We start from the raw sequence: 56,263 nt of genomic DNA, 5'->3' as shown, positions 1-56,263 counted from the left end.
CGGGAAACCCACCACGTTGTCGTTTGTGCGGCCCGGACCGGGGAACTGGGTGTGCTTGTGGGTCACCACCATGAAGAGGTGAATCACGATCATCAGCAGGATGATTGCTGGGATCAGCAGGATGTGCAGGACATACAGCCGAGGAATGATGACCGTGCCGGGGAACTCTCCGCCGAACAGGAAGAAGCTGATGTAGGTACCGACCACCGGAATGGATTTGATGACGCCGTCGATGATACGCAGACCGTTGCCGGAAAGCAGATCATCGGGAAGGGAGTATCCGGTGAAGCCGGCAGCCATGGCCAGGATCAGCAGGACGCAACCCACCACCCAGTTGAGCTCGCGGGGGCGCCGGAAGGCGCCGGTGAAGAAGACGCGGAGCATGTGAACCGAGACGGCGGCAACGAAGAGCAGTGCCGACCAGTGGTGGACCTGGCGCATAAACAGCCCGCCACGGATATCAAACGAGATGTTCAGTGAGGTGGCATAAGCCTCGGACATTTCCACCCCGCGCAAAGGGATGTAGCTGCCCTCATAGTGGGTCTCCGCCATCGAGGGATCGAAGAAGAAGGTCAGGAAAGTACCGGAAAGAAGCAGGATGACGAAGGAATACAGCGCCACCTCACCGAACATGAACGTCCAATGATCCGGGAAGATCTTCCGGCCGAACTCCTTGACGATCCCAGATCCGCCGACCCGTGAGTCGACGTAGTTGGTGATCTTTCCAACGCTGGTTTTCGGTTGGTAGGTGTTTTGCGTTGTCGTGCTGCTCATGTCAGCCACGCTCCCAGAAACTTGGTCCTACAGGCTCTTGAAAATCGCTGGTAGCGATGAGGTAGCCCTCGTCATCAACGGCGATGGGCAGCTGCGGTAGCGGTCGTGCGGCAGGACCGAAGATGACCTTGCATTCCTGCGTGAGGTCGAACGTCGACTGGTGGCACGGGCAAAGCAGGTGGTGGGTCTGCTGTTCGTAAAGTGCAACAGGGCAACCCACGTGCGTACAAATCTTGGAGTAGGCAACAATTCCTTCGTAGCCCCAATCCTCACGTTCCGGTGAGGGGTTGAGCGACTCAGGGCTCAACCGCATCAGCAGAACTACTGCCTTGGCCTTCTCCTCGAGGTAGTGCTCGGAGTCCGAGAGTCCCTCGGGGATGACGTGGAAGGCTGACCCTATAGTCACATCCGAAGCTTTGATCGGGGTACCGCTTGGATCGCGGGCCAGCCGCATCCCGGATTCCCAGAACGTGTGGCGTAGCGAGTCACCGGGCAGTGGGCCCAGGTCTCGGAAAATGAAGACCGCTGGCAGGGGAGCAAGAAGCATGGCACCCAGCAGGGTGTTCCGGATGAGGGGACGGCGCTTGATGCCGGTCTCTTCAACAATGTCGTTGATGATTTTTTCGGCGTCAGCGCGGTCCGCTTCGGTGCGGATCTCGTGGCGGTCTTCTGAGACCTCATGGTCGGGCATCAGGGTTTTGGCCCAGTGCACAATCCCGACGCCGATCCCCAACATGGCAAAAGCGGTGCCGAGGCCTAGGGTGAGGTTCTGCAGGCGGAGGGTAGCGATGGTCTCGTCGAGGGGGATAAAGAAGTAACCGACGAAGAACAAGACGGTTCCGATAATCGACACGAGGAAGAGAATCGCTACCTGTCGCTCGGCGCGCTTCTCGGCGCGTGGGTCCCTGTCAGCAAGGCGGGGACGGTGCGGTGGCAGTCCAGGGTTCTGGAACTTCTGCACATCGCCCTGACCGGGCCTAGCTACGACGCCAGTACTCTCTGGACTGCCGTGACTATGATCGGCCATGATCCCTCGCATCCTTCTGATAAAACTTCACTTGTGGTCTGGTGTTAGGTGTGGTGTTGCTACCCACCGGTAGCGTGCGGTGCATCATGGCGTCTAGGACGACCGGGCCGTGAGCCAGACGGTGAAGGCGATGATCACGCCAAGTCCGGCTACCCAGATGAACAAGCCTTCGGAGACCGGGCCGAGTGCGCCCAGGTCGGCTCCGCCTGGTGAACCCTGCTCGTCGATGGTCTCAAGGAAAGCAATGACATCGCGCTTGTCTTCGGGAGTGATGTTCGCATCATTGAAGACCGGCATGTTCTGCGGACCAGTGACCATGGCCTCATAGGTGTGCTTCGCCGTCGACCCGGACAGGGCCGGGGCGTACTTGCCACGGGTGAGCGCGCCCCCTGCTGCAGCCGCGTTGTGGCACATGGCACAGTTCACCCGGAAGACCACGCCACCGTTGGCGGGATCCGCGTCGCTCGTATCCAGGGCTTCCTCGCCAGGGATGGCGGGGCCGGCGCCGAGTGAGGCAACATAGGCGGCCATCTGCATGGTCTGTTCGTCGTTGAACTGGGGTGGCTTGACCTGGGCCTGCGGGCCCTGCATCTGCATCGGCATGCGGCCGGTGCCCACCTGGAAGTCGACGGACGCCGCGCCTACGCCAACCAGCGACGGTCCGTTGTCGGAGCCCACGGCTCCCACGCCGTGACAGGTGGCGCAGTTGGCGACGAACAGTTTCTCGCCCTCAGCCACCTCGTCGGCGGAAAAGCTCTGGGCCTTGGCTTCGTTGGTGCTGCTCGCCAGGGCGTACACGCCGCCCGTGAAGAGTAATCCGATGAGCAACAAAGCTACTGCTGCCAGGGGATGACGTCGCCTTTGCGAAAGTGCCTTCACTTGCTGGTTCCTGCCTTCTGTCGTGCAATCACTGCCGGTACCGCTTGATGGAATTCTACACCTAGTAGAAGAGGCTTCAACTAAGGGTTACTTCAGGAAGTAGATGATGATGAACAACGCGATCCAGACGACGTCGACGAAGTGCCAGTAGTACGACACCACGATGGCCGAGGTGGCCTCAAAGTGACCGAATCGCTTGGCCGCAAAACCGCGTCCGATGATGAACAGGAAGGCGATCAGCCCGCCGAGGACGTGGAGGCCGTGGAAGCCTGTGGTGATGTAGAACGAGGATCCGTAGGCGTTGGACGACAGGGATACACCCTCGGAGACCAGTACGGCGTACTCGTAGCCCTGGACTGCCACAAAGATGGAGCCCATGAGGAAGGTCAAGAGGAACCATTCGATCATGCCCCATTTGAGGGGGGAGAAGACGCTGCCGGTCCGGCGTGGCTGCAACCGCTCGGCGGCGAAGACACCGAACTGGCAGGTCACCGAGCTCAGCACGAGGATGATCGTGTTGATCAGGGCGAACGGTACGTTCAGCTTTTCGGTCTCCATCGCCCACATCTCACTCGAGGTGGAGCGCAGGGTGAAGTACATGGCGAATAGTCCGGCGAAGAACATCAATTCACTGGACAGCCAGACAACGGTTCCTACGGAGACCATGTTGGGGCGGTTCAGCGTCGGATGCGCCGTGGTACTGGGGGCTTGAGTCGCAGATGTCACAGAGCCATTATGTCTCTAAAAAGGACCAGTTCACCAATGCTGGGGGCACCCCGGCGCGTCCCCAGGGCTATGGGGGACGCGCCATCCCAGTAACGGCGCGGAAGATGCCAGCAGATGACTTTCTACAATTCGTAGATAACCTTGAGGTGTGACGACGATTTCCAGCCCCGCCAGCGGATCACCGACCTGGCCCGCACTGATCTCCGCCCTGATTCAGGGGGACGATCTGTCCTCCGATCAGACCCGTTGGGCGATGGACCAGATCATGGAGGGCGAGGCCTCCCACGCACAGATTGCGGGCTTCCTGGTGGGGCTGCGGAGCAAAGGCGAAACGGTCGGCGAACTGGTCGGCCTGGTGGAGGCGATGCTGGCCCGCGCACACCGCATCGTGGTCCCCGGGCCAACCCTGGACATTGTGGGAACCGGAGGGGACGGCCTGAACACGTTGAACATCTCCACCATGTCGTCCCTGGTGGCGGTGGGCGCCGGTGCCAAGGTGGTCAAGCACGGTAACCGCAGCGCTTCCTCATCGGCGGGGGCCGCCGATGTGATTGAGGCGTTGGGGGTCCGGTTGGACCTGTCGATTGACGACGTCGCCCGTTCGGCCGAAGAGGCGCGGATCACTTTTTGTTTCGCGCAGGTCTTCCACCCCTCCATGCGCCATGTGGCGGTCCCGCGGCGCGAGCTTGGGGTTCCCACTGCATTCAACTTTCTGGGGCCCCTGAGCAACCCGGCAGGGGTCGATGCGCAGGCCATGGGGTGTGCGAGCGAGCGGATGGCACCGCTGATGGCAGGGGTTTTGGCGGCACGGGGCATCCGCGCCCTCGTCTTCCGTGGCAGCGATGGACGTGACAAGCTCACCACCAGCGGCTCATCGACCATCTGGGAGGTTCGGGACGGTGCTGTCACCGAACACACGGTCCACCCGGACGACTTCGGCTTGCCGGTGGCGCCGGTTGATGCCCTCCGCGGGTCGGACGGTGCCAGCAACGCCCGGGTGGTGCGCGCCCTGCTGGCAGGCGAGCGCGGGCCGGTCCGGGACGCCGTCGTGCTCAATGCAGCGGCCGGGCTGGTGGCGGACGATGCCAGCCACGACGGACCACTGGTGGACAGGATCCGGGCGGGGATGCTGCGGGCCGAGCAGTCTATCGATTCGGGCGCGGCGCAGGCGGCGCTCCAGAAATGGGTACGGGTGACGGGCGGTTCAGCCTAGCCCAGCAGGTTTGCCTGCTGAATCACTGCGGTGACCAGTTGGGGATCGGTGACCTGGTAGCTGTTGCCCTCGGTATCTGCCACGCCAAGGGGGACACCTGCACCGGAGGGGTGATGGGTTGCCTTGGCCGAGAGGTGGACCTCGGTGATGCCGGCGGCAGCGAGTTGCGGCAGGTCGTCGGGAACTACCCCGCCACCGGCCAGAATGGTCAGTCCGTTACCGGCCGCCGCCATGGCACGCAGCGTGGCGATGCCCTGACCCGCGGTGGGCGCGCCACCCGAGGTGAGGATCCTGACGAATCCGGCGTCGGCGATGAGGTCCAGGGAGCCGAGGGGAGCGGGGGTGTGGTCGATGGCCCGATGAAAGGTGTATTCAAGCTCTGGAGCCACCTGGCGCAGGGCGCGTATCGCGTCCGCGTCGACCATTCCAGCTTCGGTCAGGACCCCGACAACGATGCCCGCCACACCTTCAGCGGCGGCTGCCGAAATGTCGTCGGCCATCAGGTCGAGCTCCCACGGTGAATACCTGAAACCACCGGGCCGGGGACGGACCAGCACCTGGAGGGGCAGCGCCGGAACCGTTGACCGTAGCTGCCGGATCAGGCCTATCGAGGGAGTGAGCCCGCCCAGCGGAAGGCCCACGCATAGCTCAGCGCGTACGGCACCGGCGTTGTACGCAATCGCGGCACCGGCGGCGTCCTGAACCGCGATTTCGACCCGCATCCTAGCCTTCGAAGCCCAACGAAAAGGCGGTATCCAGATCATGCTTGGAATAGGAGCGGAACGCGATCTGGGTGGTGGTGGACTCGACGCCATCAATTTTGGAGAGCCGGTCGGCAATCACGTCGGCGAGGTCCTCGTGGCGGCTGACTCTGGCAATGGCAATGAGGTCCCACTCGCCGGTTACCGAGTACACCTCGCTGATGCCCTCGATGTCGGAGATCTCCTGCGCGCATTCGGGAATCCGTGAAGCATCGGTCTGGATCAGAACAAAGGCGGTAATCATGGTGTAGCTCCTTGGCGACGGTGGCGAAACTGACTGATGGGTAGGCTCACCTGCAAATCTATCCCGAAGCGGCGGGGCGTCGCATGAACACCGCGGCGGCAGCACGGGGGAGGAGCAACAGCAGGCCGAGCACGCCGATCGCGACGAGCTGGAAACTGACCGCCATTCCACCGCCGAGAAGAGCGCGAAGGGCAAGACCGCCGAGGGCCGTCCCGAGCCAGACCAGGATGCCAGTGGGCCAGAGAGCGGCGGGTGAACGCCACGCCCGGGTCACACCCCAGGTCAGCAGGCAGGAAGCCAGGAACGGTCCGGCGGTGCTCAGGATGCCGGCAATCGCCAGCCCAGATTCGTGGGTGGAACGCCCTGTCGCAGCGAACGCAACTATCAGTGCCAGATCGATTGCCAGCCAGGCGGCAACCAGCCGCGGGTTCAGGACGTGCTCGCCAGGATCAGGCGAGCGGTCTGTTCGGGCTGGTCCCAGTGTGGGAAGTGGCCACACTCGTCGAACCAGTGCAGCTTCGCGTCAGGAAAGCGTTTCTGCGCGGTAGCAGCCTGGCTGGGGACGGTGACTCGGTCCTTGCGGCCCCATCCAATCACCACGGTGCCCGCAAGGGATCCCTCCGGGGCGCCCTGCTGGACCGGGCCTTCGATCAGCGAACGGCGGGCCTCGTCAAGGCTGGGGGAGTTCGAGAACCCCTCCAGCTCGGTCAGCACCAGGCTCGGATCGAGCTGCCAGGGCTTCGCCGAGAACTGGGCAAGGAGCGCGGTCCGGCCGACCGCCGAGCGGGTCAGGAACGGTAACGCCGGGCGGATGGCACGCACCAGCGCGACGGAAGCGGTGATGCTGGCGCCGAAGACCCGTCGCTGGCCGTCGTTCCAGAAGCCTCCCGGATCGAGTGAAACGGTGGCGCCGCTATGACCACGCCGTGCGAGTTCGAGGACGATCCGTGCGCCCATTGAGCTTCCCGCCAGATCTATCCCGTTCAGTCCCTCGGTGTGGATGAAGCGCTCGACGGCGTCTGCCAGGGTTCCGACCGTCACGGTCCCGATCAGGGGGCGGGTTTTACCGAAACCGGGTAGGTCGACGGCGATGACGTCACGCTCAGCGGTGAGCGCCGGCATGATGGGGTCCCAGGTGCGAAGGCTCGATCCGAGGCCGTGCACCAGAAGAAGGGGTTTGCCGCTGCCGTGTCGTTCGAAATGCATCATGATCCTTCAGTCGGGAGTGCCTCAACTCTAGGCATGGAATGGTGCCGCAACTGAATTGGGGAGGCTATTCCCCCGACGGTGAACTAGGCCTACGCTATGGAATATGTGCAGAAACATCCGTACTCTGTCCAATTTTGAACCGTCGGCCACTGACGACGAGATTCACGCAGCGGCCCTGCAGTTTGTGTGAAAGGTCAGTGGGTCAACCCGTCCGTCGAAGGCAAACCAGGAGGTGTTTGACGCGGCAGTTGAGCGCATCGCCCACGTGACAGCTCACCTTCTTGACGATCTGGTCACCACGGCGCCTCCCAAGGATCGTGAGGTTGAAGCCGAGAAGCACAAGGTGCGTTCAGCTAAAAGGTTCGCCACCACCGGTTGACCCCGATGCGGGTCAGTTTCACCGGACGGGCAGACTCCCCGGGGGCCTGTCAGCGATAGTTTCCGTCAGAACCGAAGGAGATTGTGATGACCACCCGACTGAACCCCTACCTCAATTTCAAAGGCAACGCGCGGGAGGCGATGACCTTCTATCAGTCGGTCTTCGCCGGTGAGCTGACCATGAGCACCTTCGACGACTATCAGGCCACCCAGGATCCTTCCGATGCCGAGAAGATCATGCATGGGCAGCTGGAAACCGAAGCCGGCCTGGTGCTAATGGGTGCCGACGTCCCCACCGGCATGAAATACACCGAGGGTGACAACTTTTCGGTGTCGCTGAGCGGGGAGGACGAGGGGGAGCTCCGCGGCTACTGGGACAAACTGTCGGGCAGCGGGTCCGTCACGGTCCCGATGGAGCGGGCGCCATGGGGCGACAGCTTCGGCATGTGCACCGACCGTTATGGAGTGGGCTGGCTGGTCAATATCAGCGGCTCCTGACCCGATCCGGCACCTCTTCGGCTACGTGAGCACTGATTCACCCCCTCCAGAACCCCGATTCAACCCCTTCGGAGCTCCGGGTCACTCTTCTACCCGCAGGGGCGACGCGTCGGCACTATTTGGGTGCACCACCGCCGGGGAACCAACGTCGACAGAAGCGAGTCGGCAAGGCTGGACTTCGGCAGGTGGCGACACCGGTTGGGGGTAGGCGTCGGCAGAGGGCGATCTAGTTACTGCTGGCGGTCGACGGCCGCCAGGATCGCTGCACCCAGATCGGCAGGACGGGTGAACTGTGGCCAATGTCCGGTGGGCAGATCAACGTACTCAACATCGTTGATGTGGGTGAGCTCGGCGACGTTGGGGTCGCCGGCCGCAATCCAGTGCCTGAGCTGATCGGAGCTGAACTCGCAGCAGATCACCGTGGCAGGCACCGCGAAGCGGCGCTCATTGTGAAGCCGTTGCTGATCGGTAGCCACCCCTTTGGGCTGCGGGATGGCACGCCGGATAAAGGCTTCCCGCAGGTCGGGGGTGAGGTCGACGAGATCTTCGTCTTCAAAGACGTCCCAGTGGGGGAGCGGCACCTCATCGCCATCGGAAGGCAACTCGTCGTTAATGACACCGCCCTCGCCGAGGGGACCGCTGTCCACGTAGATACCCCGGAGGACGACGTCTGGCCGCTGGTCGATTGCCCCGTAGATCATCGCCCCGCCAGCCGAGTGTCCTACCAGGATGACCGGTCCGGCGGTGGCGTCGATCGCTGCCACCACCGCGTCAATGTGCTGGCGCAGACCGATTCCGGCCCGAGGGGCTTCCTTCGCCTCCAGCCCCGGAAGCGTGAGCGGGTGGACGCGATGTCCGGCTGCGGTGAGCGGGGGAGTGACCTCGTCCCACGACGATGCGTCCAACCAGAACCCGGGTACCAGAATGATGTCCATGACGGGACCTTATGCTGATGGCCAGTTCGTGGCAACCGTTTGCGTCAGCTGTCGGTGATGGTCAGCGAATCTCACGAGGATTGGGTACTAGGAATCGGTCCACGTCACTGGGTATCGGTACAAGGAATCGGCACGGTGGATCGGTCCACGTCACCGGGTAGCGGTACAACGCATCGGTCCTGGGATCGCCGATACGGGTTACTAGTGCGGATCATCGGTTTGTCGTGCTGCTTCACGTCCATGCCAGCACCGGAACAGACACCCACCTGTTGCCCGGTACCCAGGCGTTGAATGTGCTTGACCGGTCCCAAAAGGGCCAGCTTGCCAACGCCTCGACCTTCCGGTGGCGCGGCGTCGGCCGACCCCAGTTCCGCGCCCAGTCGCTCACACTGCGCGCAGCCCTCCTCGGGCACGGATGGAACGAGCCGATCGTCCGGCCCCCGTTCACCGGCATCGACACCGAAGCACCAACGCTCTTCTGACTTTGGAGGGCACGCTCGGGCATCTGGTCACTTGCTGGTCGATTCGCGGGTATCAGTCCAGTCTCTGAGTCCCCGCGTCAATCGCCGTGTCAGGGCCATGTTCTACGCTTTGTAGTGGAGTCCTGTCCAGGGTGTCCGTCGTACCTGACCTATCTTTGGAGCATGATGCCTGATAGCCCGATACCGCACCCCGCCGACCTGGCCCACCGCGTCCGCCGCGCCTTCCGCGCCCGGGTCTCCGGGGACCCCACCGGGGCGCCGGACTGGGTGCGCGAGATCGCCCTGGTCGGAGAGGGACCGGGCTGGTTCGAGCCCGATGGCGTCGTGTGGCGGGTCCATGGCGACCTCTCCACCCTCGTCGGAGGGGTCGCGGCGCTCCTCGGGCAGGGCGCGCACCCGTTGGCGATGGCCGGGGTGGCGCGGCACTCCTCCTACCGCAGCGACCCCTGGGCCCGCCTTGCCGGGACCGCGCGGTGGCTCACCGTGAGCACCTTCGGCTCCGCGGAGCTCGCCGGGCGGGAATCGGCGCGGATCCGCGGCATGCACGAACGGGTCCGCGGCCGCACCGACGACGGCCGCGCCTACGCCGCCTCCGACCCTGCCTTGCTCCGCTGGGTTCACTTGGCCTTCACCGACGCCTTCCTCGGGGCCCAGGAGGCCATCGGTCAGGACCTGGCCCCACAGTTCGGTCGTAACTGGGCCGACACCTACGTCGCCGACTGGTCCCGCAGCGCCCGGGCCCTTGGGGCCGAGGACCTCCCGGTCAACCGCCGGGAACTCGCCGAGGCCCTGCGCGCGGTGGAGCCCGACCTCGAACCCGTACCCGCCGAACTCCTTACTTTCCTCTCCGCCCCGGGCGGGCTGAATTGGGCCGAGCGAATCTTCTACAACGGCCTCGCCAGCGCCGGGGCGCTGGTGGTCTCCCCGTCCGTGGCCCCCCTCGCCGGGGTGCCCGGCCGCGGTGACCGCTCGCCCACGGCCCGCTTCCGTTTGCAGCGCACCCGCTGGCAGTTGCGGACCTTCCAGCTGGCTCTCGGACCGCATAGCCCCTCCGAGGACGCGGCGCGCTACCGGGTCGGCCTCGCTGGCCGTCCGGACTGGCTCGACTGAGCCTTGGCCGCGCCGCCGGCGTTCAGCCGGGCGCCTCGGCGCGTCAGGTGCGTGCGTTCGGTGAGGTTCGTCGCCGCCCGGGCCGACTCAGCATGACCAGCCAGCTCTTCGGGTCGTGCGGCGGGTCGCCCGGCCCTACCCGGACCGCCTACAGCAAACTTCCTGCGCAGCGTCCTCAGCGGCGGCGAAGCCGGTGCTGTCATCCCATCGGAGGTAGCAGCGGAAGACACGCGCTCGGCGGCGGAGCCACCTCAAGGTCATGAAGTATGCCGTAGCGCGGAACGCGAAAAGGCTGGGTCTTTTGGCTGGCACGGCCGTCATCTGCCGAGCCTGCGGAGCGTTCTCAATCCCTGAACGGTCCTGTTTTCGGCGGGCCTTCCTATGTCCGGTGAACCTACTCAGGAGTCGCCACGACCTACAATTACACCGACTGAAAGGCCGCAGGGTTCACCAAGCCCGGAGCGCCCCGCGCCAGGAAGATGAGCGAAGAAGACAAAGCCGAACGCCGGACTGCGATCGAGAACAATGAGGCATGGGACGTAGTCCTGTTGACTGAACTTCCCGGAGACTGAAATTCAGTTTTCCGGAGAGGCGGTCACGGTCGTTCATGATTATTTCTGCTCCTAGGTCCTTCGCTTTACGCGCGCGGGGCGCGGGGTGCGGGCTGCGAGTTTGGGTTCGGCACCTAGTTTCCCGATGGATCCAATCATGCCCTTGTCGAACCGGGGCGCGGACGCATCGGTGATGCATATGGGGCCGGTCCCGTCGGCCTGTGCGGTCTGATAGCAAAAGATATAGCAAAAATCCGGTATTGTTCGGTGCCGTGGTGCAATGCCACTCGACCGGACGGGAACCAATGTTCGTGACCACCTTGACCGGCAACCGCTGGGGCCGCGCGGCCCGCGCCGAGCCGTGACCGATTCCACTACCACCGCGTCCGCACTGGTAGTCATCCCCGCATTCGGTTCGCCGGAGCTAACCGACGCGGTCGTGCATGACCTGTGCCGCGACGGAAGCGATCTTGACCCTGCCCTGCGCATCGTGGTGGTCGACAACGCCGGCGACTACGTTCTCCCTGAGGGGCGCATCTCGGTCCACCGCCCAGGGCGCAACCTGCGGTGGATCGGCGCCGCGAACTGGGCTCTGCAGACGGCATTGCGCGATGGACATGCGGTCTGCGTAGTGCTCAACAACGACATCCGGCTGTCGCCCGGATTCCTCGACGGATTGCTCGCGCCCTTCTCAACCGCGAACGACATCGCGCTTGCGGCGGCCTGCTACGACGACTTTTGGCTTCACCAGCGGGCCCATGCAATTCCGCCTACCGCTGCGGAGTACGTCCCGCGTGAGGTAATTCGCGACGTCCACTTCTGTGACGGCACCGCGATAGCGTTCGCAGTGCCTCCCGTCGTCGAGCTGGGGGGTCTGGATGAGGTCGCCTTCCCACGGCACGGCTACGGCGCGGACATCGACCTGGCGATCCGTGTGCGGGCTGCCGGCTTGCGATGCGTGATCACGGAGGGCGCCTACGTCTCGCACCTGCGGCGGCAGACGATGAACCGGACCGGTCAGACCTCCGAGGGCAACCGGGCGGAAATCCTCCACGGCCTGGACGCCAAGTGGGGCAACGGGTGGCGGGCGGACGTCGGCCTCGGACCGGACTCGTTCCCCGCCGACAACGTCGGAAGCGGTGCGTCCTGGTACCTCAACCCTCCGGTATGGTGAGCCGTCCCCGACCATCTCCGAGGCGGATTATCTACGCGGGTTTCGCCACTCGACACCACAGCGGCGGCGTGCACGTAATGACCCAGCACGTGCGGCTGCTGCGTGAGCGCGGCCACGAGGCCTGGTTGTGGCTGCCCGACCCGGACGACCGTACCGACTGGATCGCCGACGACGTGCCGAAGGTGTTCGGGGCCACCACTCCGATCGGCGCCAACGACCTCCTGGTGCTGCCGGAGACACCGACCGTCCAGGGCAGCGATCCGGCACCCGGAGCCCGCAAGGTCATCTTCAATCAGAACCACTTCTACACCTTCGCCGCCGGTGCCCCCGGCGAGGATTTTCCTGGGTGGACGCCGGCGCCCGCGATCTGGGTGGTGTCCGCGGAGAGCCGCGACGTGCTGGCCGCTGCGCTGCCCGGCCTGCCGTTGAGCGTGGTTCCCAACCCGGTAGACGGCGAGCTGTTCGTTCCCGGTGCGACCGGGCAGCTCCGGGTGAGCTGGTTCCCCAAGAAGCGGCCGCGGGAGGCCTCACTGCTGATACGGCTGCTGACTGATGAGCCACGGCTCTCGGGGGTGGATCTGGTGGAAATGGTCCAGGCCCCACGGGCGGAGGTGGCCGCCACCCTGGGGAGCTCAGCGGTCTTCGTCGCACTCGGGCACACCGAGAGCTTCGGTCTGCCGGTCGCCGAGGCGCTGGCCTCGGGCTGTCTCGTGGTCGGCTACGACGGCGGCGGTGGTCACGAGCTGTTCGAGGCACCTGGTGCCTGGCGGGTCCCGGACCAGCGACCGCTGCTGATCCGCGACCAGGTGGCGGACCTGATCCAAGACCTCGACGCCCTGGCGCCGGTCCGCGCGGCGAATCGCCGCTGGGTGCTGGACCGCTACCAGTTCGCCCGAACCGGTGCGGCGCTGGAGGAGGCGGTCGCCGCTGTGTGGGCCCGGCCTGGCAGTGACGCCGTGGCGGTGCATCCGGTCGCCTGGCTCGACAGTCTCGGCCCGCACTTCACGGCGTACGCCTGAGGGCTCAGCCGGCACCCGTCACGACGTTGACGAGGTCCTCGCCGGCCACATAGCGGCGGACCTGTGCGTTGACCAGCGCGAAGGCTCGCGGACCGGACTGCACAATGGAGCCGGCTGCGTGCGGGGTGATGATCAGGTTCGGCGCCTTCCACAGCGGGTGGTCAGCGGGTAGCGGCTCCGGCTCCATCACGTCCAGGGCGGCGTGCAGCCGGCCGGCCGTCAGTTCTGCGAGCAGTGCCGAGGTGTCGACGACCTTACCGCGCGCGACATTGACCAGCAGGGCGCCGTCGGGCATCCGGGAGAGGAACTCGGCGTCCACGAGCCCGGTCGTGTCCGAGGTCAGTGGAACGGTCAGCACCACCACGTCAGCCTCGGGCAACAGGCTCGGCAGCTCCGAGGTGGCGTGGATGCCGTCCCGTGCCGTGTGCGCCACGAGCACGGGAGCGGCGTCGAAGCTCCGCAGCCGGCGGGCGGTCTGTTTTCCGAGGTCACCGGCGCCGATAATCAGGACGCGCTTGTCGCGCAGGTCGTCGGCCTCCATCGGATCCCACCTGCCCTGTCGTTGCGCTTCGCCGAAGTGAGGCAGCCGACGTAACGTGGCCAGGACGACGGCCAGGACCAGCTCAGCGACAGCCGGGCCGTGTACGCCACGCGCGCTGCACAGTGTCACACCGTCCGGGACGTGCTCGAGGATGTCCTCCACGCCTGCACTCGTCAGCTGGGTGACTTCGAGCTTCGGCATGGCGGAGAACTTGTCGGCGAGGTTTGTGGAGTCCTCGACCTGCGGCACCCAGAAGACGGTATCCGCCAGGCGCTCGGGCTTGTCGCCCCCGCCATCCCAGACGATCACCTCGACGTCTTCGGGAAGGGTTCCGAGGAGATTACGGGCATTCGAGTCGGGTACGCATACGACAGTCATTTTGTCAGTGTATCCATTCCCCTTAACGAGGCTAGGCTATTGTCATGTCATGTCTTCTACAGAACTGAGAAGTTCGTTCACGTCAGTGGGAGACCCTCGTGCTGGTGGATTCGCCCCGCATGTCAGTGCAGCTTCGAAGGCAGAACCGAACTTCTACAGGAGACGCGTCATGGCTATCACACAGCTCGCCTACCCACACCAGGAGCCGGAGTTCACCGGTGAGGACACCCGGCTCCGCAACTGGGCCAGGAACTCCCGGCTGGGGCCACCCGGGTCGGTCGTTGCTCCAGCCACAGAGGAGGAGTTGTGCGACTTCCTGTCCACGAGCGACGGCCCGGTCCGGATGATCGGGAGCCGGATGTCGCCCGGCCGGATGATCCAGGTGGCGGACGGGGCGGGCGTGCTCCTGGACCTGAGCAGGCTGAGCGGCTTGATCTCCAGCACCGATGACACCGCGACCTTCGGCGGTTCCACCCCACTGGCCGAGGTGTACGCGTTCCTCTCCGCGCGCGGGCAAATGCTGGACGCCTCACCTGGAGTGATCAGCGAGCAGACTCTGGCCGGTGCCCTGTCCACTGGAACCCACGGTCAGGGCCTGCAGCAGAGCTCGATAGCCGGTGCCGCGCTGGCGATCCGGATGGTGCTGGCGGACGGCACGGTCGCGGAGTACGCGCAGGACCACCCGGACTTCCCCGCCGTCCAGCTCAGCCTCGGTTCACTGGGCGTGATCACCGCCGTGACCCTGCGTGCACGGGAAACCATGATTTACACCTGTGTCAAGAAGGCCGTCGACGCAGGCACGCTCGAGACGGATTTGGAGACCTGGAACCGGGAGAACATCCTGGCCAAGGCCTGGTGGTTCCCGCAGGAGAACCAGGTCCAGGTGTGGACCGCCAACGAGGCGACCGACGACGAGATTTCCCGGTACCGAGCCGGCGGCAGTCAGCTCATGGAATATGCGAAAACCAATGCGTCCATGAACAGTACCGTGGACTCTACGCTGCAGCAGCTGCGCGATGACAGCAAGGGTGTTGCCGACAACGGCAAGTCGCTCCGCACGGTGTCACGCTTCCGGGACTTCACCGACGTCACGGGCGACATCTACCAGGTGTTCTGTCGAGGGATTGCGACCCCACAGATCAACGTCGAGATCGGCATCCCGCTCGCGCAGGCCGGAGCGGTGGTCAGGAAGATCAAGGACTGGCACGCGGAGACGCGCCCGAAGATGCACTACCCGGTGATCCTGCGTTGTACCGGCGCGTCCGACGGATGGCTGAGCCCGTCCAACGGCCAGGACACCTGCTACTTCGGCTTCGTGGTCTACTACGCGGCTGATGGTTCGCTGTCCGAGGAGGGCGACAGCTTCCTCCGGAACGTGGAACGGGCCCTGTCCGAGGAGGGTGGCCGGCCCCACTGGGGCAAGTACTTCGACGAGTCCCTTTACGACTGGCCGGCACTCTACCCGCAGTGGGAGGCCTTCCGCCGCGTGCGCGAGACGCTCGACCCGCAGCACCGCTTCGCCAACACGTTCACCGCTGCCCTGCTCGACTGACTCGACCCGCCACTAGAACAGGAGCACCACCGATGAACGCATGGGTGACCTTGCTGACGCAACCCAACTACCTGATCGGGGTCCGGACGCTCCGGGCCTCGCTCGAGCGCTCCGGCAGCACCGTCCCCCTCGTCGTCATGGTGACCGAGGGGATCGACGAGCAGACCCGACGCCTCCTGCAGGACGACGGGTGCCTCCTGCGCGACGTGGCACCTTTGCGTCCCGCCGGGGGAGCGGTGGACAGCTACGCCAACTCCCGGTTCGCGGAGGTCTGGACCAAGCTGGCCGTCTGGGGGCTTACCGAGTTTGAGCGTGTCGTCTTCTTGGATGCCGACATGCTGGTGACCCAGAACATGGATGAGCTGTTCTCGCTGGAGCTGGCCGACGGGGCCATCGCCGCCTGCCACGCCTGCCGTTGCAACCCCAACCGAATCGCGAGCTATCCGCCGAGCTGGACACCCGAGACCTGCTTTTACACGCACTGCCGGGGCAGGGACCACGTCACCGAACCGGGTGCGACCGACAACTACCTGAACGGCGGCTTCCTCCTGTTGTCGCCCGACGAGGCCGTCTTCGCCGACATGGTGGGGCGGCTGGCGGCCGTGGACGATCTGTCCCGCTTCCCATTCGCCGAACAGGACTTCCTCAACGAGTTTTTCCGCGACCGCTGGCGTCCGCTGCCCTACGTGTATAACGCGCTGAAGACCCTGCAGCACCAGCACCCGTCGGTCTGGGATTCTGCGTCGGTGAAAAACATCCACTACATCATCGACAAGCCGTGGGAAAAACCGCTCGACTCCACGGATCGGTACGTCGAGGTGAACCGGCTCTGGTGGGGGATGGCCGGCACTCTGCGCGTACCCGCCGACTCCTGCCCCCGCCGGACGGCGGACCTAAAGGTGGACTCAGGACTAGCCTGACGCCAGTCACCGACCGAAGCTGGTCTCGAAAGGTTCCGGCCATCAACGGGTTCTTCGATGGAGCTCGGAGCCGGCGAAGATTAGGCGTAGCTGCACGACGACGTCGAAATCATGCACAAGGTGATGGGCAGCGACGGGAGACGGTCGTCCGTCGATGGGCGGACCCTCTACAAGATGGGCGTCGCTGCGTCCAAGACGGACATCGCGAGAGTTATCGGGAAGGTGTGCGCGTCCCTCGGGGTCAGCACGGTCGCCCGTTCCACCAGGGGAGGGGAGCCTGTGTACGAGGTCGCCGCATCGACCTGGAGAGCATCCACCGGGCATCCTCGAGGCGGACGAATATTGCCGGAGCGATCAACCGGCTCGAAGCCGAGCTCACTTCACGGCACGGGTACGCGGCCCCCCGATAAGCAGAAGATCGCACTAGTGCAGCAGGCCACGCTGGAGACGGGAAAGCTGCTGGTTCCTCCAACCATGCAACATCTGGTCCTTGCTTGGGCGGGTATGGCTGGAGGACCGGGGATATGGAGGCCCATCCTGTTTCATCTGATGCACTACGCAGAGCACCACTTGACATAATGTAGATTATCGGCGTTTCAGAACGATCCGCAGGAGGAGCCAAAAGCTACCGATGCGCCGACAGGAACCGCGAGCTCAGGTCCCACCGACAATCATGAGTTCGTTGCCCTCGGGGTCGGCGACCCGCCAGCGAGTTGCTGACTCGCCAAGAAGCTTCCCACCGGCGGCGATGATCGTTGCGAGCCGCGTCTGCACGAGGTCGAACGGCACGGCGAGTTCCACCTGGATACGGTTTCGCTGCGATCGACGCGCCGTGTCCGAAGGGTCCAACTCCTGGAACACAAACACCGGATTGAGCCGCCGTGGATCACTGATATCGCTGACTCCGGCTCGGGGGTCGGCCGTGTATCCGAGAGCCGCAAGCCAGAACGCCCGGACCGCAGAAATGTCGGCGGCGTCGAGGAAAAGCTGAGCGAACCGTGGCAACTCCGGGTCAGCCGTTCCACCGAGGCTGCGCGCGGCGCTGCACCCTCACCGAGTGACGCTGCATCAAACCATGCAGTCGCAACTCCGTCGATGACCCGCCAATCCGTCCCGGCCTCTGTCATACCCGGCATGCTACAGCCGCCCCCGGACGAGGTGCAGTCCGGATTGTGATCAGGTGTCCGGCCGGACACAAGGAGCCCGCCGTTTCAGGCGCCAACGTAGGTCGCCAGATGCTCACCGGTGAGCGTTGACTTGGCGGCGACGAGATCGGCAGGCGTTCCCTCGAACACCACCAGTCCCCCATCGTTACCTGCGCCCGGGCCAAGATCGATCAGCCAGTCGGCGTGGGCCATCACCGCCTGGTGGTGTTCTATCACGAGCACCGATTTACCGGAGTCGACCAGCCGGTCCAGCAGGCCCAGCAGGTTCTGGACGTCGGCCAGGTGCAGGCCGGTGGTCGGCTCGTCGAGTACGTAAACGTCGCCCTTGTCAGCCATCTGGGTGGCAAGTTTGACCCGCTGCCGTTCACCACCGGACAACGTGGTGAGCGGTTGGCCGAGCGTCAGATAGCCGAGGCCGACGTCGACCAGCCGGTCCAGGATCTTGTGCGCTGCCGGTGTGCGGGCGTCACCCGCACCGAAGAAGGACTCCGCCTCAGCCATCGACATGGACAGGACCTCGGAAATGTTGCGACCGCCCAGGGTGTACTCGAGGACCGACGCCTGGAACCTCCTGCCCTCGCAGTCCTCACAGGTGGATTCGACGGTGGCCATGACACCCAACTCGGTGAAGATGATTCCCGCACCGTTACAGGTGGGGCACGCCCCCTCGGAGTTGGAGCTGAACAGCGCCGGTTTCACCCCATTTGCCTTGGCGAAAGCCTTCCGGATCGGCTCCAGCAAGCCGGTATAGGTGGCAGGATTGCTCCGCCGGGACCCCTTGATCGCGGCCTGGTCAATCACCACCACTCCCTCACCGCCGGCCACCGACCCGTGAATCAGCGAACTCTTCCCCGACCCGGCCACCCCGGTGATGACACACAGGACACCGAGCGGAATATCCAGGTCCACGTCCTTGAGGTTGTGCATCGAGGCATTCCGTACCTTCAACGAGCCCGACGGCGCCCGCACCGTCTCCTTGACCGCGGCCCGGTCGTCGAGGTGGCGGCCGGTAATCGTATCGCTGGACCGCAGCCCGTCAACACCCCCCTCAAAGCAGACGCTGCCACCCTGGGTGCCGGCGCCCGGACCCAGATCGATCACATGGTCAGCAATCGCGATGGTCTCCGGTTTGTGCTCAACGACGAGCACAGTGTTCCCCTTGTCCCGCAGTTGGATCAGCAGCCCGTTCATCCGCTCGATGTCGTGCGGGTGCAGCCCGATGGTCGGCTCGTCGAAGACGTAGGTGACATCGGTGAGCGACGATCCGAGGTGCCTGATCATTTTGGTCCGCTGTGCCTCTCCCCCGGACAGGGTGCCGGCCGGCCGGTCGAGCGAGAGGTAGCCCAGTCCGATCTCGGCAAATGAGTCCAGCAGGTGCTGCAACCCCTTCAGGAGCGGCGCCACCGACGGTTCGTCAAGGCCACGAACCCATGTGGCCAGTTCATCGATCTGCATAGTGCACAGATCGGCGATGTTTCGGCCCTGGATCTTTGACGACCTGGCCTCCGGGCTGAGCCGGGTCCCCTCGCACTCGGGACAGGCCTGAAAGGTGATGGCCCGGTCCACGAAGGCCCTGATATGGGGTTGCATTGCTTCGACATCTTTGGACAGCATCGACTTCTGGATTTTCGGGATGACCCCCTCGAAGGTGAGGTTGATACCCTCCACCTTGATCTTGGTGGGCTCCTGGTAGAGCAGGTTGTCGAGTTCCTTTTTGCTGAATTTCGCGAGCGGTTTGTCAAGATCGAAACCGGCGCCGCTGAAGATCCTGCCGTACCAGCCGTCCATGCTGTAGCCGGGAACGGTGAGGGCGCCCTCCCCCAGCGACTTGGTGTCGTCGAACAGCGCTGTGAGATCAAAGTCGGAGACCGATCCCATGCCCTCGCACCGCGGGCACATGCCACCCAGATAGACCGCGTCCTTCACCACACTCTTCTCGACCCGGCCGCCCTTGTCGGTGCTCATCACGCCGCTCGCCTTACGGGTGGGCACGTTGAAGGAGAACGCGGTCGGCGGTCCCACATAAGGGGACCCAAGCCGGCTGAACAGAATCCTCAGCATCGCGTTGGCGTCGGTGGCGGTACCCACCGTTGACCTCGGGTTCGCTCCCATCCGCTCCTGGTCGACGATGATCGCCGTCGTCAGACCTTCGAGATGGTCGACGTCAGGCCGGGCCAGGTTGGGCATGAACCCCTGCACAAACGCGCTGTAGGTCTCGTTGATCATCCGCTGGGACTCTGCGGCGATGGTGGCGAAGACCAGAGAACTTTTCCCCGAGCCGGACACCCCGGTGAACACCGTCAGGCGGCGTTTCGGAATCTCAACGGTGATGTCCTTGAGGTTGTTCTCCCGCGCACCCTCAACCCGGATCAGATCGTGTTGGTCGGCGGTATGCAGCCCTGACTCATGCGCCGTGGTCGTCGTCGACGTGCTCATTGTGTCTCCATACTGCCGGCGGCCGCAGCGGCGGTCCGAACGGCGTTGTTAGCCCCATGCTCACCAGCATCACAGTACAGCCGATTCTGCTGCAGCCGCGGGCCGGATGGCAATGCCGCAGCAGGAGAATCAGGTCAGTTCGTTGATGCGGTAGAAGGCGAGGGAGGCATCCGGGTCGGTGTGGGGAAGGAAGGTCCAGTGGATGCCGACCAGTTCGGTGAACCGGGTGCTGAAGGTCCCAGTGAGGAGCCTCCCACTGCGAAGCACACTTCCGTCACGGGGTGCTGCGCCGATGGGGAGCTGTTCACAGGGGAATGGTGCACCCCCCGGCCCCGGCTTGTCCAGCGGTGGCAGGCTACCTGGCTTACTGTTGCGGTATGAGAGGGACTACTCCGTGGCGCTGGACGTCGAGCATCCGCGTTCGTATCGTCGCCGTCGTCGTGGTCCTGCTGGTGCTGTCCTCCGTGGGATCGGTCCTGCTGCTGCGCCTGGTCCTTTTCGAACGGCTTAACGAGGAAATCAGCACTAGCCTGGACCGTGAGGCCGAAGAATTCAGGCTCCTGGCCGGCGGAGTGGACCCGCGGACCGGCGATCCGTTTGGCGAGGACCTTGCGGCGATCTTCGACGTGTACTTTTCCCGCGAGATCGCCGATGAGGGTGAAACCCTGCTGGCCTTCATCGACGGTGAGCTGTACGAATCCCGGCGGGCCCAGCGGGTGCCCGATCCGGACGAATACCGGACCACAGTGGATTATTGGCTGGGGCTGGAGGAGATGGAGAAGGGAACCATCGAAACGCCGGCGGGCAACACCAGCTACGTCGCGGTACCTGTGGCGGGTGACCCCGCGGACGGCCTGTTCGTGGTGGCGAACTTCCCCGCCAACGAACAGAGCGAGATTGACCGGGCGGTGCAGACCCAGCTGATCGTCCAGCTGGGGACCACCATTCTGGCGTCCCTGCTCAGCCTGGCGCTGGCCGGGAGGGTTCTCCGGCCGTTGAAGTCCCTGGCGGACACGGCGCGGATCATCTCGGACACCGACCTGTCCCGGCGAATCGGGACGACCGGAAACGATGAGGCGTCCCAGATTGCTGACGCCTTCAATGACATGCTGGCCCGGCTGGAGCAGTCGTTCACCACGCAACGGCAGTTCCTCGACGACACGAGCCACGAGCTGAGGACTCCGCTCACCGTGATCCGGGGACATATGGAGCTCCTCGACCTCGACGAGACCCCGGCGGAACGTGCGGCAACGGTCGCGCTGGTGACCGACGAAGTGGACCGGATGAACCAGATCGTCTCCGACCTGTTTGTCCTGGCACGCGCTGAACGGCCCGACTTCCTGCAGCTGGACCGGATCGACGTGCGGGAGCTGGTGCTGAGCGTGTACCGGAAGATGACGGCCCTCGCCGACCGGGACTGGCAGGTCACCGCACCCGAGCCGGCGATGATCCTCGCGGACCGGCACCGGGTCACGCAGGCGCTGCTCCAGTTGGCGGACAACGCAGTGAAATTCACCACCGACGGCGCCACCATCAGGCTTGGCGCCGACGTCGAGCCCGATCGGGTCCGCCTGTGGGTGCTGGATTCCGGCCCAGGGATCCAGCCGCAGGATGCAGAGGGGATCTTCACCCGGTTTAATCGGGGCTCGGGCCCGGAGGCCGCGAAAACGGGCGGTGCCGGCCTGGGGCTGTCTATTGTCGCGGCGATCGCCGAAGCCCACGGCGGCAGCGCGGCCCTGGCCCCCCGGCCAGGATGGGGTGCCTGCTTCGAAATCCTGCTCCCCCGCCACGCTGCGCTGCCGCCGTCAACCCCCGGCTAGCCGGTTACGACGGCCGGTTCTGGGCGGTGGGCAGGTAGGTGGCCCACCACCGGAGGATGTGCTCAAACCGCTGCCGACGGTGCCACGGGGATCCGGCGCGCGACAACTCGTGGGTCTCCCCCGGGAACACCAGCAGTTCGGTGGGAATACCGCGCAGCTTCAGCGCCGTGTAATAACGCTGCGCCTGCTCCAACGGGCAGCGCAGGTCCTCCTCCGAGTGCACCACGAAGGTGGGGGTCTTGACCTGATCCACATGGGCGAACGGATTCTGGGCCTTCACCTGTTCAGGATCGGAACCCGTATACGCGTCGGAGAAGAACCAGCCAATGTCCGAGGAACCCACGAACGACGGCGGGTCAAGGTACCCGCGCTCCACCACTGCCGCGGTGAACCGGTGATCCTGGGAGATGGTCCACGCGGTCAGGTACCCGCCGTAGGATCCGCCCATCACTCCCAGCCGTTCCCGGTCCAGGGCCGGATACTTGTCCAGCGCGCCCTCAAGGAAGCCGAGGACGTCGAGGAGGTCAACGGTACCCATGGCACCCTTGATTACCCGGCCGTGTTCCTGCCCGTACCCGGCCGCGCCGCGGGGGTTGCACATGACGACGGCGTAACCAGCGTCGACATACACCTGGGCCTCGTCGAAGTAACCCCACCCATACTGGGCGAACGGCCCCCCATGGATGTTGAGCAGTACCGGGTGGGGGCCCTCCCCCTCGGGTTCGAGGACCCAGCCATGGACGCCGTGCCCGTCGCTGGCGGTGAAGGTTTCCTCCACCGGGGACACCACAGTGGTCTGTTCCCGCAGAGGGCGTGACAGATCGGTCAGCGGGGCGAGGGATCCCCCCGAAACCACTGCCAGCTCCCCCATGGTGGTCGGATCGGTGTACGCCGCCACAACGACGTCCCCGGCGACAGCGGCACCCGTCACGATTACCTCACCGTCGACGAGGGTGGTCATCACGCCGTCCGCCGCCACCTCGAGCAGGGTGCCCCTGCCCCGGGTCCGGTTGAACACCAGCACCGAGTCGGCGCCGCGGGGCACAATGTCGCCCACCTCGCCCAGATCGAGCGTTTCGGCGTCGGTGATGGCCCGCGCTTCACCGGGGGCGTTGGCAGGGGCCACGTAGAGCGCGGTGTTGCGGGCCAGGAAGTCCAGCCCGTCTTCGGACAGGTCGCTCCCGAGGAAGAATAGCCAGTTGCCGTCGAGGCTTTCGACGGGTCGGTTGCAACCCACCCGGGCCCCGGAGCCGCGGTTGGTGAGCCGGACGACGTCGGACCCGTCGGCGGCCATCGAATGGATGTCGGTGTACAGGGTGGTGTCGGCGTCGGGATGCAATGCCGCGGTGAACAGGATGCGCTGCCCGTCCCGGGTGAACACTGGCTCGTTGTGATCGGCGTCCGCGGTGGTCAGCTGGACAGCGTCGGGAAGTCCCTTGGCCGCGGCTCCGGACGACGAGGGCGCAGTCTTTGCTGCCTTGTCTGCTGCCTCCTTGGCCCGGCCCACCGGCTCCACAAACGGTGCGGTATCGAGACCGGGGACGTCCAGGACAAAGATCTGGGATCGCTTGTCCAGCGAATAGCCCAGACCGTTCATCCGGTACTTGAACGTGGTGATCAGACGCGGATCCTCAAGGCCCGGCCCGACGCCGTCGACAGTCCCGTAGCGCCCGTGCTCGGGAACCCGTGAGGTGAAGGCGATCCGTGAGGCATCGGGAGACCAGGTGAACGCCCCGACCCCCATCTTCTGGTCGGTCAGCTGCTGCGGTTCCCCGCCACGGCTGTCAACGATCATCAGCTGGGGCTTGCCACCCGGCACTGACCGCAGGAAGGCAATGGCCGCGCCGTCGGGCGAATACTGTGGCGCGGTGTCACGGAAACCCCTGGTCAGCCGCCGGGCCGTGCCGCCGGGGACCTCGAGGTCCCACAGCTGGCCGACGTACGTGTCGGCGTCGAAATCGGGTCGGGTCACTGAGACGACGCAGCGCTGCGCATCGGGTGAGAGCGACGGTGAACTTACGGACTGGAGGTGATTCAGCTCATGTGGTTTCACACGTCCGAGACTAGATCAGTCGCTGGGCGTTCCCAATTCCGGCCCTAGGATGAAACCATGCCCCGCCTCCCTGACGACCTGTTGAGCTGCCCGGTGTGCGCGGCCGGGCTAGAACTCCTGGCAGCCGGACAAACTCTCGGCTGCGCTGCCGGACACCGCTTCGATGCAGCAAAGCAGGGTTACTTCAACCTCCTCACCGGGCGGGGGACGGCTTTTCAACCGGATACGGCGGAGATGGTGCAGGCTCGTGCCGATTTCCTTGGCGCCGACCATTACGGCCACCTGCAAACCGCCGTCGCAGACCTTGCGCAACGGCACGCCCCCCACCCGCGGGTGATCCTCGACGCTGGCGCCGGCACCGGCTACTACCTGGCCGAGCTGCAGCGCAGGCACCCTGGCGCGGCGCTGGTTGCCCTCGACATTTCGAAGTTCGCCCTGCGCCGTGCCGCTGGCGCCCTGGGCGACGGCGTGTGCCTGGTCTGGGATGTCTGGCGCACCCTGCCGGTACGGGACGCCGCGGTGGACGTGATGATCAACATTTTTGCCCCCCGCAACCCGACGGAGTTCCATCGGGTGCTGACCCCGGGGGGTGTATTGCTGGTCGTCACCCCGCTGCCGGGGCATCTCGCCGAAATCGCCGACGACGCCGGGCTGCTCGCTGTGCGCCCCGACAAGGCCGAGGGGGTGGCCACCACGTTGGCAGGCCTGTTCGACGAAGTCGACGCTGTCAGCGTTGACTACACCCTGCAGCTATCCCCCACCGACATCTACAACGTCGCCCTGATGGGCCCGGCCGGCCACCACCTGTCGGCGCGGGACCTGACGGCGGGCCTGGCCGGGTTTCCCGGGCGAACGGCGGCCAGCGCCAGGTTCACCGTCCAGGTGTTTCGACGGTCCGCTGGACCGTCGGGGCTTGCGGATGTATAACAACCGGGCGTCCGGGCCCCGGATCCCTAGGTTTAGCCCAGTCACTTTGGCATGATGGAGGAACGCAGTCCGCGCGCTCACCAGCGCCCTAGCCCAAGGGGAAGACATGTTTGAGTGGCTTATGGAGAACGGCTGGATTCTCTGGCTGATCCTGTTCCTTGGTCTGGCTGCTGTGGAGACGCTGACCCTTGACCTGTTCTTCGTCATGATGGCCATGGGCGCTTTGGCAGCCATGATCAGCACCTTCCTCGGCGCGGCATTCTTCCTGCAGGTGATCATTTTCTGCGTCGTATCGCTGCTCATGGTGCTGGTGGTGCGCCCGGTGGCGTTGAAGCACCTCAAACACGGCTCGCCCGAGCAGCTCAGCAATATCGACCGGTTGATCGGCGAATCGGCGCTCACCCTGGACGTGGTGACCGGTGAATCAGGAACAGTGAAAATCGGCGGCGACACCTGGTCGGCCCGCACCCTCGACGGCTCACTGATTCCTGCCGGCGAACGCGTCGCGGTCTCACGGATTGACGGTGCGACGGCGCTGATCAGCGCACCAGCCCGCCCCCAAGCCGCAGATACTTCCAACTAACGTGCTACCAAACCAAAGGGGAACCTATGCCTAGCGACGCAGGGGCAATCGGACTGACAGTTGTCCTGATTGCCCTGATCATTTTTGTCCTGATCGTCCTGGTTAAATCGGTGCGGATCATCCCGCAGGCCCGCGCCGGCGTCGTGGAGCGGCTCGGAAAATACCAGCGGACCCTGCAACCCGGCCTCACCATCCTGATCCCCTTTGTGGACCGTCTGCTCCCCCTCCTCGACCTGCGCGAGCAGGTGGTGTCTTTCCCACCCCAACCGGTGATCACCGAAGACAACCTGGTGGTGTCGATCGACACCGTGGTGTACTTCCAGGTGACCGACCCCCGGGCGGCGACCTACGAGATTGCCAATTACATTCAGGCAGTTGAACAACTCACCACCACCACCCTGCGCAACGTGGTCGGCGGGCTGAACCTCGAGGAAGCCCTGACGTCGCGTGACCAGATCAACGGCCAGCTGCGGGGTGTGCTCGATGAGGCGACCGGCCGCTGGGGAATCCGTGTCTCCCGGGTGGAGCTCAAAGCCATTGATCCGCCCCTGTCCATCCAGGATTCGATGGAGAAGCAGATGCGCGCCGAGCGGGACCGGCGTGCGGCGATCCTGACCGCCGAAGGTACCAAGCAATCGCAGATCCTAACCGCTGAGGGGCAGCGGCAGGCAGCGATCCTCGCGGCCGAAGGTGATGCGAAGGCGGCCATCCTCCGGGCCGACGGCGAATCCCAGGCCATCCAGAAGGTCTTCGACGCCATCCACAAGGGAAACCCGACGCAGAAGCTCCTCGCCTATCAGTACCTGCAGACCCTCCCCAAACTCGCTGAAGGATCGTCCAACAAGCTGTGGATCATTCCCAGCGAGGTGGGCGAGGCGCTGAAGGGAATTGGCAATGTGCTGGGCAACGCGACGGCTGACGCCCCGGACGCCGAGCTTAAGCCTTAGCTCACCAGTTTCTGTTTACGGCCTCTTCCGGCGTATAATTGGATGTTTGCCGTAGTTTCGCTGGTCTGATCGGGAACAGACTCTCATTCCACAGCGTTATGTAGATGGCAGGTTGCGGTAGCAAATGCCGCGCCACCGTCTGCCGTTACGGATGCCAAATTATTGAGTAGGAGAATACATGAGCGATCGTAGCTTGCGCGGAATGCGCCTCGGAGCGCAAAGCATGGAGACTGAGTCCGGGGTTGAGCCAGCTCCACGTCAGCGGGTTGAATACCGTTGTGGAGACGGCGAGCGGGTGTTTGTTACTTTTGCTGCGGAAGCCGACGTTCCACCGATCTGGGTTTCCAAGACCGGTAAGGAAGCGCTGCTGGTGGACGGGGAACGCCCCGACACATCAGGCGACAAGCCGGTGCGCACCCACTGGGACATGCTGCTGGAGCGTCGCAGCATGGACGAACTGGAGCAAATCCTTCAGGACCGGTTGACCATCCTGCGGGAACGCCGCGGAGAGCGTCGTTCCGCCTAGCCTGGACACACCAGCGCCTCAAGCCGGGTCATCTGCCACAGGCAGGTGACCCGGCTTTTTCGTGCCCCGTCGTGTGTCCCTACGCCTCCCGCGCAGGAATCGCCCGTCGAGTCAGCGCGCGCCACCGCGCAGCGAGCCCCCAGCGGGTGACGTTGGCGATGGCCTCCACCACAATCCCGCCGCTCATCTTCGACGCACCAAACTCCCGCTCCACAAACGTGATGGGCACCTCGACGATGGTCAGGCCCAGCGTCGCCACCCGGAACGTCATATCCACCTGGAACCCATACCCCACCGAGTCGACGGTGGTCAGGTCCACCTTCTCGAGGGTTTCCCTGCGGAACGCGCGGTAGCCGGCGGTGATATCCCTGACCCCGATGCCCAGCATGAGGCGCGAGTAGGTACTTCCTGCGCGGGACAGGAGTTTCCTGCGGCGCGGCCAGTTCACCACACTGCCACCGGGAACCCAGCGGGATCCGATCACCAGATCCGCGTTGGGCACCTGATCGAGCAGGGATTGCAGTTGTTCGGGCCGGTGGGAGCCGTCCGCATCCATTTCCACCAGAACGTCATACCCGGCATCGAGACCCCAGCTGAACCCGGCGATATAGGCGGCACCCAGTCCTGCCTTGCCGGTACGGTGCAGGACGTGGATCTGCGGGTCGGTGCCAGCAAGGGAATCAGCGAGAGCGCCGGTCCCGTCAGGACTGTTGTCGTCCACCACCAGGACGTCCGAGTGCGGTACCGCGCGGCGCAGTCGTGCGACGGTCAGGGGTAGCGACTCAATCTCGTTGTAGGTGGGAATGATGGTGACGACTCGCACTCAGGCAACCTCTGATCAAGTAGCAGCTGCGCCTGGGGCGCACGCGTCCCGTGGGCCGGAACCAAACGATCAGTATATTGGATGCCCGGACAGGATCGAAAAGGCCCGGTGCCCGGGCCCGAACGCTGGCTGCCAAAAACCGGGCAGATTCACGCGCCTTCGGGCCAGCACGGATCCTGACGGATCACAGCTGTTTTCTACTGACGCGCGAATCTACCCGTTTTTTGGTTACCGATGCCGCGGCACAGGGAAGAGCCATTCCAACAATCGGTGGCTGCCCCAAAATGCGCCGAATCGGCCCGGTCGGGTCATCGGTGGTGCTCGATTCTCGACCCGTTGACTTGCAAGCCTACGTGCTGTCTGGCACGTGTCAACAGGCCGCTGACCTGCGCAAACAACTGTTTGTGCAGGTCAGGACGCGGAAGGGAGCACCGACGGAATTTCACTGGAACCCTCGGCCAGGTAAAGCTGGCGGCCCCGGTGGACCGTCTCCAGGCAGAGCGGATCCGCCCCGGTGTCGAGCGCCGGCAGGAGCGGCGTCCCCGCCCGCGGATCGGTGCTCCAGGATTGCACCCGGCTGTCGGCCGTCTGAACCATCAGTTCCTCGACCTCCCAGACCGCGTACGACGCCGGGGCGCCGGGCACCAACTGGCCGAGCAGGGGGTGCCCCGTGCCAACGGCACGCCAGGCGGCCCTGGTGTGGGCGATGAAGGCCGCCCGGGCGGAAATCCGGTGGGCAGGGTTGTGGTGCATCACGCTGGCCCGGAGGGTGGCCCAGGGGTCCAGGGACGTGACGGGGCTGTCCGAACCGAAGCACAGTGGGACACCGGCGGCCAGGAAGCCCGCGAAGGGATTCAGTCCGGCTGCCCGCTCGGCGCCCAGCCGCTGGCTGTACAGACCACCGGGGGCACCCCAGCGGGCGTCAAAAGCAGGCTGGGCGCTCACGGTGATTCCGAAGTGCACCAGCTGGGCGATGGCCCCGGCGTCGGCGAACTCAACATGTTCGAGGCGGTGGCGTGCCTTTCGTACCGCTTCGATCCCGTGCGCATCTGCGACCAGTGCGAGGCCCTGCAGCACCACGTCGAGGCCGGCGTCACCAATGACATGGAATCCCGCCTGCATCCCCGCGCTGGTGGTGGCTCCGAGGTGGGCTGCGACGGCCTCCGCGTCAAGGAAGACTGAGCCGTGGTGGGCGTGATCGTCGGCGTAGGGCTGCCGGAGGGCCGCGGTGCGGGAGCCGATCGACCCGTCGACGTTGAGGTCCCCGCCCAGCCCGGCCAGGCGTCCACCGAACAGGCCGGCCACTTCCTTGAGCTCGGCCGCCGAGGTCACCGCTTGCCCCCAGTAGGCCAGGATCTCGGGGAGATGCTCGCTGGGCGTCTGCTCCCCCAACCGGAGCAGGGACTGCAGATCGGCTACGGGTGAGATGTGCGGGGCCCCCATTTCGGCGACAGCGACAATGCCGTTGGCTGCCGCCCTGCGGAGTGCGGCGCGCTGGTAGGAGGAACGCTGGTGGTCGTCGAAGTTCCGCGAGGCGAGGCGTGCCGTGACGTGGGCTTCGCGCGTGACGAAGCCGTTGTCCCAGCCATCGAGAGCCGCCAACCCGAGGCTGGCGGCAAGGGATCCTGACACCACGGCCGAGTGGACATCCGCGCGGGCCAGATAGACGGGTTTCCCTCCCGCTGCCGCATCGAGCTGCTGGGCCGTGGGGACTGTCCGTTCGGACCACCGGGACTCGTCCCAGCCGTGCCCCAACACCGTGTGGAGGCCGCTGCGCGCTGCAAGGGAGACCCGGTCGAGGAGGTCGGTGATGGTCCCGCAGTCGGACAGGTCGATGGATTCAAACGCCAGACCCGTCTCCGTGGTGTGGACGTGGGAATCCACGAACCCCGGAGTGATCAGTGCCCCGGCCAGGTCCACCACGGTCATGGTGGAGTCCGCCAGGGACTCGGCGGCATGTTCGGAGCCGATCCACGCGACAGTGTCGCCGTCGACCAGCATCGCCGTGGCGAAGGGGTCAGCGGCGCTGTAGACAGAGCCGTTGCGGTAGAGAACGGGGCGGGGCGGGGTCATTCGGGCTCCAGACGGTGGTGCAGGTGGTGGTACAGATGGTGATGACAGTACTGAACGGTGGGGACTAATCGCCGATGGCCGAGTAGGCCACCACGCCCCGGCGGATGAGGCCGATCGCCTCGATGCAGAGCCGGCGCTGGCCGGGTGGCAGGTCGTCGATCTTGGCGAGCTGATCCAGCAGGTCGATGACCTGTTTGGTCCACCGCACAAAGTCCCCGGCCGCCAGCTCGGTGCCGCTCAGTGCGGCCTGCAGCGCCTTGCCCCTGGCCCACTTGTGCATGGGCCAGACCAGGCCCAGTTCAGGCTCCCCGGTGACCGGAAGCTTGAACTGCTCCTCCAGATCGGTCAGCGCCGACCACTGGCGGATCACGACGTCGATCGATGGGTCGAGTGCTGTGCTGGGCATCTTGGGCCGCAGGCCGCGTTCTTCGCGTTTGGCCTGGTAGACCAGCACTGACGCCAGAGCGGCGGTATCCGCGGCATCGAGGCCGTCGAAGGCACCATGTTCGAGCGACAGGGCAATGAGCAGGTCCTTCTCGCCGTAGACCCGGCGCAGTTTGCGTCCGGCGGGGGTGACCGTTGCGCCGGACGGGGTGTCCTGAAGGTAGCCGTAATGGAGCAGGACGTCGGAGACGCGGTCGAAAGTTTTTGCAATGGTGTTCGTCCGGCCGCGGATCTGACCGGCGAGGCGATCGGTTTCCCGGCGCAGCTTCCACCAGCGTTCGGCCCATCGGGCGTGTTGTTCCCGGTCGCTGCAGCCGTGGCAGGGGTGGGCACGCAGCCTCCGCCGGAGCTCGGCGATGGCCGCCTCCTGACGGTCGGTGACCGCTGTGTGGAAGCCGTCCCTGCTGGCCGCACCCCGGCGCGGCGGACGTTTGTCGTGGAGCGCGTTGCGCAACGACGATCCCAGATCTTTCCGGTCCTTGGGGCTGCGGGCGTTGAAGTTCTTGGGAATCCTGATGTGGGACAGCACCTCGAGCGGACCGCCGAGATCCTGCACTCCGATCCGTCGGATCTGCTTGTCTTCCGTGAGAACGGTGGGCCGCGGCTCCCGTGAGGTGTCGGCACTCAGGACCACCGCGTAGCCCTGAATACGTCCGGCAGGGACGTCAATGACATCACCGGGCCGCAGCATCTCCAGCGACGAGGCGGCGGCAGACCGTTTGCTGCGGGACGTGGTTTTCGCCGCAGTATCCTCAAGGTCCGACAGTTCCCTGCGGAGTTTCGAGTACTCGGTGAAGTCGCCGAGGTGGCAGGTCATGGACTGTTGGTAGCCCTTCAGCGACTCTTCGCGGGTCCGCACCTGCTTCGCGAGCCCCACCACTGAACGATCCGCCTGGAACTGGGCAAACGACGTTTCGAGGATCTCCCGTGACCGGTCCTGGCCGAACTGGGCCATCAGGTTAATACTCATGTTGTAGGTGGGACGGAAACTTGAATTCAAGGGGTAGGTGCGGCGGGAGGCAAGCCCGGCAACGGCTCCGGGATCGGTCCCGGGCTGCCATAGGACCACGGCGTGGCCTTCCACATCAATGCCCCGGCGTCCGGCGCGGCCCGTCAACTGGGTGTACTCCCCCGCTGTGACATTGACGTGGGCCTCGCCGTTGAACTTGTCCAGCTTCTCCAGCACCACCGAGCGGGCTGGCATGTTCACCCCGAGGGCCAACGTCTCGGTGGCAAACACCGCCTTGACCAGGCCCATGGCGAAAAGCTTCTCCACCACTTCCTTGAAGGTGGGCAGCATCCCCGCATGATGGGCGGAGAACCCTCTGATCAGCCCCTCCCGCCATTCCCAGAACCCGAGGACCGCCAGGTCTTCGGGCGGCAGGTCAACGGCCGCCTCATCGACGCGACGGGCGATAATCTCGCGTTCCGGCTCAGTGGTCAGCCACAGGCCAGCGTCGAGGCACTGGCTGACCGCCGCTTCGCAGCCGTTACGGGAAAAGATGAAGGTGATCGCCGGGAGCAGGCCATCACGGTCGAGTGCGCTGATGACCTGGGGCCGGCTGGCACGCCGCACCCGGGATACCGCCTGCGGCGGCCTCTTCGCTGGGCCCCTCCCCCGCCGCGGCCCGCCGGCGCCCCAGCCGGAGCGCTGGTTCAGGCGGGTTTCGGAGTTCGCCAGGTCGAGGAGCTCAGGATTGACCTCATAACGGTCGGCGGCGCCGGCCTCGGCTCCGGCGGGCGCTGCCTCGTCAAAAGCCACGTCACCGGCAAAGAGATCCATGAGGTTCTGGCCCACCATGACGTGCTGCCAGAGTGGGACGGGCCGGTGCTCGGAAACCACCACATCGGTGTGGCCGCGGACGGTGTCCAGCCAGGCGCCGAATTCCTCGGCATTGGAGACCGTCGCGCTGAGGGACACCAGCCGCACATCGGACGGTAGATGAATGATCACTTCCTCCCACACCGCGCCGCGGAACCGGTCCGCCAGGTAGTGCACCTCGTCCATCACCACGTACCCCAGGTCATCGAGGGTGTCCGAGTTGGCGTACAGCATGTTCCGCAACACTTCGGTGGTCATGACGACGACGGCGGCGTCGGGGTTGATGGAGGTGTCGCCGGTGAGCAGGCCCACCCGTTCCACTCCATAGACGGCGCACAGTTCCGAGTATTTCTGGTTGCTGAGCGCCTTGATGGGGGTGGTGTAAAACGCCTTCAGCCGCTTCTCCAGAGCCAGATAGACGGCGAACTCCCCCACCACGGTCTTTCCGGCCCCGGTGGGAGCGGCGACGAGGACTCCCCGCCCGGCTTCGAGGCAGACACAGGCGTCCCGCTGGAACTGGTCCAGGTCGAATCCCAGGGTCTTTTCGAACTGGAACAGTGACGTCGCGATGTGTGCGGTGCGCGCCCGTGCTAGCTGGTACCGCTCGGCGGGGGAGGTCATACGATCAAGCCTAATCTGTCCCGGCTGGCGGGTTTGCACCCGGGTGGGAACGGGTCAGAGACCGTCGATGGTGGACGCCGTATCGGCCCCCGCCTCCACCTCAGCATCCTGGGCGGCACGTTTGCGGTCGCGCCGCTTGTCATTGAGCAGGCACAGCATGATGGCGATGAAGAAGAGCACCACCATGGGTGCGGCCAGGTAGAGCATACCCAGGGCGTCGCCGCCCGGTGCTGCCATGGCGGCGAACACACAGATCAGGAACACGGTGATGCGCCAGGCTTTAAGGATTTGCTTGCCGGTGAGAATACCCACCATGTTCAGTCCGAACAGCACCACCGGAAGCAGGAAGGCAATGCCGAACGCCAGCATCAGGCGCAGCACAAAAGTGATGTAGGCGGTGACCAGGATGATGTTCGAGAATCCGCTGGGGGTGAAGTCGGTGAGCACCCGCACAGCGTTGGGCAACACCAGCCAGGCCAGATAGATCCCGGCCAGGAACAGCGGCACCGCGACGGCGATAAAGGACAGCGCCACCCGGCGTTCCTTGGTTTTCAGCCCCGGGGTGATGAACGCCCACAGCTGGTAGAGCCAGACCGGGCTGGCGAGGATGATCCCGATGAACACCGATACCTGCACCAGCAGGTCGAACGGCGAGGCGACGCCGTCGAAGTTCAGGACTGCTTCCCTGCCTTCCCGGGCGTTCAGCTCAAGGATGGGGCGGGACAGTGCGGTCAGGACCGGGTTGTAGATGAAGAAGCCAGCAACGGTTCCGACGACGAGGGCCAGCGCGGCTTTGATGATCCGGTTCCTGGCCTCTTTCAGGTGCTCCCTGAGAGCCATCCGCCCCTCAGGGTTGGATTTGCGACCTCTGCCGCGCACCTTCAGCACCCCCAACTCACCCTAGGGTGTGCGGGACGTCGGATCGGCTGATCCCGGCGGGTTATGCTGCCCGGGGGTGGCCGGTCCTGATGTGTCGGGGTAGCCGGTCCCGCCGTGTGACGGCGGGACGATGCGCCCTTCGACCGGGGAACCCTTGTCGGGTGTATCAGTTGGGTCATCGTCTTTCATCTGCTTCACTTCGGATTTGAAGATACGCAGGGACTGGCCGACGCTGCGGGCCAGTCCGGGGAGTTTGGGGGCGCCGAAGAGCAGCAGGGCGACAACGATGATGGCAACAAGTGCCCAACCTTCAGGTCTCATGATGAAATCCTTTCATAGTTCCCGGCCGGATCGGTGCGGTGGCGCAACGTGGGCCGAAGATCAAACATGGGGAAGGTCTTTCAGGCTGACTGGTTGACCGTGCTCCACCCGGCGGTGGATGCGACGCTCACGGCGGGAAGCGACCCGGAGGGCCTTGGCGTCGCGAAGTTCGTCCCTGACGGTGCCCGGATCTCTGAACACAGCGACCGGTGAGTCGCGGGCAGGCTGTTCCGTGCCGGTCGTGGGTTTGGTGGACCGGTCGATGACGTCGGTGGCGTGCTCCACCTCCTTGAGGAGGGCCTTGACCTTCCGGAAGAGGTAGTAGCCGAGCGCGACAAGTACCAGAAGGGTCAGCGCAAGCAGGGCCACCCAGATCACAATCCACGTCCACCAAGCCATGGCTCAAGTCTAAGGGAGCGACGACTGCGATGGGGACAGGAGGTCACGGGTAGTTGAGCCGGGCGGCGGAAAGCCACACCTCGCAGTCCCGCCGAAGGTCCCCGGGCGCTGCGACGGCGCCGCCGCCTCCGAGCCTGCCCACCAGCCCGGGAATCCACCCGGTGGTGGCAACCCTGATCTCCGCTGCCAACTGACCGTCGGGCATCTCCTGCGTACGCTCGGCGTTGTAGTGCCCGGCGACCCAGCGCGCGGGCGGCCGAAGAATGAAGGTCACCAGCGCATCCCCCGCGGCGGGGCGGAACAGGAGATCGCCGTCGGCGGCGGGTCGTCGTGTGGTCACAGGGTCTGCCGTGAGGATGGCTGCCTGGACCCGGTCGAGGCGGAAGTTGCGGACCGATCGGGCGCTGGTACACCAGGCTTCGAGATACCAGGTGTTATCCCGGGAGAAGGCCCTGATCGGTTCGACGGTGCGTTGGGTGACCTCATCCCGGGTGGGAACGAGGTAGGTGAGCTCCAGGCGCACGTGAGCGGCCAGCGCGGTCTGGATGGTTTCGAGGGTCGGGCCCACCGCCTCCTCGGTGAGGGTCGTGGCGATGGCCCGTCCCGCCCGCCCGGCGTCGCCGGCCGCCTCGGTGAGTTTGGCGTGGGCGGTGGCAGCGGCCGATCCCGGGTCCAGACCGGGGAGCCGCCTGAGGGTGTCCAGGCCCACAATAAGCGTGCAGGCTTCATCGAGGTTCAGCCGAACCGGTTCGGCAAGGTGGTCAGCGTTGCTGAGGAAGATCAGGTCGCCGTTCAGGCTTACCTCGATCAACCCTTCGGGGTAGAAGCGGGGGCCGCTGACAAACAACAGTTCAAGGTCGGACGCCAGCTGCGCACGGGTGACGCCGAAGCGGTCGGCTGTCTCGTCCATGTCCGCGCCCGGGTGGTCGAGGAGGTAGGGCACCAGATCGAGCAGTCGCCGAAGGTGGCTGTCGGAGGAGGTTTTTCGCCGGGCCGGTCGCGCAGCGCGATCGGTGAACGCGACGTCGGGGAACGGACCTTCCTGTGCCGCCGCGGCAGCACTGAGCAGCTCCCCCACCCGGGCCACCAGCTCCGGTGGGCCCACTGACCGGGCGCGTGGCCCGAACGCTGCTATGTCGGCGGCCGCCTCTCCCACGTCACCGTAGGGAAAGGTGAGGGTGTCCCACCCCGCGTCGGTGCCGTCGGTTCGCGCACCACGGCGGGTGCGCAGCAGGTGGCAGGTGTCGGGGCGCACGGCGACGACGGCGGTGAACGGTTCGCTGACACGTTCCAGCGAGGCCAGCGAGTCCAGCATGGTGAAGTCATCGGGGACCTCGAAGGTCCCCTCGTGTTGCAGGGGCGACGTGGTGATCCGGGAGAGCCTGAAGTAGCGTTCTTCCCCGCGGTCAAGGTCACGGCCCACCACATACCAGTGCCCGTAGCGGCTTCCCATCCCCCACGGTTGAAGATTCCGTTGCTCCTCCCGGCCGGTGCTCGCGGCCCGGTAGCCGAAGGAAATAGGGCGGCGGGAGGTGGTGGCACGCCATACCTCATCCCAGTGGGGTTCATTGGTGTGGATGCGGGGTTCAATGGGGAGGGCTGCGGCGTCGTCGCGGGCGGCGCCGCGGTCCTGCAGTTTTTGGAGCGCCCTGGCGGCAGCTGAATCGAGGGTGGCGACGTCCCACATCCCCGCGGCAAGAGTGAGCGCCGCCGACTCTTCGGCGGTGAAGGTGACCTCCGGGAGCCGGTACTCGGAAGCGGCAATCCGGTACCGACGGATCGAGTTGTCATGATCGAAAGCCGGGTCATCGCTGAAGGACTGGACGGGGATGCCCTGCTCGCGAAGCGCCGCCTTGTCACGGTCGAACAGCTTTTCCCGGGCAGCGGGGCTCGCGGCCCCACCGTAGAGCTCGATCTCGTGGAACAGTTCCTCCTTGGAATAGCCGCGCTGGGTGGACAGCAGCAGCATGACCAGGGTGAGAAGGCGTTCGGTTCGTTTAGCTGACACGTTGGAAAGAGTACCCGCAACACGATGGCCGGGGCACACTGTGCCCCGGCCATCAATTCTTGCGTGCGCGTGGTGCTTAGCGCAGACCCATCAGGTCGACGACGAAGATGAGCGACTCGCCGGGGGCGATGGCGCCGCCGGCGCCGCGGTCGCCGTAAGCGAGGTTCGCGGGGATCTCCAGCCGGCGTCGTCCGCCGACCTTCATGCCGAGTAGGCCCTGATCCCAACCCTGGATGACCTGGCCGATGCCGACCTTGAAGTCGAGGGGGGCACCGCGGTTCCACGACGAGTCGAACTCTTCCCCGGTGGAGAAGGCGACGCCCACGTAGTGCGCGGAGACGGTGTCGCCGGCTTTGGCCTCGTCACCTGACCCTTCGATCAGGTCGGAGATGACCAGTTCGGTGGGGACGTTGGTGCCGGGGAACTCAATTTCCGGCTTGGTGCGGTCGGTTCCGTTTGATCCGAGTGACATATTTCTCCTCTGGGTTGGTGCTGAAAGTGGGGGGGCCGCAGATTATTCGGCAGCGACCTTTTCGACAATTTCTACATAGAAGGCCAGGGTGCCGGACGGGCGACCTTCGGGAGCGGGATCGCCGTAACCCATGGGGGCGGGGATGACCAGCAACACCTTGCTGCCGACGGTCTGGCCGGCGAGGCCCTTGGTCCAGCCTTCGATCACTCCGGTGAGCGGGAATTCGACCGGTTCGCCGCCAGGGTAGCTGGAGTCGAACTGTTCTCCGTCGTCCCAGCGCCAGCCGGCGTAGTTGGCGGCGATGGTGTCCGCTTCGGTGAGGACCTCGCCGTCCCCGGCCTCCAGGACCTTGATGACGAGGTCATCCGAGGGCTCGTTGTCGGGAATGTCGATGACCGGTGCTTCGTCGTCGTCGAACGTGAACGTGGGAAGCTGGCCGTCGGCATCAAGTTCCTCGACTTCCTCAGGGGTCAGAACCTCGGGCACCGGGGGCGCCTCTTCAGCGCTGAGCACGCGCATGACGATCAGCTGCTGGGGGTCCTGGCCTTCCAGGACGGTGGTGTAGGCGATCTGCGACCCGATAGCGGTTCCCAGGAGTACCTCGTACAGTTCAGGGTCGACTTCCTGCAGCTGTTCGGTCAGGTCGAGGGTCTGCGGCTGCCCGGCGGAATAGGTGTCGCCGAGGACGGCACCGTCTTCAGCGTTGAGGCCCACCAGGTGGAAGGAGACGCGGTCGCCGTCGGCGATCGGTTCGCCGTCACCGGTGGTGATGGTGGCCGCAGCGGGGCCGGTGACCTCCAGCGGCGACTCGAATGTCACCTCTGGTGCCTCTTCATCGGATCCACCGTCAACGCGCACCGATTCGAGGATGGCGGCGTCCCCGGCGGTCTTCCGTTCGGTGTTCTCAGTGTCACCGCCGCAGGCTGTCAGCACTAGCAGGAGGGGCAGAGCAAGGGTGAGAGCTTTTCGCACGGTGCTTCTTTCGCAGTTGATCGGTTGAGCAGGTGATCGGTGGTGCGTGCCGTCCGGGTCGCAGCGGCGCCCCGTAACCGGTGATTGAACCTATCCAGCCTAACGGTTTGGGGGCCGAAATTTCTCCTGGTGGTCAGTTTCCCCGGGGATTCACAGCTGGGCCAGCAGTGCCTCGACCCGTTCGTCGACCGACTGGAACGGGTCTTTGCACAGGATGGTCTGCTGGGCGCGGTCGTTGAGCTTGAGGTGCACCCAGTCGACGGTGAAGTCCCGGTTGGCGTCTTTCGCGCGGCGGACAAATTCTCCCCGTAGCCGGGCGCGGGTGGTCTGCGGGGGGATGTCGACAGCGTTCTTGATGTCGACGTCGTCCACCACCCGCTCGGTCTCGCCGCGCTGCTGGAGCAGGAAATATAGGCCCCGTTCGCGGGAAATGTCGTGATAGGTCAGGTCAAGCTGAGCCACCCTGGCGGATTCCAGGCCCAGGCTGTGGCGGTCCCGGTACCGGTCGATCAGCTTCTTCTTGATCGCCCAGTCAATTTCACGGTCGATGAGCCAATGGTCGCCGCTGCCGACGGCCTGCAGGGTCCTCCCCCACAGCTCGAGAATCCGTTCCACATGCGGCGTGTGGGCGCCGTTGGTGTCAACGAACTGCCTGACCCGTGACAGATATTCCTGCTGCATCTCGAGCGCCGACATGGTGCGCCCGCTGGCCAGTTTGAGTTGCTGCCGGCCGGTGAGGTCGTGGGAGATTTCCCGGATCGCGCGGATCGGGTTTTCCAGCCGGAAGTCCTTCATGATGACCCCGGCCTCGATCATCCGCAGGATCAGGTCAACGGACCCCACCTTGAGCATGGCGGTGGTCTCGGACATGTTGGAGTCCCCGGCGATGACGTGGAGCCTGCGGTAATACTCGGCGTCGGCGTGCGGCTCGTCCCGGGTGTTGATGATGGGCCGGGACCGCGTGGTGGCCGAGGACACCCCTTCCCAGATGTGGTCGGCGCGCTGGGAGAAGGAGTAGACGGCTCCGGTCTGAGTTTTCAGGACCTTGCCCGCACCGACCAGCAGCTGCCGGGTCACCAGGAACGGGATCAGGATGTCCGCCAACCGGCTGAACTCAAGCTTCCGGGGAATGAGATAGTTCTCGTGGCTACCGTAGGAGTTGCCCGCCGAATCGGTGTTGTTCTTGAACAGGTAGACCCTGCCGTCGTACCCTTCGTGGGCCAGCCGGCGCTGCGCTTCGGCAACCAGGTCCTCGAGGATCAGCTCGCCGGCCCGGTCGTGGGCGATGAGCTGGGCGACGTCGTCGCACTCTGCAGTGGCATACTCGGGATGGGAACCCACGTCCAGGTACAGCCGGGAGCCGTTGGTCAGGAACACGTTGGAGGACCTGCCCCAGCTGACCACCTTGCGGAACAGGTAGCGGGCAACCTCCTCGGGTGAGAGGGGGCGCGAGTTGGGCCCCGAGTAGGCGATCCCGAATTCGGTTTCGATGCCGAAGATTCTGCGGTCCATCAGGGGCCAACCTTCCCGACGTTGAGGATGTCTCCCACCTCGGCGGGCAGGAACCGGCGGAAGGCGCGGCGCGCGCCCCGGGTGGTCAGCGGGTCGCGGTCCAGGACGGCGACCTCCAGTGCGCTGGATTCAAGCCTCGCCCGTGGTTCGCTGGTGCCACCGGCTGCGCTGACCCCGTGGTGCCGGAGGGCGTCGACGGCGGTCCGCACCGCTTCCGCAAAGCTGTGCTCGGCGTCCCACCGGCCGGTCAGGGCGTCGCCGACGGCGTCCGCCTGCCCGCCCATCACAATGAACCGGCGCTCGTCGGCGATGGACCCGTCAAACGTCAGCCGGTACAGGTGGTCGGCGTCCACCCGGGCGCCCACCTCGGCCACAGCGAGCTCCACTTCAAAAGGCTTGCTGTCGGCGGTGAACACCGCGCCGAGGCTCTGGGCGTAGACGCTGGCCAGCCCGCGTGCCGTCACGTCCTCGCGGTCATAGGAGTACCCGCGGACGTCGGCGTAGCGGACCCCGGCCTGTCGCAGGCTCTCAAATTCGTTGTACTTGCCCACCGCCGCGAAGGCGATCCGGTCGTAGATCTCACCGACCTTGTGGAGGGACGGCGACGGGTTCTCGGCGACCAGCGCGATCCCGTCCCGGCAGCTGAGCACCACCACCGAGCGTCCGCGGGCAATCCCTTTCCGGGCGAAATCGGCGCGGTCCTTGGTGAGCTGTTCGGGTGAGACATAGAACTGTTGGGTCATGCTCATGCCTCCCGCCCCGCCACTGAGCGCGAATCGATGACCCGGGCGGCGGCCAGCGCCAGCTCCCGCTCAGGGATCCGGCGGGCACCGGCACTATTTGCCGTATAGACCACCGGCCACAGCTGGCGGACGACGTCGGGGCCACCCGTTGCTGAATCGTCATCGGCAGCGTCATAGAGGGACTCGACGGCGACCCGCACCGCACGGTCCTCGTCGAGGTTCGGTTTCCACAGCTTCTTCAGGGCGCCCCGTGCGAAGGCGGCACCGGACCCGACGCTATGGTGTTCCTGCTCCTCGTAGCGTCCGCCTGTGACATCGTAGGAGAACAGCCGGCCCACCCGCTGGACCGTGTCGAACCCGGCGAAGAGGGGGACGACCGCCAGCCCTTGCAGCGCCAGTGGCAGGTTGGCGCGGATCATGGCCGCCAACCGGTTGGCTTTGCCGTCGAGGCTCATCAGGGTGCCCTCAATTTTCTCGTAATGTTCCAGCTCCACCTGGAACAGCCGCATGATGTCGAGCGCGATCCCCGCGCTGCCGGCGATGCCGAGGACCGAGAACATGTCGGCGGGGAACACCTTCTCGATGTGGCGGCTGGCGATGATGTTGCCCATCGTGGCGCGCCGGTCGCCGGCCATTAACACTCCACCGGCGTAGGTCATCGACACGATGGTGGTGGCATGGGGCGCCATCGTCGCGGCGCTGGCCGGCGTCAGGCCGCCAGCCGAGCGGCTGGAGGGCAGCAGATCGGGGTGGTTGGCGCCCAAATATCCGCTGAAGGACGCTGAGGCAGCACGGCCGATCGACGCGGTAGCGTCTTCCACCTTCATCGAGGTTACTGGCCACCCTTCTGGACAAAACCTCTGACAAACTCTTCGGCATTGGACTCGAGGACCCCATCGATTTCGTCGAGCAGGTCATCGACCCCCTGGGTCTGCGCGGTGGGCGTTCCCGCGTCGGGGGTGTCCCCGGCATCAGGGACGGGCGTATCCTGCTGCTCGTCCTGCTCCTCGGGGCGAGACCCGGTGTTCCTGCGGTCCTGTGTAGCCATGGCGGGCACCTTTCATTGCTGAGGATGTGATGCGCTAAACCTAGTGGTCTCTATGGTGCCATGTTGGTTTGTGGCCTGCTCAAAAGCCGGGCAACAAATTCTTCGGCGTCGGCCGACGCAGCAAACAGTTCACGGGTGAGGGCGGCGGTTCCGCGGAGCGGCTCGCGGGTCTGGATCCGTTGCAGCCGCCGCTGGGAGGCGAGTTCGAAGATGATCGAGTCCCAGCTGGCGCCCACCACTTCCCGGGGGAAACTGCTGATACAGCGGCCGCGGAAGTAGGCGCGGGTGTCCTCCGGCGGATGGGACACCGCGGCAGTCACCTGCTCGTCGGTGACCAGCCGGTCCATCTGGCCGCGCGCCGACAGCCGGTGATAGATGCTCTTCTCGGGGCGCAGGTCCGAGTACTGCAGGTCCACCAGGGCCAGTCGAGGGTCGTCCCAGGACAGCCCGTCGCGGCTCCGATAGGCTTCCAGCACCTTCAGCTTGGCCACCCAGTCAAGTTGGTGCGCGGCGTCGAACGGGTCCCGGCGGAGGGTGTCGATCAGTGCCCCCCACCGGTGCAAAAGGTCAGCGCTTTGTTCATCAGTCCCACCCTGGAGGGCGGCCTCGCCCCGGCATGCCTCGAGGTACAGCTCCTGCAGGTCGAGCGCCGTCACCAGCCGGCCATCGACCAGCCTGATCCGGTGCTTCAGGCTGGGATCGTGGCTGACGGCCTGCAGCTCGCGGACCGGATCCTGGATCGCAGGAACCGGGGCGCTGTCGCGTTCAATCAGGGAAAGCACCAGCGACGTGGTGCCCAGTTTCAGATAGTTGGAGACCTCGCTCAGGTTGGCGTCCCCGATGATGACGTGGAGCCGCCGGTATTTCTCGGCGACGGCGTGCGGCTCGTCCCGGGTATTGATGATCGGTCGGCGGACCGTCGTTTCGAGGCCAATCTCGTTCTCGAAAAAGTCGGCGCGCTGGCTGAGCTGGAAACCGGGCGCCTGATTCAGGGCGCCGATACCCACCCGGCCGGACCCGCAGATGGTCTGGCGGGACACGAAGAACGGGATCAGCACGGACGCCAGATGGTTGAACGGAACGCTGCGCGGCACCAGGTAGTTTTCATGCGAACCGTAGGAGACGCTCTTGTTGTCGGTGTTGTTCTTGTAAAGGTGGACCGGTGCGAAGCCGGGGGTCGCGGCGATCCGGCGCATGGCCGCCAGGGCGACGGCGTCGCCGGCACGGTCCCACAGCACAGCGTCGCGTGGGTTGGTCACTTCCGGTGATGAATATTCGGGGTGGGCATGATCGACGTACAGCCGGGCCCCGTTATTCAGGACCAGGTTCATCAGGACCGCCTGATCCAGGGGGCCGGCGTCGTCCAGGCCGGCATCCAGCAGGGCGATCTGCTCGGCGGTGAGCACAGGCGGAGAGTCGGTCAGCTGGGACGGGTCGGCCGCGTGCCGGGCCTGATGCCAGCCGCGGGCGTCGGCCAGCGGAGCCTCATCCGTGTAGTCCCAGCGGGTGCCGGCGAGATTCCCCAGCCCCTCCCGGAGCGTCGCCGCGTAGGCGTTGACCACCTGGGAGGACAGTACGGTCGCGTTGGCGTCGGGGATCGACGGGGCGATGATGCCGTACTCGGTTTCGGTGCCCATCACACGGTGGGCGGAGAACCGTTCAGGATCGAGGACTGAAGCATCGGTGGTTGGCCCTGCTGGTGTCACAGATACTGTCCGGTATTGGCAGTGGTTTCAATGGTCTTCCCCGGCTCCTGGCCGGCTTTGCCCTGCACGATGGTCCGGATATAGGTGATCCGTTCCCCCTTCTTGCCGGAGATCCGCGCCCAGTCGTCGGGGTTGGTGGTGTTGGGCAGGTCCTCATGCTCACGGAACTCGTCGACGACGGCGCGGAGGAAATGCTCAATCCTCAGGCCCTTCTGACCATCCAGCAGCAGGTCCTTGATAGCGTACTTTTTGGCCCGGTCCACCACGTTCTGGATGACCGCGCCGGAATTGAAGTCCTTGAAGTACAGCATCTCCGTGTCGCCGTTAGCGTAGGTGACCTCAAGATACTCGTTGGATTTCGCGGTCGAGTACATTTTCTCGACGGTGCGCCGGATGATGCCCTGCACAGTGGCTGAACGGTTGCCGCCGTGCTCCCCCAGATCATCCTCATGGAGGGGCAGGTTCTCGGTGATGTACTTCCCGAAAATCTCGGCTGCGCCCTCAGCGTCGGGACGGTGGATCTTGATTTTGACGTCCAGGCGACCCGGCCGGAGGATGGCCGGATCGATCATGTCTTCCCGGTTGGAAGCGCCAATCACAATCACGTTCTCCAGCTTTTCGACGCCGTCGATCTCGCTGAGCAGCTGCGGAACAATGGTGGTCTCCACATCGGATGACACCCCGGTGCCCCGCGTCCTGAACAGGGAGTCCATCTCGTCGAAGAAGACCACAACAGGGCTGCCGTCCGAAGCCTTTTCGCGGGCCCGGGCGAAGATCAGCCGGATGTGGCGTTCGGTCTCCCCGACGTATTTGTCCAGCAGTTCGGGTCCCTTGATGTTCAGGAAGTAGCTGCGGGTTTCGGTGGATCCGGTCCGTTCGATGGCGCGGGCGGCAAGCGAGTTGGCCACCGCTTTGGCAATCAGGGTCTTGCCACAGCCCGGAGGGCCGTACAGCAGAATGCCCTTGGGCGCCTTGAGCCCGTGTTCCCGGTACAGGTCCGGGTGCAGGAACGGCAGCTCGACGGCGTCCCGGATCTGCTCAATCTGCGGACCCAGCCCACCGATATCCTCGTAGGCAATATCGGGTACTTCCTCAAGGACAAGATTCTCCACCTCGCTGCGGGGGATCTTCTCCAGCGCGTAGCCGGACCTATTGTCGACCGACAGGGCGTCACCGACCCGGATCCGCTCCGACTGGAGGGGCCCATTGAGCCTGACAACGCGTTCCTCGTCGGCCCGTCCGATCACCAGGGCACGGTCGGAGCCCAGCAGCTCCTTGACGGTCACCAGTTCTCCGGCGCGTTCGAAGGCCAGCCCCGCCACAATGGTCAGGGATTCGTTGAGGAGGACCTCCTGGCCGGGCATCAGCTGCCCCACCTTGACCAACGGGCTGATCGCCACCCGCAGTTTCCTGCCGGACTGCAGGATGTCCGCGCTGTCCTGGGCGGTGCCCGACGCAGTCGTGCCCTGGTCTGCGGGTCTCTGGACGTTGAGGGCAATGATCGTGCCGAAGCTGAAGGGGGTGGCACCCTCATTCTCCAGCGCACCCTTGAGACGGACAATTTCGGCCCGCGCGGTTTCCAGCGCTGCCACCAGTTTGGTGTTGTTCTGGGCGGCCGAGGACAGCTGCCGGTCAATGTTGCGCATGCGGTCCCGCAGGATGTTCAGTTGCCGTTGCGTTGCGGCCAGCTGGCCCGCGCCAGCTGCGGCCTCCTGCGGGACGGCCGCGGACAAATCTGGAGGGTTTACGTTCTCGAAGTCAGCCATGCGTATCGCCCACCTTCAGTGCTCGATTAGTGCTCTCATTCGACCATAGCGCAGTGGGCCGCGTAATTCCTGATAGTCAGGCTGGCCCCCGGGGGGATGAACCTGCCCGGCGACCCCACAACTCAGCGTTCCCCGGCATCCTGGATAGGGTCCTGGGCGGCGTCAGCGAGCTGGTCGCGTCGGGCCTGCGCCTCTTCGGCGGGCAAGGCGCCGCGCTGGATGGTGGAACTGGCATCTCGTGCCACGCGTCGCAACCGCTTATCCGATACTTCACGCTCGCCCACCGCCTGGGGGGTCCAGGCGTTGAGGTCCTCTGCGCTGAAATCGGTCTTGGACGGGCGCCGCTTGGGTGACAGGCCCGTGACCCCGTGCGCCAGCCGTCGCGTGATGAGGAGGAAGCCGGTGTGGGCCACCATGCGGTGATCCGGGCGGACGGCCAGGCCCTCAAGGTGCCAGCCGCGCACCATCGACTCCCAGGCATCGGGTTCCGTGAAACGGCCGTCAGCCCGAATGGCTTCGGCGGTCCGTGACAGCTGGGTCACGGTCGCGACGTAGTTGATCCACACGCCGCCGGGCGCGAGTACCGTGGCGACGGCGTCGAGGCACTCCCAGGGTGCCAGCATGTCCAGGACCACCCGGTCCACGCTGCCCGGCTCTTCCTCCTGGACCACCTGCTCCTGGAAATCGCCCAGGGTGATCTTCCACGCCGGGTGCGGACCGCCGAAGATGGTCTCGACGTTCCCCTGGGCAATATCGGCGAACTCGGCGCGACGCTCGAACGAGTGCAGGTAGCCTGCATCCCCCACGGCCCGTAGCAGGGAAATGGACAGGGCACCGGAGCCCACCCCCGCCTCCACAACCCGGGCGCCCGGGTAGATATCCGCCATGGTGATGATCTGGCCGGCGTCTTTGGGATAGACCACTGCCGCGCCACGGGGCATGGACAGCACAAAGTCGGACAGGAGCGGGCGGAGTGCCTGGTACAGCTGTCCACTGGTGTTGGTGAGGACTGAACCTTCCAGTGCTCCGATAAGTCCGTCGTGCAGGAGGAAACCCTTGTGCGTGTGGAAGGCTCCGCCGGGGGTCAGCGTGATGGTATTCATGCGCCCCTTTTCGTCGGTCAGCTGCACGCGTTCACCAGCGCGGAACGGACCCCGGCGGACGGCGGCACCGTGGGGAGGGTGTTCCGCGGGGGTGGTTCCGGGGGTGTTCATCAGGGAAATCCTTAGCTCGTGGGGCGGTGAGACGGGTGGTGAGGTTACAGGGTGGGGCCGGGTTTGCCGGTGATGGCCGAGATGACTGTCGACTGGTGCAGGAGCCCGGTGACCCGGCCGAGCCGGTCGATCACCGCGTATTCGCTGCCGGGTAGTTTAGCCAGGAACTGGACCAGTTCCTGGCCTTCGGCTGACTCCAGGACGTAGGCGCCCGGTGACAGTGCACGGGCTACAGCGTTGATCAGGGTCTGCTCGGCGGCGTCGTCGGGAACACTGAGCAGCGCCCCGGAGTCCACTACGGCTTCGGGGAGACCTCCCGGGCCGGTGAGGACAATCGCGGCGCCCGGATTGTCCCGGACGAGCCTCCTGACCATTTGAACAGTGGTCCCCGCAGCAATGCTCAGTGCCGGTTGTTTCAGCCGACCGGCGCTGACCTCGGGGAGCCGCAACCGCATCCGGGCGTTCTGGATGGCTGCTGTCGCCCCCATCCACAGGAATGCGCCCATCACCGCGGCAAGAATGACTACAGTCAGGTCAGGGGTTCCTCCGGCCAGCAGGGGCACACCGAGCACCGCCACCACGAGAAGAATCACGATGATGCGGCCCGCCCAGCCAGCCGCCACGGTGCCTTTGTCCTGGTTGCCGGTGGCTTTCCACACGGCGGATTCGACGATCCGCCCGCCGTCGAGCGGAAGGCCCGGCAGCACATTGAACACGGCGACCAGAAGGTTCGCCCAGATAAAGATGTCGGCGAGGAGCCGTCCCACCGACTGGGGTTCGAAGAGAGGGACGGCCAGCCAGCCGCCCAGCGCGAGCAGGAAGTTCGCTGCGGGACCGGCCAACGCCACCACCAGGGAGCGGCCGGGGCTGGCATTGAAGTTCTCGAACTGGGTGTGCCCGCCCCAGAGATTCAGGACAATGCGGGCCGTCGGCCACCCGAAGCGGCGTGCCGAGAGGGCGTGGGCGAGTTCGTGGACCAGTACTGACGCCGCCAGCAGGAGGGCGTAGCCGAGGGCAACCCCATAGGCGCCGGCCCCGATCCCAGGAAAAGCGCGGGCTACCTGCGGACCGAACACCACCACCACGAACCCGGCGATGAGAAACCAGGACCAGGCCAGGACGATGGGGATCCCCAGGAGCCGGCCCAGCGAGATTCCCTCGCGCCGGCGCAGGCCCCCGGCTTCGGGGGTGGTCACCGTGCTGCCTGTTCGGCCGGGACCGGGCGGTGATCGTGGACCAGCCGGTTCAGGTCTGCCACCGATCGGTGCTCAAGGGTGGACCACTGGAACCAGCCCCGATCGGTGGGCAGGGCCATCATATGCGGCACTGCCAGGGTGACCAGTCCGGCGGACTCCGCCGAGGTGGCACCGGGCAATGAATCCTCAATCGCCACGACCCGGTCTTTGGTCAGGCTGCCGGACGCCCCACCCAGGGCGTCGAACGCCACCTGGTAGGCCTCCGGGTCGGGCTTCCCCCGCTGGACCATATCGCCAGTGACCAGCAGGTCAAACGTGCCCGGCGGCAGTTGGCGCACCACTTCGGCAGCCAGCGGTTGCTCGGACATGGTGACCATCGCGCAGGGAATGCCCTGCGCCTTGAGGTCCGCGAGCAGCTCGCGGGCACCGGGCCGCCAGGGGGCGGTTTCGGCGACGCGGGTCTGCACCGCTGTGGTCAGGTGATCGATGATGTCGCGGATGGGCAGGTCGACGCCGGCCCGCTGCAGAACACCGGCCGAGAAGGAGAGTGCCTGGCCCACCAAAGCTTCGGCGTCGGCGGTTGACCAGCTGCCACCATGCCGGGCTACCAGATCCTTTTCCGCCTGGATCCAGTACGGTTCGGTATCGACAATCGTGCCGTCCATATCCCAGAGAACCGCCTGCAGTCCCCCGGGGTCGGCACTGGGTGCCTGTCCGGAACGTGGCGCAGCTGAACTGGGATCGAAAATAGCCATGGCCCCAGTCTACGGGGAGGGCAGCCACGCCCGTGGCTGCTTTGGCTCTGCGCGAAGCGGTGGGCAATAGCTGCCCACAGTTGGCGGGGAGGTTTAGGGTGAAGTGGTGAGTACCTTTGATGAGAGCGTCCAGCCCGGAATCCGTGGCCTTTTCCAGGATAGTGATGCGCCCGAACGTCGGGTGACCATCTTGCTTGCCGCGTTCGAGGGCTGGAACGACGCCGGCGAGGCGGCCAGCGACGCCCTGAAGTTCCTGGGGCGTTACTGGGGCAGCGAAAAAGTGGCGACCATCGACGCCGATGAATTCTACGACTTCCAGTTCACCCGCCCCGTGGTGACCCGCGACGCCACCGGCCAGCGCAAGATCAAATGGCCCACCACCCGGATCAGCAAGGCATCAGTGCCGGACACCAACGTGGACATTATCCTGGTGCACGGTGTTGAACCGTCCTATAAATGGCGTGCCTACACGGCGGAACTGATTGCTTCAGCCAAGGAGCTCAACGTCGACTGCATCATCCTGGTCGGTGCCCTGCTAGCCGACGTACCGCACACCCGGCCCATCCCCGTCACTGTCACCTCGGATGATGAGCTGGTGCGGGAAAATCTCGACATTGAGCCGTCCACCTATGAGGGGCCGATCGGCATTGTCGGGGTGCTGAGCGAGGTGGGTTTGCTGGCCGACATCCCGACGCTGTCCCTGTGGGCAGCCGTGCCGCACTATGTGGGCCAGTCCCCGTCTCCCAAGGCGCAGCTCGCTCTGCTGAACCGGCTGGAGGAGATGCTCCACCTCTCAGTGGACACCCACCTCCTGGTCGAAGAGTCAGAGGCGTGGGAGCGCGGTGTCGACGAACTCGCTATTGAGGATCCCGAAGTGGCCGCCTACGTGCGGCAGCTTGAAGAGGCCAAGGACACCGCTGAACTGCCCGAAGCAAGCGGCGAATCAATCGCCAGGGAATTCGAGCGGTACCTCAAGAAGCGCCGCAAGGACTGACGCCTCACCGGCACTGGTGGGACGGCGGCTGGCCTACCTCGTCAAGTTGATGCCGAGCAGGGCGTCCAGAGCGTCCACCACGCCGTCGGCGCCACTGGTGGTGCCCCCCGTGGTGGGTGCGTCGGCGGCCCAGCGGTCGACGGCGGTCACCGCGGACGGTGCGTCGAGGTCGTTGGCGAGTGCTGCCCGTAATTCAGCGGTGAGCGTGGCAGCCGCTTCCTCTGTGGCGGAGCCCAGGGCCAGCCGCCAGCTGGCGAGCTGATCCTGTGCGCGGGGGATCACCTTGTCGGTCCAGGACCAGTCGGAGCGATAGTGGTGGTTCAGGATGGCCAACCGGATCGCTGCCGGATCGACGCCGTCGCGGCGTAACGTCGACACCAGGACGAGGTTACCGCGGGACTTGCTCATCTTCTCGCCATCCAGGCCCACCATGCCAGCATGGGAGTAATGCCGTGCCAGCGGGGTCCCGGTTGCCGCTTCGGCGTGGGCCGCGCTCATCTCGTGGTGTGGGAACACCAGATCCGAGCCGCCGGCCTGCACGGTGAACGGCAGATCGAGAAAGTGTTGGGCAATGACGGCGCATTCGATGTGCCAGCCGGGACGGCCCCGGCCCAGGGTGTTCCCATCCCAGTCCGGTTCACCGGCCCGTGCGACGCGCCAGAGCAGCGGGTCCATGGGGTGCTTTTTCCCTGGTCGGGCCGGGTCGCCGCCGCGTTCGGCGAACAGACTGGTCATGTCGCCCTGGTCCAGGTGGGAGACGGCGCCGAGGAACCAGGCGTCGGGGCCGGACAGTGCAGCTGACGCGGCGTCCACCGAGAAGTAGATGTCGCCGTCGGGCTCCGATCCATTGCCCGGAACCGGGTACGCGATCCCCCGCTCCAGCAGGGACTCGATCACCGGCACGATCCACTCAATCGATTCGACGGCGCCAATATAATGGTCCGGCGGGATCACGTTCAGTTCGTACATGTCCTCGCGGAACAGGTCGGTCTGCTGCGTGGCGAGGTCGGTCCACTCGACCCCAGTCGCGGCAGCCCGTTCGAGGAGGGGGTCGTCAATGTCGGTAACGTTCTGGACATAATTCACGACGGCGCCCGAGTCGCGCCAGAGTCGGTTCAGGAGATCGAACGCGACGTAGGTCGCGGCGTGGCCCATATGGGTGGCGTCGTACGGCGTGATGCCGCAGACGTAGAGGCCGTGCCGGGCATCGGTCGGCAGGGCGACGTGCTGCTGCTGTTTGGTGTCGTACAGCCCGATGTCGGCGCTTTCGCCGGGCAGGACAGGAATAGGTCGAGAGTTCCACGCAATCACGTCTTCTACAATACGTTCTTTGGGGCAGCAGCCCGACCAGCCCGGGGGCAGTGCCGCGCCTGCGGCAGAGAAGATCAGGGGTTGATGACGCCGAATCCGAGGAGCAGGAACAGGGCCAGTCCCAGCAGGATCCGGTACCAGACAAACAGGCCGTAGCTGCGGGTCGAGACGAACTTCAGGAACCATCCAATGATCACAAATCCCACCACGAAGGCAATCCCGGTTGCCAGCGCGGTCTCTCCCAGACCATAGGGGCCCGGCTCGTCGAAGCTCTTGACCAGCTGGAAGAGGCCGCTGGCGAATACCGCCGGAATGGCGAGCAGGAAGGAGTAGCGGGCCGCGGCTTCCCGGTTGTAGCCCATGAACAGGCCCGCGGTAATGGTGCCGCCGGATCGTGAGACACCCGGGATGAGCGCCAGCGCCTGGGCGAAGCCGTAAAAAATGCCGTGGCGGTAGGTCAATTGGTCGAGTGACCGGTCCTGTTTGCCGACGGTGTCGGCCACCGCCAGGATCAGGCCGAAGACCACCAGCATGGTTGCTGTCAGCCACATGCTGCGCAAAGTGCTCTCGATCTGGTCCTGGAAGAGCAGTCCCAGGATCCCGATGGGGAGGCTGCCGAGGATGACGAGCCAGCCCATTTTCACGTCCGGGTCATTGGTCGGTACCTTGCCGACGAGCGATTTGGACCAGGCCGTGATGATTCTGACAATGTCACGCCAGAAGAAGACGACCACAGCGGTTTCGGTGCCGAGCTGGGTGATGGCAGTAAACGCGGCGCCCGGGTCCTGTGCGTTCGGCAGGAACTCGCCGACGATCCTCAGGTGGGCGCTGGAGGAGATGGGCAGGAATTCCGTCAGGCCCTGCACCAGGCCCAGGATGGCAGCTTCGATCCAATTCACATCTAAGACCCTAGAGCACGTACCTGCCAGGCACGGGGAGGCAGGCGGCCCGCCACAGGCTTTAGGCTTACCGTATGCAGTGGCAAAACGTGGGCAGCAGCGGTCTGACAGTATCCCGTGTGGGATTGGGCACTATGACCTGGGGTCAGGACGCGGATGAGGAAACCGCCCGGGAACAGCTACGCCTGTTCACCGAGGCGGGCGGCACCCTGGTGGGTACAGCCGCGCAATACTCGGAGGGCCGGGCGGAGGCGATGCTGGGCGATCTTATCGGCGACACCGTTGCCCGCTCCGAGCTGGTCCTCGCCGTGCAGGGCGGGTCGGCGCGCCAGCACGCCGGGGTACGCCGTGCTGACGGGTCCCGGAAGGGCTTGCTCGACTCCCTCGACGCGTCGCTGGCCCGCCTCGGTACCGACTACGTTGACCTGTGGCTGGCGCCGGCCCGGCACGCCGCTGTTCCCCTGGAGGAGACCCTTGGAGCGCTGGAACTCGCCTACCGGACCGGTCGGGCCCGTTACGTGGGGGTGTCCAATCACGCCGGCTGGGAACTCGCGCTGGCGTCGGCGACGGCAGGCTTCCCCCTTGTTGCTCACGAGGCTGAATACTCCTTGCTGAACCGGACCGTCGAACGCGAGGCGACGCCGGCCGCTGCCGCTCTTGGCGTGGGCCTGGTGGCCTGGGCGCCGCTCGGTCGCGGCGTGCTGACCGGGAAGTACCGGGGTCAGACCCCGTCGGACTCCCGCGCGGCCTCCGACTTGTGGGCTCCCTATGTGGAGCCGTACCTCTCGGGTCGCCCGCACCGGATTACCGAAGCCCTGGTCACCGCAGCGAGGGGCCTGGATCTCGCCCCGCTGGAGGTCGCCCTACGCTGGGTGCTGCACCGCCCGACGGTTGCGGCGGCGATGACCGGCGCCAGGACGGGTCACCAGCTCAAGGATGTGCTGTCAGCAGCACAGGATCCGTTGCCGGCGCAAATATCCTCTGTGCTCGACGAGGTGTCAGCCCAGCCCTAGGACTCGTCCTCGTCGTCGCCGTCCTCGTAAATGACCAGCGGCGTCACCTCTCCGTGGGCGTCGTAGAGGACCTCCTCATAGGTATCGAACGCATCGGCGATGGCCAGGTAGGCGGCCTCGACAGCCGGATCCTCGTCACCACGCCGGGAGGCCGCCGCGTTCAGATGCTCTTCAAGCGCTGAAACCAGGGTTTGGAGCGCGACACGCGGATCAATACTCATGGGTAGACGTTATCGGTAAAGTGATCAAAATTGGAGGGAAATGCGAGAACATTTTATGAGCGCGACGGCGCCGAAGCGCGACGTCGAACGCCGGTACGAGTACCTGGTCCTGACCGTTAACGCCGGCGAACCGGTCAGTGCGGCGCGTCAGGCGCTGACTGAGCACGCCGAATACGGCAAGTGGGAACTGGAACGCAGCTGCATCTATATCGGCGGCGGCCGGCGGTACTGGATGCGACGCAAGGTTCTCCGGGTGGAGCGGACCGCCTGACCGGCCGAAGCTAGTCCTCCGTCAGCGGACCCAGCCAGGCCGCTGCCACCGTCCGGTGAGCCGACTCGCTGGACGACGGATGATATTGCCCTGCGAGGACGTCCCGGTGCAGCCGGCCAATTTCGCTGGTCGCATGGTAGCCGCGGCCTCCTGCCAGATGCAGGGCCACATCGTTCACGTTGCGCGCCACCGTCGTGGCCCGGAGCTTGAGGGCCACCAGCTTCGCGAACCAGCGGCTGCCGTGGTGCACCCGGTTATCAAGATCCCTGGCTATCGACCGCAGCTGGGCGTCGAGGGAATCCATGGCCATCGCGGCGTCGGCCACCTGCCAGCGGGCTTCGGGCGTCTGCGAGAGCGGTACCGCGTCCCGGCCGGTGGTTCGCTCCCCCGCCGATGCGACGGCGAGGTCGAGTGACCTGTCCCCGATCCCCGTGTACACGGCCGACACGAGCGTTTCGAACACCCCGAAGACTGCGAACACCAGCGGGTCCGCGTTGGGGCCCACAGGCAGGTGCCTGAAGATCCTTTCGGCCGGCACTGCGACGCCGTCGAGCCGGGTGGTGTGCGACTGACTGGCCCGCATGCCGAGGGTGTCCCAGTCCTCGACCGTGTGGATCCCGGCGGTCCCCCGGGTGACGAAGCCATGCACCAACTCCTCCGTCCCGTCCGGTGCCGTGGCTTTGCCGAACACGCCGAGGCGGGTCCAGGCGGGAGCCAGGCTCGTGAAGATCTTGGTGCCGGCGAAGACATACCCGCCGCCAGCCTGTGCCGTGGCGGTGGTGAGGGAATCGAACAGGACCGCGTCGTTGCCCGGCTCTGACAGTCCGAACGCGTACAACTCCCCCTGGGCCGCTTCCCGCAGCACGTACGCCAGCGAGTGATCCCCCTGGCGCTGCAGCAGCAGGGCGACGCCGGTCCACACCAGGTGCATGTTGATCGCCAGCGCCGTGGCGGGCGCGGCCGTTGCCAGCCGCCGCTGGCACGCCGCCACCGCCTCGATGCCCAACCCGCTGCCGCCGTCGCTTTCCGGGGTCATCAGCGCCAGATACCCCCTGTCCCGGAGATCCACCAGATCCTCATGGAAGAACTCGTTCCGCGCGTCGTAGCTGGCGGCGCGTTCGCGGAATGTGTCGAGCAGGCTGTCGGGGAGGATGTCCTCGGGGGTGGGCACTGTGATACCGCCTAGTAGGTGGTGAGCAGACGGTGCAGGACGCGGGAGCCGAACTTGAGCGATTCGGTGGGGACCCGCTCGTCGACGCCGTGGAACATACCGGTGAAGTCCAACTCGTCGGGCAGCTGGAGCGGGGCGAAGCCATACCCGGTGATGCCGAGCCGGCTCAGCGACTTGTTGTCGGTGCCTCCCGAGAGCGTGTACGGCAGGACCTTCGCCCCCGGATCCTGGCTGTGGAGGGCATCGATCATCGAATCGACCAGGTTACCGGCGAACGGCACCTCCAGGGAGACGTCCTTGTGGTCGTAGGTGACGTCGACGCCGTCGCCCACGAGTTCCTTGATGGTGGCAAGGACCTGCTCCTCCTGGCCGGGGAGGGTGCGGACGTCGATCAGCGCTTCGGCGGTGCCGGGGATGACGTTGTGCTTGTACCCGCTCTTGAGCACCGTCGGGTTGGAGGTGTTCTGCAGGGTGGCCCCGACGAAACGGGCCACGGTGCCGAGCTCGGCGAGGAGCGTCTCGGGGTTGTCCGGATCGAATTCGACGCCGGTGAGTTCGGTCACACCATCGAGGAACTGGCGGGTGGTGGGGGTGAGCTCGATCGGCCATTGGTACTCCCCCACCCTGGTGACGGCGCGTGCGAGGCGGGTGACGGCGTTGTCGGTGTTGATCTGCGAGCCGTGGCCGGCGCGGCCGTGGGCCACCAGACGGAGCCAGGAGATGCCCTTCTCGGCGGTCTGCAGCAGGTAGGTGCGCTGGCCACCGATGGTCGCTGAGAAACCGCCGACTTCGGAGATCGCTTCGGTGGCTCCCTCGAACAGGCCGGGCTGGGTATCGACCAGCCAGGATGCGCCGTATGTGCCGCCGGCCTCCTCGTCAGCGAAGAACCCGAAAATCAGGTCGCGTTTGGGCTGGATCTTGTCGCGCTGCATGCTGCGGAGGACCGAAAGAATCATGGCATCCATGTCCTTCATGTCGACGGCGCCGCGGCCCCAGATCAGGCCGTCCTTCTCCTCACCGCTGAACGGGTCAACAGTCCAGTCCTCTTTCTGGGCGGGGACGACGTCCAGATGCCCGTGGACCACCAGGGCCGGTAGTGACGGATCCGAGCCCGGCATCCTGGCGATCACCGAGGCGCGGCCCGGTTCCGACTCGAAGATTTGTGACCCTAGGCCAACTTCGTCCATCAGGCCCGCCGTGTACTCGGCCGCCGCTCGCTCACCTGGGCCCACATTGTCGCCATAGTTGGATGTGTCAATGCGGATCAGTTCCTGGCAGATGCGGACAACTTCGTCTTCGGGCTTGATGGTCATCGTGTGGGCCTCCTGAGCCAAATGGTCTGTTCCACCAGCCTAACCACTGTGGTGCCGGTTCCTGGCGGTTCTCCTGCCGCTGAGAACGGCGGATTAAACTCTTGGGCCTTCATCGTGTTAGAGTTTTTTTCGCTGCTTCCGAGGTTTAGAGCTACGGAAAACATCACCTGCGCGGGTGGCGGAATGGCAGACGCGCTAGCTTGAGGTGCTAGTCCTTTAACGAGGGTGGGGGTTCAAGTCCCCCTCCGCGCACAATGAGAAAACCCCGGTTCGCCGGGGTTTTTTTATGCCCAGAACTACCCGGACTCTTTTCGACCACGCGACCCGCGGATCCCCTGCCGGTGCCGGCGAAGTCGACGCCTGGTAAACATCATGGCCAACATTGACGTTGGCAGTAAGGGTAGAGCGTTGCAGCTTAAGGGCGGGTGACGCCCAGGCCTAAAGGTTGCTCATCGTACCGACGACCTTCCGCGTTCGGGCCGAGGATCAGCAGGAAGAGCAGCACTAGCTGACCAACGACCGGTATTGCGATCGTCAAGAGTAGCCACCCACTTTCGTTGGTGTCGTGAAGTCGACGGATGCCCAGTGCAATGCTTGGAATAGCTGTGGCCACTATCCAGAGCAGGAACAGCGCATACCCGATGGCTACAACTGGTTCGGCAGTGAGATGCCCGATCGATGGATAAACACGTCCGCCAGAGGTCATCAGAATGTTCAGAAGACTGCAGACGACTCCCGAGACGAGAACCCACCACCAAAATTCGCTACGACTGGCACGCCCGGATGTCGTTGCATACTTTCTGACGAAGCGCTCCACTGCGACTTTCGGTGATGCGCCGTAATGCGGCAACCAAAGCGGCGGGTCGGGCACAGCTCGTGCCGAAGTCGATGATGCAGCCATTTGTTCCCCCCCAGAAAGTGATGCAATCGGTGGGTCCACTCTACGGGCACGGGCGGATCAGACGCGGATCTCCGACCGCCATCGAGCACAGGAACGCGCCGCGGGGTGAACCGCGGGGCTTTCCTGGTGATGCAGTTTTCAAACCGTGCTGAAACTTACTGGAATCTGGTGGAGTACCGGTACATGAATGCTGCCATCGCATCCCGTTTCACAAGCGTCAGCGGACGGTAGGTGCCATCAGGGTAGCCGGTACTGATTCCGGTGGAGGCCAACCAGGAGATTTCTTTGTAGAACTGGTTGTTGGTGGAAACGTCCCCGAAGGGTGACCTGGCCGGTGCGGTGTAGGAGGGGCTCCCCGCCATCCGGTACATGAACGCTGCCATCGCATCCCGATTCACTGATCCCAGCGGACGGTAGGTGCCATCAGGGTAGCCGGTACTGATTCCGGTGGAGGCCAACCAGGAGATTTCCTTGTAGAACTGGTTGTTGGTGGAAACGTCCCCGAAGGGTGACCTGGCCGGTGCGGTGTAGGAGGGGCTCCCCGCCATCCGGTACATGAACGCTGC

General features: G+C 65.2%; 55 protein-coding genes, 1 tRNA gene and 1 pseudogene (1 of these 57 cut by a window edge). 18 read left to right on the top strand and 39 right to left on the bottom strand.

Features of this window, described 5'->3' with window-relative positions:
• The 4 genes from qcrB to ctaE all read right to left on the bottom strand — a co-directional run.
• Window positions 1-774 carry the 5' end (the start) of a cytochrome bc1 complex cytochrome b subunit gene (gene qcrB / locus IWX62_RS06125; RefSeq protein WP_196840499.1) on the bottom strand. Its footprint begins 909 nt before the window's first position, so only the first 774 of its 1,683 coding nucleotides appear in the window; its start codon is at window positions 772-774; its stop codon lies off the left edge, out of view.
• A gap of 1 nt (window position 775) precedes the next feature.
• Window positions 776-1,801 carry a cytochrome bc1 complex Rieske iron-sulfur subunit gene (qcrA, locus tag IWX62_RS06120; RefSeq protein WP_196840498.1) on the bottom strand — a complete coding sequence of 342 codons (1,026 nt, stop codon included), beginning with the start codon at window positions 1,799-1,801 and terminating at the stop codon, window positions 776-778.
• A gap of 93 nt (window positions 1,802-1,894) precedes the next feature.
• Window positions 1,895-2,680, bottom strand: coding sequence for a cytochrome bc1 complex diheme cytochrome c subunit (gene qcrC / locus IWX62_RS06115; protein ID WP_196840497.1), 786 nt, complete (start codon window positions 2,678-2,680; stop codon window positions 1,895-1,897).
• An 87-nt stretch (window positions 2,681-2,767) separates the two neighbouring features.
• Entirely contained in the window at window positions 2,768-3,406 is a 639-nt protein-coding gene (gene ctaE / locus IWX62_RS06110) for an aa3-type cytochrome oxidase subunit III (RefSeq protein WP_196840496.1), read from the bottom strand.
• Window positions 3,407-3,554: 148 nt separating this feature from the next.
• On the opposite strand from ctaE, the gene trpD reads away from it, so the two are divergent.
• Window positions 3,555-4,619, top strand: a complete 1,065-nt coding sequence (trpD, locus tag IWX62_RS06105) for an anthranilate phosphoribosyltransferase (protein WP_196840495.1) — start codon at window positions 3,555-3,557, stop codon at window positions 4,617-4,619.
• Here the strand turns inward: trpD and IWX62_RS06100 are convergent.
• From IWX62_RS06100 to IWX62_RS06085, 4 genes are read right to left on the bottom strand one after another with little or no spacing between them, the layout of a single operon-like run.
• The gene (locus tag IWX62_RS06100) at window positions 4,616-5,341 is read right to left on the bottom strand and encodes a copper homeostasis protein CutC (protein WP_196840494.1); all 726 of its coding nucleotides are present in this window, start codon (window positions 5,339-5,341) and stop codon (window positions 4,616-4,618) included. The two genes, trpD and IWX62_RS06100, sit on opposite strands and share 4 nt — an antisense overlap.
• Window position 5,342: 1 nt before the next feature.
• A complete protein-coding gene (locus tag IWX62_RS06095) occupies window positions 5,343-5,624 on the bottom strand; it encodes an Lrp/AsnC family transcriptional regulator (protein WP_196840493.1) in 282 nt (93 codons plus the stop codon).
• 58 nt (window positions 5,625-5,682) lie between these two features.
• Complete coding sequence (locus IWX62_RS06090; protein ID WP_196840492.1) at window positions 5,683-6,123, bottom strand: DUF3054 domain-containing protein; 441 nt, start codon at window positions 6,121-6,123, stop codon at window positions 5,683-5,685.
• Window positions 6,054-6,833, bottom strand: a complete 780-nt coding sequence (locus IWX62_RS06085; protein ID WP_333483238.1) for an alpha/beta fold hydrolase — start codon at window positions 6,831-6,833, stop codon at window positions 6,054-6,056. The genes IWX62_RS06090 and IWX62_RS06085 overlap by 70 nt, the downstream gene beginning before the upstream one ends.
• Before the next feature lie 103 nt (window positions 6,834-6,936).
• On the opposite strand from IWX62_RS06085, the pseudogene IWX62_RS06080 reads away from it, so the two are divergent.
• Window positions 6,937-7,212 (top strand): annotated as a pseudogene (locus tag IWX62_RS06080) (DUF2277 domain-containing protein).
• An 86-nt stretch (window positions 7,213-7,298) separates the two neighbouring features.
• Window positions 7,299-7,709: a VOC family protein gene (locus IWX62_RS06075; protein ID WP_196840491.1), complete on the top strand. Its 411-nt coding sequence runs from the start codon at window positions 7,299-7,301 to the stop codon at window positions 7,707-7,709.
• 230 nt (window positions 7,710-7,939) lie between these two features.
• Here IWX62_RS06075 and IWX62_RS06070 read toward each other — a convergent pair whose 3' ends face one another.
• Window positions 7,940-8,644 carry an alpha/beta fold hydrolase gene (locus IWX62_RS06070; protein WP_196840490.1) on the bottom strand — a complete coding sequence of 235 codons (705 nt, stop codon included), beginning with the start codon at window positions 8,642-8,644 and terminating at the stop codon, window positions 7,940-7,942.
• 224 nt (window positions 8,645-8,868) lie between these two features.
• On the opposite strand from IWX62_RS06070, the gene IWX62_RS06065 reads away from it, so the two are divergent.
• The 4 genes from IWX62_RS06065 to IWX62_RS06050 all read left to right on the top strand — a co-directional run bounded on the left by IWX62_RS06065 (window position 8,869) and on the right by IWX62_RS06050 (window position 12,980).
• On the top strand, window positions 8,869-9,126 hold the full coding sequence (locus tag IWX62_RS06065; protein WP_196840489.1) for a hypothetical protein: 258 nt from the start codon (window positions 8,869-8,871) through the stop codon (window positions 9,124-9,126).
• 162 nt (window positions 9,127-9,288) lie between these two features.
• Window positions 9,289-10,236 carry an oxygenase MpaB family protein gene (locus IWX62_RS06060; protein WP_333483237.1) on the top strand — a complete coding sequence of 316 codons (948 nt, stop codon included), beginning with the start codon at window positions 9,289-9,291 and terminating at the stop codon, window positions 10,234-10,236.
• A gap of 831 nt (window positions 10,237-11,067) precedes the next feature.
• Window positions 11,068-11,961 (top strand): glycosyltransferase, encoded by an 894-nt coding sequence (locus IWX62_RS06055; RefSeq protein ID WP_196840488.1) that lies wholly within the window; start codon window positions 11,068-11,070, stop codon window positions 11,959-11,961.
• A gap of 77 nt (window positions 11,962-12,038) precedes the next feature.
• Window positions 12,039-12,980: a glycosyltransferase gene (locus tag IWX62_RS06050; RefSeq protein WP_196840487.1), complete on the top strand. Its 942-nt coding sequence runs from the start codon at window positions 12,039-12,041 to the stop codon at window positions 12,978-12,980.
• Window positions 12,981-12,984: 4 nt separating this feature from the next.
• On the opposite strand, the gene IWX62_RS06045 is transcribed toward IWX62_RS06050, so the two are convergent.
• Window positions 12,985-13,899, bottom strand: a complete 915-nt coding sequence (locus IWX62_RS06045) for a 2-hydroxyacid dehydrogenase (protein WP_196840486.1) — start codon at window positions 13,897-13,899, stop codon at window positions 12,985-12,987.
• Between the two features lie 169 nt (window positions 13,900-14,068).
• On the opposite strand from IWX62_RS06045, the gene IWX62_RS06040 reads away from it, so the two are divergent.
• Entirely contained in the window at window positions 14,069-15,451 is a 1,383-nt protein-coding gene (locus tag IWX62_RS06040) for a D-arabinono-1,4-lactone oxidase (protein WP_196840485.1), read from the top strand.
• 32 nt (window positions 15,452-15,483) lie between these two features.
• Window positions 15,484-16,371: a glycosyltransferase family 8 protein gene (locus tag IWX62_RS06035; RefSeq protein ID WP_196840484.1), complete on the top strand. Its 888-nt coding sequence runs from the start codon at window positions 15,484-15,486 to the stop codon at window positions 16,369-16,371.
• 654 nt (window positions 16,372-17,025) lie between these two features.
• On the opposite strand, the gene IWX62_RS06030 is transcribed toward IWX62_RS06035, so the two are convergent.
• The 3 genes from IWX62_RS06030 to IWX62_RS06020 form a co-directional block, all read right to left on the bottom strand.
• Window positions 17,026-17,376, bottom strand: a complete 351-nt coding sequence (locus tag IWX62_RS06030; RefSeq protein ID WP_196840483.1) for a VOC family protein — start codon at window positions 17,374-17,376, stop codon at window positions 17,026-17,028.
• A 206-nt stretch (window positions 17,377-17,582) separates the two neighbouring features.
• The gene (locus IWX62_RS06025; RefSeq protein WP_196840482.1) at window positions 17,583-19,973 is read right to left on the bottom strand and encodes an ATP-binding cassette domain-containing protein; all 2,391 of its coding nucleotides are present in this window, start codon (window positions 19,971-19,973) and stop codon (window positions 17,583-17,585) included.
• Between the two features lie 129 nt (window positions 19,974-20,102).
• Window positions 20,103-20,240, bottom strand: a complete 138-nt coding sequence (locus tag IWX62_RS06020; protein WP_196840481.1) for a hypothetical protein — start codon at window positions 20,238-20,240, stop codon at window positions 20,103-20,105.
• 110 nt (window positions 20,241-20,350) lie between these two features.
• On the opposite strand from IWX62_RS06020, the gene IWX62_RS06015 reads away from it, so the two are divergent.
• On the top strand, window positions 20,351-21,793 hold the full coding sequence (locus IWX62_RS06015; protein ID WP_196840480.1) for a sensor histidine kinase: 1,443 nt from the start codon (window positions 20,351-20,353) through the stop codon (window positions 21,791-21,793).
• 4 nt (window positions 21,794-21,797) lie between these two features.
• Here IWX62_RS06015 and IWX62_RS06010 read toward each other — a convergent pair whose 3' ends face one another.
• Window positions 21,798-23,846, bottom strand: coding sequence for a S9 family peptidase (locus tag IWX62_RS06010; RefSeq protein ID WP_196840479.1), 2,049 nt, complete (start codon window positions 23,844-23,846; stop codon window positions 21,798-21,800).
• Between the two features lie 57 nt (window positions 23,847-23,903).
• Here IWX62_RS06010 and IWX62_RS06005 point away from each other — a divergent pair, with 57 nt between their 5' ends.
• The 4 genes from IWX62_RS06005 (at window position 23,904) to IWX62_RS05990 (ending at window position 26,829) form a co-directional block, all read left to right on the top strand.
• The gene (locus tag IWX62_RS06005) at window positions 23,904-24,773 is read left to right on the top strand and encodes a putative RNA methyltransferase (protein WP_196840478.1); all 870 of its coding nucleotides are present in this window, start codon (window positions 23,904-23,906) and stop codon (window positions 24,771-24,773) included.
• Window positions 24,774-24,879: 106 nt separating this feature from the next.
• Window positions 24,880-25,356 (top strand): NfeD family protein, encoded by a 477-nt coding sequence (locus IWX62_RS06000; protein ID WP_196840477.1) that lies wholly within the window; start codon window positions 24,880-24,882, stop codon window positions 25,354-25,356.
• 26 nt (window positions 25,357-25,382) lie between these two features.
• Window positions 25,383-26,303, top strand: a complete 921-nt coding sequence (locus IWX62_RS05995) for an SPFH domain-containing protein (protein ID WP_196840476.1) — start codon at window positions 25,383-25,385, stop codon at window positions 26,301-26,303.
• Between the two features lie 178 nt (window positions 26,304-26,481).
• Window positions 26,482-26,829 (top strand): RNA polymerase-binding protein RbpA, encoded by a 348-nt coding sequence (locus tag IWX62_RS05990; RefSeq protein WP_196840475.1) that lies wholly within the window; start codon window positions 26,482-26,484, stop codon window positions 26,827-26,829.
• A gap of 79 nt (window positions 26,830-26,908) precedes the next feature.
• Here the strand turns inward: IWX62_RS05990 and IWX62_RS05985 are convergent, their stop codons facing one another.
• The 18 genes from IWX62_RS05985 to IWX62_RS05900 all read right to left on the bottom strand — a co-directional run bounded on the left by IWX62_RS05985 (window position 26,909) and on the right by IWX62_RS05900 (window position 47,603).
• Window positions 26,909-27,652 carry a polyprenol monophosphomannose synthase gene (locus tag IWX62_RS05985; RefSeq protein WP_196840474.1) on the bottom strand — a complete coding sequence of 248 codons (744 nt, stop codon included), beginning with the start codon at window positions 27,650-27,652 and terminating at the stop codon, window positions 26,909-26,911.
• Between the two features lie 411 nt (window positions 27,653-28,063).
• Window positions 28,064-29,725: an amidohydrolase gene (locus tag IWX62_RS05980; RefSeq protein WP_196840473.1), complete on the bottom strand. Its 1,662-nt coding sequence runs from the start codon at window positions 29,723-29,725 to the stop codon at window positions 28,064-28,066.
• A gap of 64 nt (window positions 29,726-29,789) precedes the next feature.
• Window positions 29,790-32,612, bottom strand: a complete 2,823-nt coding sequence (locus IWX62_RS05975; RefSeq protein WP_196840472.1) for a DEAD/DEAH box helicase — start codon at window positions 32,610-32,612, stop codon at window positions 29,790-29,792.
• A 54-nt stretch (window positions 32,613-32,666) separates the two neighbouring features.
• Window positions 32,667-33,452, bottom strand: coding sequence for a twin-arginine translocase subunit TatC (gene tatC / locus IWX62_RS05970; RefSeq protein WP_196840682.1), 786 nt, complete (start codon window positions 33,450-33,452; stop codon window positions 32,667-32,669).
• Between the two features lie 60 nt (window positions 33,453-33,512).
• Window positions 33,513-33,812: a twin-arginine translocase TatA/TatE family subunit gene (locus IWX62_RS05965; protein ID WP_196840471.1), complete on the bottom strand. Its 300-nt coding sequence runs from the start codon at window positions 33,810-33,812 to the stop codon at window positions 33,513-33,515.
• A gap of 60 nt (window positions 33,813-33,872) precedes the next feature.
• Window positions 33,873-34,211, bottom strand: coding sequence for a hypothetical protein (locus tag IWX62_RS05960; protein WP_196840470.1), 339 nt, complete (start codon window positions 34,209-34,211; stop codon window positions 33,873-33,875).
• Window positions 34,212-34,254: 43 nt separating this feature from the next.
• The gene (locus IWX62_RS05955; RefSeq protein WP_196840469.1) at window positions 34,255-36,219 is read right to left on the bottom strand and encodes a helix-turn-helix transcriptional regulator; all 1,965 of its coding nucleotides are present in this window, start codon (window positions 36,217-36,219) and stop codon (window positions 34,255-34,257) included.
• Between the two features lie 76 nt (window positions 36,220-36,295).
• On the bottom strand, window positions 36,296-36,691 hold the full coding sequence (locus IWX62_RS05950; RefSeq protein ID WP_196840468.1) for an FKBP-type peptidyl-prolyl cis-trans isomerase: 396 nt from the start codon (window positions 36,689-36,691) through the stop codon (window positions 36,296-36,298).
• A 42-nt stretch (window positions 36,692-36,733) separates the two neighbouring features.
• Window positions 36,734-37,663 (bottom strand): FKBP-type peptidyl-prolyl cis-trans isomerase, encoded by a 930-nt coding sequence (locus IWX62_RS05945; RefSeq protein WP_196840467.1) that lies wholly within the window; start codon window positions 37,661-37,663, stop codon window positions 36,734-36,736.
• A 150-nt stretch (window positions 37,664-37,813) separates the two neighbouring features.
• Entirely contained in the window at window positions 37,814-39,175 is a 1,362-nt protein-coding gene (gene pafA, locus IWX62_RS05940) for a Pup--protein ligase (RefSeq protein WP_196840466.1), read from the bottom strand.
• Window positions 39,175-39,918, bottom strand: coding sequence for a proteasome subunit alpha (prcA, locus tag IWX62_RS05935; protein WP_196840465.1), 744 nt, complete (start codon window positions 39,916-39,918; stop codon window positions 39,175-39,177). Before prcA ends, pafA begins: the two co-directional genes overlap by 1 nt.
• A 2-nt stretch (window positions 39,919-39,920) precedes the next feature.
• Window positions 39,921-40,745, bottom strand: a complete 825-nt coding sequence (prcB, locus tag IWX62_RS05930) for a proteasome subunit beta (protein WP_196840464.1) — start codon at window positions 40,743-40,745, stop codon at window positions 39,921-39,923.
• A 5-nt stretch (window positions 40,746-40,750) separates the two neighbouring features.
• The gene (locus IWX62_RS05925; protein ID WP_196840463.1) at window positions 40,751-40,966 is read right to left on the bottom strand and encodes a ubiquitin-like protein Pup; all 216 of its coding nucleotides are present in this window, start codon (window positions 40,964-40,966) and stop codon (window positions 40,751-40,753) included.
• A 50-nt stretch (window positions 40,967-41,016) separates the two neighbouring features.
• On the bottom strand, window positions 41,017-42,603 hold the full coding sequence (dop, locus tag IWX62_RS05920) for a depupylase/deamidase Dop (RefSeq protein ID WP_333483259.1): 1,587 nt from the start codon (window positions 42,601-42,603) through the stop codon (window positions 41,017-41,019).
• A gap of 65 nt (window positions 42,604-42,668) precedes the next feature.
• Window positions 42,669-44,318, bottom strand: coding sequence for a proteasome ATPase (gene arc / locus IWX62_RS05915; RefSeq protein ID WP_442859241.1), 1,650 nt, complete (start codon window positions 44,316-44,318; stop codon window positions 42,669-42,671).
• Between the two features lie 242 nt (window positions 44,319-44,560).
• Window positions 44,561-45,652 carry a tRNA (adenine-N1)-methyltransferase gene (locus IWX62_RS05910; protein ID WP_196840460.1) on the bottom strand — a complete coding sequence of 364 codons (1,092 nt, stop codon included), beginning with the start codon at window positions 45,650-45,652 and terminating at the stop codon, window positions 44,561-44,563.
• A gap of 44 nt (window positions 45,653-45,696) precedes the next feature.
• Entirely contained in the window at window positions 45,697-46,848 is a 1,152-nt protein-coding gene (locus IWX62_RS05905; protein ID WP_196840459.1) for a site-2 protease family protein, read from the bottom strand.
• Window positions 46,845-47,603, bottom strand: a complete 759-nt coding sequence (locus IWX62_RS05900) for an HAD family hydrolase (protein ID WP_196840458.1) — start codon at window positions 47,601-47,603, stop codon at window positions 46,845-46,847. Before IWX62_RS05900 ends, IWX62_RS05905 begins: the two co-directional genes overlap by 4 nt.
• Window positions 47,604-47,742: 139 nt before the next feature.
• Between IWX62_RS05900 and IWX62_RS05895 the strand changes: the two genes are divergently transcribed.
• On the top strand, window positions 47,743-48,597 hold the full coding sequence (locus tag IWX62_RS05895) for a PAC2 family protein (RefSeq protein WP_333483258.1): 855 nt from the start codon (window positions 47,743-47,745) through the stop codon (window positions 48,595-48,597).
• Between the two features lie 33 nt (window positions 48,598-48,630).
• Here the strand turns inward: IWX62_RS05895 and mshC are convergent, their stop codons facing one another.
• Together mshC and IWX62_RS05885 are read right to left on the bottom strand one after the other, a co-directional pair.
• A complete protein-coding gene (gene mshC, locus IWX62_RS05890; RefSeq protein ID WP_196840456.1) occupies window positions 48,631-49,908 on the bottom strand; it encodes a cysteine--1-D-myo-inosityl 2-amino-2-deoxy-alpha-D-glucopyranoside ligase in 1,278 nt (425 codons plus the stop codon).
• Between the two features lie 74 nt (window positions 49,909-49,982).
• The gene (locus IWX62_RS05885) at window positions 49,983-50,807 is read right to left on the bottom strand and encodes an undecaprenyl-diphosphate phosphatase (RefSeq protein ID WP_196840455.1); all 825 of its coding nucleotides are present in this window, start codon (window positions 50,805-50,807) and stop codon (window positions 49,983-49,985) included.
• A gap of 74 nt (window positions 50,808-50,881) precedes the next feature.
• Here IWX62_RS05885 and IWX62_RS05880 point away from each other — a divergent pair, with 74 nt between their 5' ends.
• A complete protein-coding gene (locus IWX62_RS05880) occupies window positions 50,882-51,820 on the top strand; it encodes an aldo/keto reductase (RefSeq protein WP_196840454.1) in 939 nt (312 codons plus the stop codon).
• Here the strand turns inward: IWX62_RS05880 and IWX62_RS05875 are convergent.
• Window positions 51,817-52,041 carry a hypothetical protein gene (locus IWX62_RS05875; protein ID WP_196840453.1) on the bottom strand — a complete coding sequence of 75 codons (225 nt, stop codon included), beginning with the start codon at window positions 52,039-52,041 and terminating at the stop codon, window positions 51,817-51,819. The genes IWX62_RS05880 and IWX62_RS05875 overlap by 4 nt on opposite strands.
• 40 nt (window positions 52,042-52,081) lie before the next feature.
• Between IWX62_RS05875 and IWX62_RS05870 the strand changes: the two genes are divergently transcribed.
• Window positions 52,082-52,312, top strand: coding sequence for a DUF5703 family protein (locus IWX62_RS05870; RefSeq protein WP_196840452.1), 231 nt, complete (start codon window positions 52,082-52,084; stop codon window positions 52,310-52,312).
• Between the two features lie 10 nt (window positions 52,313-52,322).
• On the opposite strand, the gene IWX62_RS05865 is transcribed toward IWX62_RS05870, so the two are convergent.
• Together IWX62_RS05865 and IWX62_RS05860 are read right to left on the bottom strand one after the other, a co-directional pair.
• Window positions 52,323-53,483 carry an acyl-CoA dehydrogenase family protein gene (locus IWX62_RS05865; RefSeq protein WP_196840451.1) on the bottom strand — a complete coding sequence of 387 codons (1,161 nt, stop codon included), beginning with the start codon at window positions 53,481-53,483 and terminating at the stop codon, window positions 52,323-52,325.
• A gap of 11 nt (window positions 53,484-53,494) precedes the next feature.
• On the bottom strand, window positions 53,495-54,796 hold the full coding sequence (locus tag IWX62_RS05860) for a M20/M25/M40 family metallo-hydrolase (protein WP_196840450.1): 1,302 nt from the start codon (window positions 54,794-54,796) through the stop codon (window positions 53,495-53,497).
• 169 nt (window positions 54,797-54,965) lie between these two features.
• On the opposite strand from IWX62_RS05860, the gene IWX62_RS05855 reads away from it, so the two are divergent.
• Window positions 54,966-55,048 (top strand) — tRNA-Leu (locus IWX62_RS05855).
• A 163-nt stretch (window positions 55,049-55,211) separates the two neighbouring features.
• Here the strand turns inward: IWX62_RS05855 and IWX62_RS05850 are convergent.
• Both IWX62_RS05850 and IWX62_RS05845 read right to left on the bottom strand, forming a co-directional pair.
• The gene (locus IWX62_RS05850; RefSeq protein ID WP_196840449.1) at window positions 55,212-55,697 is read right to left on the bottom strand and encodes a DUF805 domain-containing protein; all 486 of its coding nucleotides are present in this window, start codon (window positions 55,695-55,697) and stop codon (window positions 55,212-55,214) included.
• A 155-nt stretch (window positions 55,698-55,852) separates the two neighbouring features.
• Window positions 55,853-56,263: S-layer homology domain-containing protein (locus IWX62_RS05845; RefSeq protein WP_196840448.1), on the bottom strand; the 411-nt coding region annotated here is incomplete at its 5' end.

The sequence above is a fragment of the Arthrobacter sp. CAN_A1 genome, from assembly GCF_015751665.1.
In the GTDB taxonomy this organism is placed as follows: Bacteria; Actinomycetota; Actinomycetes; order Actinomycetales; family Micrococcaceae; genus Arthrobacter_D.
This window is presented reverse-complemented; position numbering and strand designations above follow the sequence as displayed.

What these genes read in the sequence shown, in the direction of transcription:
- IWX62_RS06005 (WP_196840478.1), top strand. Translation starts at nt 23,904, where the DNA reads ATGCCCCGCCTCCCTGACGACCTGTTGAGCTGCCCGGTGTGCGCGGCC.
- IWX62_RS05960 (WP_196840470.1), bottom strand. Translation starts at nt 34,211, where the DNA reads ATGGCTTGGTGGACGTGGATTGTGATCTGGGTGGCCCTGCTTGCGCTG.
- IWX62_RS05900 (WP_196840458.1), bottom strand. Translation starts at nt 47,603, where the DNA reads ATGGCTATTTTCGATCCCAGTTCAGCTGCGCCACGTTCCGGACAGGCA.
- IWX62_RS06015 (WP_196840480.1), top strand. Translation starts at nt 20,351, where the DNA reads ATGAGAGGGACTACTCCGTGGCGCTGGACGTCGAGCATCCGCGTTCGT.
- IWX62_RS06060 (WP_333483237.1), top strand. Translation starts at nt 9,289, where the DNA reads ATGATGCCTGATAGCCCGATACCGCACCCCGCCGACCTGGCCCACCGC.
- IWX62_RS05875 (WP_196840453.1), bottom strand. Translation starts at nt 52,041, where the DNA reads ATGAGTATTGATCCGCGTGTCGCGCTCCAAACCCTGGTTTCAGCGCTT.
- IWX62_RS06085 (WP_333483238.1), bottom strand. Translation starts at nt 6,833, where the DNA reads ATGATGCATTTCGAACGACACGGCAGCGGCAAACCCCTTCTTCTGGTG.
- IWX62_RS05910 (WP_196840460.1), bottom strand. Translation starts at nt 45,652, where the DNA reads ATGAACACCCCCGGAACCACCCCCGCGGAACACCCTCCCCACGGTGCC.
- IWX62_RS06055 (WP_196840488.1), top strand. Translation starts at nt 11,068, where the DNA reads ATGCCACTCGACCGGACGGGAACCAATGTTCGTGACCACCTTGACCGG.
- IWX62_RS06025 (WP_196840482.1), bottom strand. Translation starts at nt 19,973, where the DNA reads ATGAGCACGTCGACGACGACCACGGCGCATGAGTCAGGGCTGCATACC.
- IWX62_RS06100 (WP_196840494.1), bottom strand. Translation starts at nt 5,341, where the DNA reads ATGCGGGTCGAAATCGCGGTTCAGGACGCCGCCGGTGCCGCGATTGCG.
- IWX62_RS05990 (WP_196840475.1), top strand. Translation starts at nt 26,482, where the DNA reads ATGAGCGATCGTAGCTTGCGCGGAATGCGCCTCGGAGCGCAAAGCATG.
- dop (WP_333483259.1), bottom strand. Translation starts at nt 42,603, where the DNA reads ATGGGCACCGAAACCGAGTACGGCATCATCGCCCCGTCGATCCCCGAC.
- arc (WP_442859241.1), bottom strand. Translation starts at nt 44,318, where the DNA reads ATGCGCAACATTGACCGGCAGCTGTCCTCGGCCGCCCAGAACAACACC.
- qcrA (WP_196840498.1), bottom strand. Translation starts at nt 1,801, where the DNA reads ATGGCCGATCATAGTCACGGCAGTCCAGAGAGTACTGGCGTCGTAGCT.
- tatC (WP_196840682.1), bottom strand. Translation starts at nt 33,452, where the DNA reads ATGGCTCTCAGGGAGCACCTGAAAGAGGCCAGGAACCGGATCATCAAA.
- IWX62_RS05925 (WP_196840463.1), bottom strand. Translation starts at nt 40,966, where the DNA reads ATGGCTACACAGGACCGCAGGAACACCGGGTCTCGCCCCGAGGAGCAG.
- pafA (WP_196840466.1), bottom strand. Translation starts at nt 39,175, where the DNA reads ATGGACCGCAGAATCTTCGGCATCGAAACCGAATTCGGGATCGCCTAC.
- IWX62_RS05850 (WP_196840449.1), bottom strand. Translation starts at nt 55,697, where the DNA reads ATGGCTGCATCATCGACTTCGGCACGAGCTGTGCCCGACCCGCCGCTT.
- IWX62_RS06075 (WP_196840491.1), top strand. Translation starts at nt 7,299, where the DNA reads ATGACCACCCGACTGAACCCCTACCTCAATTTCAAAGGCAACGCGCGG.
- IWX62_RS06050 (WP_196840487.1), top strand. Translation starts at nt 12,039, where the DNA reads ATGACCCAGCACGTGCGGCTGCTGCGTGAGCGCGGCCACGAGGCCTGG.
- IWX62_RS05950 (WP_196840468.1), bottom strand. Translation starts at nt 36,691, where the DNA reads ATGTCACTCGGATCAAACGGAACCGACCGCACCAAGCCGGAAATTGAG.
- IWX62_RS05880 (WP_196840454.1), top strand. Translation starts at nt 50,882, where the DNA reads ATGCAGTGGCAAAACGTGGGCAGCAGCGGTCTGACAGTATCCCGTGTG.
- IWX62_RS06040 (WP_196840485.1), top strand. Translation starts at nt 14,069, where the DNA reads ATGGCTATCACACAGCTCGCCTACCCACACCAGGAGCCGGAGTTCACC.
- IWX62_RS05965 (WP_196840471.1), bottom strand. Translation starts at nt 33,812, where the DNA reads ATGAGACCTGAAGGTTGGGCACTTGTTGCCATCATCGTTGTCGCCCTG.
- IWX62_RS05975 (WP_196840472.1), bottom strand. Translation starts at nt 32,612, where the DNA reads ATGACCTCCCCCGCCGAGCGGTACCAGCTAGCACGGGCGCGCACCGCA.
- IWX62_RS05860 (WP_196840450.1), bottom strand. Translation starts at nt 54,796, where the DNA reads ATGACCATCAAGCCCGAAGACGAAGTTGTCCGCATCTGCCAGGAACTG.
- IWX62_RS05980 (WP_196840473.1), bottom strand. Translation starts at nt 29,725, where the DNA reads ATGACCCCGCCCCGCCCCGTTCTCTACCGCAACGGCTCTGTCTACAGC.
- IWX62_RS06035 (WP_196840484.1), top strand. Translation starts at nt 15,484, where the DNA reads ATGAACGCATGGGTGACCTTGCTGACGCAACCCAACTACCTGATCGGG.
- prcB (WP_196840464.1), bottom strand. Translation starts at nt 40,745, where the DNA reads ATGAAGGTGGAAGACGCTACCGCGTCGATCGGCCGTGCTGCCTCAGCG.
- IWX62_RS05995 (WP_196840476.1), top strand. Translation starts at nt 25,383, where the DNA reads ATGCCTAGCGACGCAGGGGCAATCGGACTGACAGTTGTCCTGATTGCC.
- IWX62_RS06095 (WP_196840493.1), bottom strand. Translation starts at nt 5,624, where the DNA reads ATGATTACCGCCTTTGTTCTGATCCAGACCGATGCTTCACGGATTCCC.
- IWX62_RS06000 (WP_196840477.1), top strand. Translation starts at nt 24,880, where the DNA reads ATGTTTGAGTGGCTTATGGAGAACGGCTGGATTCTCTGGCTGATCCTG.
- IWX62_RS05870 (WP_196840452.1), top strand. Translation starts at nt 52,082, where the DNA reads ATGCGAGAACATTTTATGAGCGCGACGGCGCCGAAGCGCGACGTCGAA.
- IWX62_RS06070 (WP_196840490.1), bottom strand. Translation starts at nt 8,644, where the DNA reads ATGGACATCATTCTGGTACCCGGGTTCTGGTTGGACGCATCGTCGTGG.
- IWX62_RS06045 (WP_196840486.1), bottom strand. Translation starts at nt 13,899, where the DNA reads ATGACTGTCGTATGCGTACCCGACTCGAATGCCCGTAATCTCCTCGGA.
- prcA (WP_196840465.1), bottom strand. Translation starts at nt 39,918, where the DNA reads ATGACCCAACAGTTCTATGTCTCACCCGAACAGCTCACCAAGGACCGC.